Genomic DNA, 57,671 nt, shown 5'->3' on the forward strand with positions numbered 1-57,671 from the left:
TTGGAGGGCTTCCGGGCCGGGCTGGAGAAGTTCGCGGAGATCGGCGGCAAGCTGCTCGGTGTGCCGGTCGGCAGCAACTCGATGTCGCTGGTCATCGACGAGAAGGTCTTCGAGAAGGCCGGCGTCGAGCCCAGCCTCGGCTGGACCTGGGACGACTGGTACGCGGGCCTGCAGAAGATCAAGGCCGGTCAGGGCATAGCCGGCGACTCCGGTCCCCACGGAGTCATGTACCTGTACGACCTGGTGCTGCGGCAGAACGGCAAGGCGTTCTTCACCGAGGACGGCATGGGCTTCGGCGAGGGCGAACTGCTGCCGTACTGGACCGAGGCGCTCGCCCGCGTCAAGGCCGGCATCTACGCCGACCAGAAGAAGGTCGAGCAGATCAAGCCCGCCTCCGCGCTCGCCAAGGGCCTCTCGGCCGGTGAGTTCACGTGGGACAACTTCTCGGTCCGCTACAGCGCCGAGGGCAAGAGCAGCTACAGCCTCGCGCCCATCCCGAGCACCGACGGCAAGAAGACCGGCCAGTACCTGGGCTCGTTGATGCTGAGCGGCACGGCCCGTACCAAGCACCCCGCCGAGGTCGCCACCTTCATCAGCTTCATGACCCACGACCCCGCTGTCGCCCGCATCATGGGCTACGACCGCGGAGTCCCCGCCACCACCGCGCAGTTCGAGGCCTTCCAGCCCACCGACGCCCCGAGCAAGGCGATCGGCGCGTACGAGACCGAGATCGCCAAGGCCGGCGTGCTGGAGCCCATCACTCCGCACCCGGCCGGCGCCGACGTCGTCGAGGCGGCGTTCCTGCGCATCGCGGGCGACATGTCCCTGGGCAAAGCCTCGCCGGAGGACTCCGTCAAGCAGTTCTTCTCCGAGGCGAAGACCGCCCTCGCCTCGAACTGAGAGGAATGACGCGGTGACTCACATCCAGACCTCCACGAGCGGCCCGGTCCTCGGCAAGGACCCCGCCGCCGTGGAGCGGAGCGGCCCGGGACGCAAGACCCGCCCCGCACCGCGACCGCGGGGCCACCGCGAGAATCTGACCGGCTATCTGTTCATGTCGCCCTGGATCGCGGGCTTCCTGTTCCTGATCGCCGGACCCATGGTGTTCTCGCTGTACCTCGCGTTCACCGACTACAACCTGTTCGACGCCCCGAAGTGGGTCGGGCTGAAGAACTTCACCGACATGTTCGCCGACCCCCGCTGGCGCCAGTCGGTCAAGGTGACCTCCTGGTACGTGGTGATCGGCACGCCGGTCAAGCTGGCCGCCGCGCTCGCGGTGGCGATGCTCCTGGCCCAGAAACGCTGGGGGCAGTCCTTCTACCGCGCGGCCTTCTACGCCCCCTCGCTGATCGGTGCGAGCGTCTCGGCGGCCATCGTCTGGCGCGCCCTGTTCTCCGACGACGCGGTCGTCGACCGGGGGCAGCAACTGTTCGGCATCGACGCGGGCGGCTGGATCGGCGACCCGCAGATGATCATCTACGCGCTGGTGGCCCTCACGGTCTGGCAGTTCGGCGCCCCGATGGTGATCTTCCTGGCCGGCCTCAAGCAGGTACCCAGGGAGCTGTACGAGGCGGCGGAGGTCGACGGGGCCGGTCCCTGGCGCAGGTTCTGGAGCATCACCCTGCCGATGATCTCGCCGGTGCTGTTCTTCAACGTCCTGCTGGAGACCATCCACTCCTTCCAGATCTTCGCCTCCGCCTACATCGTCAGCAACGGCAGCTGCGGCCCGGCCGACGCGACGCTCGTCTACACCTGTTACCTGTACGACCAGGGCTTCGCGAACAGCCGGATGGGCTTCGCCTCCGCCATGGCATGGCTGCTGCTCGTCGCCGTGGGCCTGGTCACCGCCGTGCTGTTCTGGTCCCAGAAGCGCTGGGTGCACTACGAGGAGGGGGGCCGATGACCCCGATGGACACCACTGCCGCCGTACGACGCCGGCTCCCCGGCTCCCTCGCCTGGCACATCGGCGCACTCGCCATCCTCGTGGTGGTCCTGTACCCGGTGGCGTGGACGATCGGCGCCTCGTTCAAGCCGAGCGAGGACATCGTCGGCGCGCTGAACCTCTTCCCGACCGACCCGATCACCGGCAACTACCAGCGGCTCGCCGACGGCATCGCCGACATCCCGATCTGGAAGTTCTTCCTGAACTCGGCCTACATCTCGGTCGGTTCGGTCATCGGAGTCGTCCTCTCCTGCTCGCTCACGGCGTACGCCTTCACCAAGGTCCGCTTCGCCGGGCGCAACGCCATGTTCGCCATCATGATCGGGACGCTGCTGCTCCCGTACCACGTACTGATCATCCCGCAGTACGTGATGTTCCAGAAGCTGGAGCTGATCAACACCTTCACTCCGCTGCTGATCGGCAAGTACCTCGCCACCGACGCGTTCTTCGTCTTCCTCATGGTCCAGTTCATGCGCGGACTGCCCAAGGAACTCGACGAGGCCGCCCGGCTGGACGGCTGCGGGCACCTGCGGATCTACTGGTCGATCGTGATGCCGCTGTGCCGGCCCGCGCTCATCACCAGCGCCATCTTCACCTTCATCCAGGCATGGAACGACTTCATGGGCCCGCTGCTGTACCTCAACGAGCCGGACAAGTACACCGTCTCGATGGGGCTGCGGATGTTCATCGACCAGGACGCCGTCGCCGACTACGGCGGCATGATCGCGATGTCACTGGTGGCCCTGCTGCCGGTCCTCGCCTTCTTCCTGGCCTTCCAGCGCTACCTCATCGACGGCATGGCCACCTCCGGCCTGAAGGGCTGAGCACCCCGTGGCGACGAAATCCTCCGCCTCACCCAGGACCTCCTTCGTCCGGGAGCGATTCAGCGTCTTCTCCGAATGCCTGCTCACCGGCGTGTGGATCACCGTCGCCGCCCTGCCGCTCGTCACGTTCCCCGCGGCCTTCGCCGCGGGGAGCCGGCACCTGCGCCGCTACCTGGCCGGTGAAGCGGGCGGGGTGCGGGAGTTCGCCGCCGACGTACGGGAGGCGTTCCGCACCGGCTGGCGGGTCTCCCTGCTGTGGTGGGCCGCGCTCGCCCTGCTCGCCTTCGACTGGCAGGTCGCCCGGTCCGGCCTGCTGCCGGGCGGCCCTCCGCTCATCGCCGTGAGCCTGCTGGGACTGCCGGCCGTCGCCGTCTGGGGACTGCGTACGGCCGCGGCCTGGCAGCCAGGCACCTCCTGGGCGCAGACGGTACGGACCGCGGGCCGCAGGACCTTCACCGACCTGGCCGGATCACTGCTGCTCGTCGGCGGATTCGTCGCCCTGGCCCTCGCCGCCTGGCAGATTCCGCCCCTTGCCGCGCCCGCCCTCGGCTGTCTCGCCGCGGCGGCGGTTGCCGCCGACCGTCGCTGACCCGACCCCACTACGGCACCACCACGCGTCAGCGTGCGATCAGTCATGCCCATTTTCGCCACGCATTCTCGCAACGAACTGGAGTCGTGATGTCCCCGATCCCCCGCCGCACCGTCCTCAAGGCCGCCGCCGTCGCCGGCGCGGCCACCCCCTTCTCCTGGGTGCTGAACGACACCGCCCAGCAGGCCACCGCCGCTACCGGCAAGGCCACCGAGGGCCCCGTCGAGATCGGCTGGCTGGAGGAGGCCGGCCTCGGCGCCGCACCCGGCTCCACCTTCGGCGTCCCCTGGGCCAAGGGACGCTACCCCGCCGACCAGAGGTTCGCCCTGGCCACCGCCGACGGCAAGGACATCCCCGTCCAGACCTGGGCCACCGCCAAATGGCCCGACGGCTCCCTGAAGTGGACCGCCCACGCGGTCGGCCCCGAGGCCGGCGGCGCCAAGAAGTTCACCCTGACCACCGGGGAACCCGCCACCGCCGCCCACAAGGTCACCGTCAGGAACAGCGGCGGCTCCATCATCGTCTCCACCGGAGTCATCACCGCGAAGATCGGCAAGGCCGGCTCCTCGCTCGTCACCTCCCTCACCCGCGGCTCCACCGAGATCGCCAGGAACGGCCGCCTCGTCCTGATCCGCCAGGGCGAGATCGAGGACGGTGACCAGGGGCAGGAGAAGTACGAACGCTTCGAGAGCGCCATCAGCAGGACCGAGGTGGAGCAGAGCGGCCCCGTCCGCGCCGTCGTCCGCATCGACGGCAAGCACCGCCACGGCAACCGCTCCTGGCTCCCGTTCTCCGTCCGGCTCTACTTCTACGCGGGCGCCGAATCGTTCCGCATGATGCACACCATCACCTTCGACGGCACCCAGGAACCCGGCAAGGCGAGCGGCGACTTCATCCGCGGCCTCGGCGTCCGCTTCACCGTCCCCATGCGCGACGAGGCCTACGACCGCCACATCCGCATCGGTGGCGACGAGTCCGGCATGCTCCGCGAAGCCGTCAAGGGCATCACCGGACTGCGCCGCGACCCCGGAGCCGCAGTCCAGGCCGCCCAGTTCGAGGGCACGAAGCTGCCCGACCCCGCCACCTGGGACCAGCGCGTCACCACTCGCCTCCCGCTCATCCCCACCTGGGGCGACTACACCCTCAGCCAGCTCTCCGCCGACGGCTTCTCGTTGCGCAAGCGCACCAAGAAGGGCCACGGCTGGATCGCCGCCGGCGGCGGACGGCGCGCCTCCGGCTTCGGATACGTGGGCGGCGCGAGCGGCGGACTCTCCTTCGGGCTACGCGACTTCTGGGAGAAGTTTCCCGCCCAGCTCGACATCCGCGGCGCCGACACCGAAGCCGCCGAGGTCACGCTCTGGCTCTGGTCGCCCGAAGCGGAACCGATGGACCTGCGCTTCTACCACGACGGCCTCGGCCAGGACACCTATGCCGAACAGCTCGAAGGCCTCAACATCACCTACGAGGACTACGAGCCCGGCTTCGGCACCCCGTACGGCATCGCCCGCACCAGCGAACTCGTCTTCTGGGCCAACGACTCGACCCCCAGCGCCGAGGCCCTCGCCCAGCAGACCCGCACCGTGCGCACCCTTCCGCAGCTCGTCGCCCCGCCGTCCCAGCTCATCGGGGCGGGCGTCTTCGGCGGGCTGTTCTCCCCGGTCGACCGCTCCACCCCGGCCAGGGCGAAGATCGAGGACCACCTGGACTTCCTGTTCACGTACTACAGGGACCAGGTCGAGATGCGCCGCTGGTACGGCTTCTGGGACTACGGCGACATCATGCACTCGTACGACCCCGCCCGGCACCAGTGGCGCTACGACGTCGGCGGCTACGCCTGGGACAACTCCGAACTCTCGCCCGACCTCTGGCTCTGGTACGCCTACCTGCGCTCGGGGCGCGCCGACATCTTCCGCTTCGCCGAGGCCATGACCCGTCACACCGGCGAGGTCGACGTCTACCACCTCGGCGACTGGGCCGGCCTCGGCACCCGCCACGGCGTACAGCACTACGCGGACAGCGCCAAGCAGCAGCGCATCGCCAACACCACCTACCGGCGCTTCTACTACTTCCTGACCGCGGACGAACGCGTCGGCGACCTGATGCGGGCCAACGTCGACTCCGACGAGACCTTCCTCGGCCTCGACCCCCTCCGCAAGATCCGCACCGAGCCCTACACCCCGGACCGGCACGCCCTGTCCGTCGGCTTCGGGACCGACTGGAGCGGACTCGTCTCCGCCTGGCTCACCGAATGGGAGCGCGGCGGGCCTCAGGCCGATAAGGCGAAGGCCCGGGTGCTCGGCACCATGGAGACCATCGCCGCCCAGCCCAACGGTTTCGTGCAGGGCAGCGGCCTCTACGACCTGGACACCGGGAGGTTCGCCGTCGCCACCGAACCCGTCGTCAGCGTCTCCCACCTGTCCGGAGTCTTCGGACTCAACGAACTGTGCGCCGAACTCATCGGCCTGATCGACATGCCGAAGTTCAAGGAGGCGTACCTCGACTACTGCCGCTACTTCAACGCCACCAAGGCCGAACAGACCGCGCGCTACGGCTCCCACTTCGGCAGCCTGCTCCTCTTCCAGGGCCACTCCCGGATGGACGCGTACGCCGCCGTGCAGACGGGCGACGAGAAGCTCGCCGCCCGTGCCTGGGAGAAGTTCTACAACAGCGACGGCTACAAGGAATCCGCTCCATGGAAGACCGAGAAGGTGAGCGGCCCGGTCACCATCGTCCCGGGCAGCGAGGCCAACTGGGTCTATACCAACGACACCGCGCTGTACGGCCTCGCAGCCATCGAGAACCTCGCGCTGGTCGCTGACCACATGCCGGCCTGAGGCCCCCGAGGGCGCCCCGGACCGGCATGCGGTACGTCACCGCATCCGGCCCAGGGCGTCCCTCAGCCGCCGGGCATCACGCAGCCGCTTCTCGTACGTCGCCCCCACGGCGAGCAGCAGTACTCCGGCCAGCGCGGGCGCCACCCAGCGCGGCATCGCACCCACCACCTGCACCACATACGGGGCCAGTTCGTGCACCGCGTCCAGCGCCAGCACCGCACCGCCCAGCACCAACAGCGCCTGGAGCCGCAGCCGCGCCCCCAGCAGCGTGATCACCAGCGCCGCCACCCCCAGCAACAGCGGCCGCAGCCAGTGCGGGTCGACCCAGGCGGCGAAGAGCGCCGGCACCAGCGTCACCGCCAGGCCCGCCCCGTACGCGGTCCACGAGGACGCCGCAGGATCGCGACGACGGCGCAGGACACCGATCACGAGCGCCGGCACGGTCACCGGCAGCGTGTACGCCTCCGGGGACGACACCCCGGTCGCCGACAGCCGCACCCAGGACGCCAGGACGAACAGCCCCGTCGCCAGGTACCCGGCCACCTCACGCCGCTCCGGGCGCAGCGCCGTACCCGCCGCCAGCACCCCGCCGAGGGCCAGCACCAGAGCCAGGAACGCCGGGTCACCCAGCGCCGCCACGACGGCGGCGAGGCCCACTGCCGCACCGGTCAGTTCGAGCGGCAGCGCCACCGGGTGCCCCTTCAGCCGTGCACCCAGCCCGGCCGTAAGCGCGGGGACGACGAGCAGCACGGGCGCCGCCTCGTACGCTTCGAGCCCCATCGACGCACCGAACGCGACAGCGAGCACCGCGGCACAGACCATCGCCGCACACGCCAGTACCGCCTGCACGGTCACGAACACCGCAGGACGAGACGGTTCCCCAGGCGTGTCCACCGCCGTCGCGGCGCCGGCGAACAACAGCAACAGCGCCCCGAACACCGCGTAGGTGGCCGGCTCCGAACTCAGCGACAGCAAGGCCACGTCCACCGCACCGGCCGACGCACACACCCACGCGCTCACCGCCACACCCGTCATCCCGCGGCGCAACGCGCCCGACGCGACGGTCACCGCCACCGCGACGAGCATCCACTGCAGCGAAACAGCGGCCGTGTACGAGACGTTCAGCGCGGGCGGCAGCACCGTCAGCCCCGCCCAGCCGACGAGCACCGCCGACGTCGCCGCGGCCGTCCGCCACACGGGACCCGGGGACAGCACCGGCTCTGCCCACCGCACCAGGCCCTCCCACGACCGGTACGCGGACCCCAGCGCCGCAGCCACCATCAGCAGCACCACCGGAGCCGCCGTCATCTCCTGCCACGGCAGGTCCGTGGCCCCCAGCGCCCCCCGGACCCCCGCGCCCGGCGTCCCCGACCACAACCGGCCCAGCTGAGCCACCGGACCCACCATCGCCACCGCTACCGGGGCGGCCGAGAACAGCACCGCAGCGGCCGTCACCGAACCCGCGGCCCACACCAGACCCCGCACGGCCGGGCTCCCCAGCGGAGCCCGTACGCCCAGCAACAGCAGCCCGCCGCACACCAGATACACCGGCACCGCCCAGCCGTCGGACACCGCCGCGGTCAGGACCCCGCCCACCGCGGCCACGCCGGCCAGTCCGGCCACCACACCCGCGGCCACCGCGAGAGCAGCCGGCGCCCGCCGGGCCCCCGCGAGAGCGATCACCGCACCCATCAGGAGCAGCACGCCAGGCACCACCGCACCTGCCGGCCCCCCGGCCGACAGCGACTTCACCAGAGCCACCAGCAGGCCCGTACCACCGGTGACACAGAGACCGGCACAGGCCGTGACCCGGACCGCAACCCCCTTGAACCACACCGCGATCGCACAGTCCACCGCCGCCGTCGCCAGCAGTGCGACGGAGAACATCAGGGCGTCCGCCTCAGCGGCCCACGCCCACAGCACCAGCGGCAGTTGCGCACTGACAACGGCCAGCGGCAGCGGTAGCCGCAACCGGTCGAGCAGCAGACCGTAGGCCGCCCAGAGCACCGCCAGCACGGCCGAAGCGGCGGCCGCGTACCCGAGGCCGCCGGTGTCCGGGAACGCGACCAGGTACAGAGCCACGGCGTCCAGCACCATCAGTACCGACGCCAGCGCCCCGAGCGCCTCCGCCGTCGCGGACAGGCCCCGCCGCAGGAGCACCGCGGGCGCGGCCAGCGCAGCGGCCGTCACAGCGGTCAGGACCGCCGAGCGGCCGCCGATCCCCATTTGCCCCCAGCTGACCAGGGTGAACGCGATCGCGGCGATCGTCAGCAGCAGACCGCCCAGGGTGAGCAGCACGTTCTGCGCGCTACGGGTACGGACCGGGGGAGAGGGCGGCGCGAACGGCGGCGCGAGGGGGGCCGGAGCCCCGGCCCAGGCACGTGCCGCAGGCGGCGGGAACTGCGGCGCGGCCGGCCGGGGACCGGGGGCCTGCAGCACGCTCAGCAGCCAGGTGCGACGGGTCAGCAGCTGGGACCGGCGCAGATCGAGCCGGGCGAGCTCACGGTCGAGGATGACCAGTTCCTCGGCGGGTGGCGGCACATGTTCCATGGAGGCGAGTGTGGTGCGGGCCACGCGAGCGGAGATGCGCACGGGTACTCAGTTCCCCGGGTGAGTACGCGCATCCTGGAGACATGGACTGGAACCACTACCGTTTCGTCAGCATTTGGGACCTGCCCGCCCCTCCCCGGGCCGTCTGCGCACATCTCGAACGCGTCGAGCAGTACCCGCAATGGTGGCCGCAGGTCCGCGAGGTCGCCCTCGCCGACGACGCCGGCGGCACCGCCCGGATCCGCTCCCTCCTCCCGCACGACCTCGTCATGACCCTGCGCGAACGCCGTCGCGACGTGCCCGGTGGCGTACTCGAAGTGACCCTCACCGGTGACCTCGAAGGCTGGGCGCGCTGGACCGTCCTCCCGCACGGCTCCGGGAGCCGTGCCGCGTACGAACAGGAGGTCGTGGTGCGCCGCACGCTGATGCGCGTCCTCGCTGTGCCGGGACGGGCCGTGTTCCGGGCCAATCACGCCCTGATGATGCGGGCCGGACGACGCGGTCTCGCGGCCCGGCTGGAAGCGGTTTGAACCACACCCGCCGAGCCCTGTATGGTTCAACCCGTTCCCGGGCGATTAGCTCAGTGGGAGAGCGCTTCGTTCACACCGAAGAGGTCACTGGTTCGAACCCAGTATCGCCCACCCCGGGAGAGGCCGGTCCGTCAGCAACACCGACGGGCCGGCTTCTGCGTGTCCGGACGCGAAGCCCCGACTCCGCTCACGCCGCGGCGCGGAACTCCGGACGCAGTGGCCAGGCCGGGTCCACTGTCTCCGGCGTCCCGCTCTTGGCGAACCAGGCCTGCAGGCCACGCGCCTGCGCCGCGTGCCACACCGCCTGGAGCGTGTGCAGCTCCGCCGGTGACAACCGCTCCAGACGGGCGGCGAACCGCCGCCCCACCGCCCGGACCAGCTCCAGCGACGCGGCCGCATCGGCCGCCGCGTCATGCGCCCCGTCCAGCACCACCCCGTACAGCTCGCAGAGATCCGTGAGCGTGCGCCGCCCCTTGCGGTAGCGGTCCAGGTGCTTGTCGAGCACCCGCGGATCCAGCACGCACAGCGAGGCGTTCTGCAGGTAGCCGCCGAGCGACGACGCCCGGTGCCGCCTCAGCTCGCGGTCCAGCAGCGTCAGATCGAACGGCGCGTTCATGATGACCAGTGGCCGGCCCGCCGCGCTCTGCTCGGCCAGCGCCCTCGCTATCTCCTCGACCACCGGCGCGGGCCACCGCCCGTTCCGCTGGAGGTGGTCGTCGGTCAGGCCGTGGATCTCCGTCGCCCCCACGGGCACCGGGATTCCCGGATTCACCAGCCAGCGGGTGACGCGTGGCCGCGCTCCCGCACTGTCCTGGACGACGAGCGCGGCCGACACGATCCGGTCCTGCTCGACGTCCACTCCCGTCGTCTCGGTGTCGAAAGCGGCCAGCGGCCCCTCGTACCAATGAGTCATCCCCGAACTCCTCGCGCCCGAGCGGCAGATGGTGTGATTTCTCTGCCCGGTTCGGTGATACCCGCACCCTTTGCCTGATACGCCGTTTGGAGGCCGTCCTGTGCGGTGACAACACAGGTGACGGGGCCGGAAGCTGACACACCGCCGCGTCCCACCCACCCCATCGGCACAGCCCGGAAGGCCTACGGAGCCATGGCGCTCGCGCAGCCCGAACCGAGTGGGCTGCTGCCCCAGCGGTCCGCACCGCTGCGCGGCGCACTCGCCACCACCGCCTGCATGGAGACCCTCCAGGTGGGCTACTTGCACGCGGTCGCGGCCGCGGCGGGGTGCTCCCTGTCGCAGCCCTTCCCCGACAACGGCATCGACTGGCACGTCAGCCACGGAGCCCCCGGTCACGTCGTCGACGACGAGGTCACCATCAAGGTCCAGCTGAAGTGCACCTACCAGATACCGCCCCGACCGCCCGGCCCGACTTTCGCCTTCACGCTCGACAACGCCCACCTCGTGAAGCTCGCGCGGACCCCCGTGTCCGTGCACAAGATCCTCGTCGTGATGCTCGTGCCCCGCAGCCAGGACGACTGGCTGCGGGCCGGACACGACCGCCTCGACCTGCGGCACTGCTGTTACTGGACCAACCTGGCCGGGCACACCGTGACCGGCCGGCACCGGACCACCGTGCGGATCCCGACCTCGCGCATCTTCGACGACCGAGCGCTCTGCGAGATCATGACCCGCGTCGGGGCGGGAGGGAGACCCTGATGCACCGGCCGATGGACGAGTCCGTCAACGAAGTGTTCCCGTCAGCCGTCCGACCCCACCCCGCCGAACAGGCGGGCCCCTGGCCCGTAGGCTCACCGGCCGGCGGCCTCCCCGACCCCGCCCGCGTCGACCCCGCGGTCCTCGGAGTCCTGCTCGCCCGGCACGGCTGGCTGCGGCGCGGCGGTGCGGCCGGCCGCTACAGCCGCTGGACCCCGCCCGGCCCGCCCGGCGGTTCCACCAGCCTGCTCGTACCGGACACCGCCGCGTTTCCCGACAGCGAGGACCTGCTGGGGGAGGCGCTGACCGCCCTCGCCCGCAGCGCCGCGCCCTCCGCCCGCGAGGTCCTGGTCTCCCTCGCCGTCCCCAGCGACGAGATCCGCTGGTGGCGTGACGTGCCCGAACCGGCCGCGGGGGCCGCCGGAGCGGCCAGCTGGACCGGGGCGGAGCGGCTGCACGGTGCGGCCCGGCAGATCCTGCTGGCCGGGGCGCTCGCGGTCCGGGGCCGGGCCGGATTCCACGGCGCCCGCCACCGCCGACGCGCCCTGGCGACGCTCGGCTCCGTCCTCATCGGCCCCGCGCCCGGCGGCCGCGACCTCACGGCGTTCGTCCCCGTCGAGGCGGGCCGCCCGCTCGCCGTACGGCTCTACCACGCCCTGCACGCCGCCCGGGAAGCCGTCGACTACCAACGGGCCACCGGTGGCATGGAGGCGTTCGACACCGCAGTCGAGGCGGGCGTCAGCCGCGAACTGACCGAAGCGGTCATCGCGCTCGTCCGGGGCTCTGAGGGGGCCGGTATCGCGCTGGACTGGGCACCCGCCGCGGGGACGCCCGAAGGCTGCCCGGCACGCCCCGAACCCGTCGAGTTCTCCCCGGGCGACCTGCCGGCCCTGCGCCGGGCCGGTGCGCGCTACCTCCGGGACGAGCCCGCGGTGACGGTGCGGATCACCGGCGCCGTCGTCCGCATGCGCCGTTCCGGGCCGAGGGGCGCCGGAATCGTACGGCTGCGGGTCCTGGCGGGCGCCGAGGTGCCGCACGTACGGCTGGAACTCGACGAGGAGGCCTACCGGATCGCGGGCCAGGCCCACCTCGTGGGGCTGCCGGTGCGGGTGGAGGGCCGGCTGGAGAGCAGGGGCGGATTCCGGCGGCTGACCAGGGCCTCGCAGGTGGTTCCGGTACAGGTCGACGAGGAGGAGCGGGACCGGCTGATGAAGTCGCTCCAGGAGAACGTCGACTATTTCGAGGAGGCGTGCACGGGGGAGTAGCGAGGCGGGCGCGGGGAGCAGCGGGGCGGCGGCGGCCCATTTCGCTAAGGGGGCCGTCGGCTCGGTACGATTCCCCTTGCGCCCGCCATGGGAATGCGGGTGCGCCCCCTCAGTCAGGAGAGACCGGTGTCAGACGTCCGTGTGACCATCCAACGCGATTCCGAGCGGGAAGAGCGCGTGGTGACGACGGGCACTACGGCAGCCGAGCTCTTCCCCGGCGAGCGCACCGTCGTCGCCGCCCGCATCGCCGGTGAGCTGAAGGACCTCGCGTACGTGCTCGCCGACGGCGAGAGTGTCGAGCCCGTACTGATCTCCTCCGAGGACGGCCTCAACATCCTGCGGCACTCCACCGCGCACGTCATGGCGCAGGCGGTGCAGGAGCTCCACCCCGAGGCCAAGCTGGGCATCGGCCCGCCGGTCAAGGACGGCTTCTACTACGACTTCGACGTCGAGAAGCCGTTCACGCCCGAGGACCTCAAGGCCATCGAGAAGAAGATGCAGGAGATCCAGAAGCGGGGCCAGAAGTTCTCCCGCCGGGTCGTGACGGACGAGACTGCCCGCGAGGAGCTCGCCGACGAGCCGTACAAGCTGGAACTCATCGGCATCAAGGGCTCCGCCTCCTCGGACGACGGCGCGGACGTCGAGGTGGGCGGCGGCGAGCTGACCATCTACGACAACCTCGACGCGAAGACCGGCGAGCTGTGCTGGAAGGACCTCTGCCGCGGCCCGCACCTGCCGACCACCCGGTTCATCCCCGCGTTCAAGCTGATGCGCAACGCCGCCGCCTACTGGCGCGGCAGCGAGAAGAACCCGATGCTCCAGCGCATCTACGGGACCGCCTGGCCGACCAAGGACGAGCTGAAGGCGCACCTGGAGTTCCTGGAGGAGGCCGCCAAGCGCGACCACCGCAAGCTCGGTAACGAGCTGGACCTGTTCTCCTTCCCGGACGAGATCGGCCCCGGCCTCGCCGTCTTCCACCCCAAGGGCGGCGTCATCCGCCGGGCCATGGAGGACTACTCGCGGCGCCGCCACGAGGAGGAGGGCTACGAGTTCGTCTACTCGCCGCACGCCACCAAGGGCAAGCTCTTCGAGAAGTCCGGTCACCTGGACTGGTACGCCGACGGCATGTACCCGCCCATGCAGCTCGACGACGGGGTGGACTACTACCTCAAGCCGATGAACTGCCCGATGCACAACCTGATCTTCGACGCGCGCGGCCGCTCCTACCGCGAACTGCCGCTGCGGCTCTTCGAGTTCGGCACCGTGTACCGGTACGAGAAGTCGGGCGTCGTGCACGGCCTGACCCGCTCGCGCGGCTTCACGCAGGACGACGCGCACATCTACTGCACCAAGGAGCAGATGGCGGAGGAGCTCGACCGGACGCTCACCTTCGTCCTGAATCTGCTCCGCGACTACGGGCTGACCGACTTCTACCTGGAGCTGTCCACCAAGGACCCGGAGAAGTTCGTCGGCTCGGACGAGGCCTGGGAAGAAGCCACGGAGACCCTGCAGAAGGTCGCCGAGAAGCAGGGCCTGCCGCTGGTTCCCGACCCGGGCGGCGCCGCGTTCTACGGTCCGAAGATCTCGGTGCAGTGCAAGGACGCCATCGGCCGGACCTGGCAGATGTCGACCGTGCAGCTCGACTTCAACCTGCCGGAGCGCTTCGACCTGGAGTACACCGGCCCCGACGGCACCAAGCAGCGACCGGTCATGATCCACCGCGCCCTGTTCGGCTCCATCGAGCGCTTCTTCGCGGTGCTCCTGGAGCACTACGCGGGTGCGTTCCCGGTGTGGCTGGCGCCCGTCCAGGCGGTCGGCATCCCGATCGGCGACGCGCACATCCCGTACCTCCAGGAGTTCGCGGCCAAGGCCCGTAAGCAGGGGCTGCGGGTCGACGTGGACGCCTCGTCGGACCGGATGCAGAAGAAGATCCGCAACCAGCAGCGGGCCAAGGTACCGTTCATGATCATCGCGGGTGACGAGGACATGGCCAACGGCGCCGTCTCCTTCCGCTACCGCGACGGTTCGCAGGAGAACGGCATCCCGGTCGAGGACGCCATCGCCAAGATCGCCAAGGCCGTCGAGGACCGCGTCCAGGTCTGATCCGTGCCCGGCAGGGGCCCCCGGCGAGCTACCCGCTCGCCGGGGGCCCTTTCTCGTCCTCCCGCCGGAACACCTGGATCAGCCACGACGAGAACGAACCCGTCACCGCCCCCAGCAGCGCCAGCCCGCAGGTCATCAGGAACGCCGCGACGACCCGGCCCCACGGCGTCACCGGCACGGCGTCCCCGTATCCCACTGTCGTGAGCGTCGCGCACGCCCACCAGACCGCGTCGCCGAAGGTCCGGATCGAGGCGCCCGGTGCGTCGTGCTCCTGGTGGTAGACCGCCAGGGCCGCCGAGAAGCCGAGCAGCAGGGCAGCCAGACCGGCGTACGACATGACCCGTGCGTACAGGCTCAGCCGCGGCTCGTCGTGGCGCTTCTGGATGGCCGTGTAGACCTTGACCAGGCGCAGCGGGCGCAGCAGCGGCAGCAGGAGTACGAGCGTGTCGAGCCGGCGGACGCGTACGAAGCGGTGGCCCAGGCCGCTGAGCCGGATCCGTACGGCGTAGTCGATGACGAAGAGCAGCCAGGTGGCGGCGACCAGGGCGAGGGAGATGTCGTGCCAGGGCTCCGCGTCGTCCGGGGCGAGGACGCGGGCCGCGTAGCCGAGGAGGAAGAGCAGCGAGGCGGCGAAGAGCGGCAGCTCGGTGCGCTGTTCCCAGAGGGCCAGAGCGGGTGAGGGCCGGGCCGGGGTGCGGTCGCTCATCGGCCCAGCATCGCGCCGAGTGGACGGGATCGGCCCCGGCGACACGCTTCGCACGGTGTACGCAATATGCTGATCGGCATGACGAGTGAGCCGGAGCAGCAGATCGGAGTGGGAACGCCCGATGCGTTCCAGCGCCTGTGGACGCCCCACCGGATGGCGTACATCCAGGGCGAGAACAAGCCGACCGGCCCGGAGGCCGGCGACGGCTGTCCGTTCTGTGAGATCCCCTCGAAGTCGGACGAGGACGGGCTTGTCGTCGCCCGGGGCGAGAAGGTCTACGCGGTGCTCAATCTGTATCCGTACAACGGTGGGCACCTGATGGTGGTGCCGTACCGGCACGTCGCGGACTACACCGAGCTGGACGGTCCGGAGACGGTGGAGCTCGCCGATTTCACCAAGCGTGCGATGACGGCGTTGCGTGCGGCGTCGGGGGCGCACGGCTTCAATATCGGGATGAACCAGGGTGCGGTGGCGGGTGCGGGCATTGCCGCGCATCTGCATCAGCACCTGGTGCCCCGCTGGGGTGGTGACACCAACTTCATGCCGGTGGTGGGTCACACCAAGGTGCTGCCGCAACTGCTGGGCGACACGCGCAGGATGCTGGCCGACGCCTGGCCGCGCACCGCCTGATCCCCTCTTCTGCCGTGCAGGGGCGCCCCGGGTCTTCCGGGGCGCCCTTTTGCGCAGGCTCTAGGTCCTGTCTGGAGTTCCGGCGCCGGAGGCGGCGGTGCCGGACGCCGTGACGCCGCGGGGGAACTCCAGACAGGACCTAGGCGTCGTAGAGGTCGGCCTTGCGCGGGGTGGGGTCCTGGACGAGTCCGCTCAGTATCGTGGAGCGGTTTCCGAAGCGTTCCGTGTCGACACCGTTCTCCTCCAGGACCTTCATGGCGGAGCTGTGCACGACCCGCAGGACGGGTGTGGCGGCGCGCATCGCGTCGTCGGCCATGAAGCGGTGGCGCCACGGCTTCTCGGCCCAGGCGTGCCGCAGGCCGAAGGGTTCGGGCAGGGCGATCTTGCCGCCGAGGTAGTCGAGGAGCGGCGGATACCAGGTGAAGGGGGCGCGCAGGGCGAGGCGCACGACCTCCTTGGACTCGACCAGCGCCAGCGTGATGTCGCGGGTCTCCCAGAACTTGACGGTCTTGTTGACCGTCTTCTTCTTGGCGGCGGGCTTGCTGGTGAACAGGGAGTGGACGGGGCCGAGTGCGTGTCCGGTGACCTCGATGCGCAGGGTCTCGAACAGCACCGTGACGGTGATCATCATGGTGATGACCAGCTGGCCGTCCCAGAGGGTGAACTGGACGCCCAGATAGTGGCGGTCGCCGCCGCCGAACTGCTGGTGGTTGCAGATCCGCTGTATCTCGTGCGGCTTGACCTGGAAGGTGGCGACGTCCTCGCCCTCGGGGCGGGAAACCGCGTCGGCGTTCTCCCCGACGGGCGACACGATCCAGTGGGTGACCGAGGGGGTGGGGAACCCGCCGGTGTTCAGCGGGCCGCGCTCCAGCATCTTGAGCTGGTCGTGGATGACGCGGATCAGGTCCCAGCTGCGGAACTGGTGGAACTCCTTGCCGGGCTCCTTGGCGACGAGATCCTCGGCGAGCTGCCAGCTGCCCCAGCGGGTGCCCATGCCGAGGATGCCCTTGGGGCCGGCGTAGAAGACGGAGTTGGACTGCTGTTCGGCGGAGAGCTTCTCCAGGCCCTGGCGGAGCGCCTCGCGGGCGGTCTCGTTGGGGTTCTTCGGCACGGCTTCGGGGATCTTGGCGATGACGCCGCCGCCGGAGAGGAGTCCTTCCCAGCGGGTACGCATGTCCTGGGCGGAGGTTTCGGCGATCCGCTTGGCGATCAGCCAGCCGATGACGGGCGCCACGATCATCGCGCGCAGGTACAGCCCCAGGAGCCCGTTGAGGGGCATTTTGACCAGGAGGAACAGGGCCCCGATGCCGACGATGGGCAGCAGGGCGTTGCCGATGGTGGCGAGGGCCTTGTCCTTGGTGTTGGCGAGACCGTCGCGCAGGCGGAACGCGATGACCCACAGCAGCATGCCCGGCAGGAACGCGAAGCCGAACAGGGCGGTGACGGCGGTGAGTTTGGTGTCGCGGGCCTTACGGAGGCGGGTCGCGGACAGGCAGTGCTCGACGACGGTCTGCGGGTCGCTGCCGAAGGACTGGATGAGGGCTTTGCGCGCGCCGCCCAGCATGCGTTCCTGGACGGCGCGGGAGAAGGCCTCGCCGAGGTTGGGTTTGAAGTAGTCGGACTTGAAGAGCTTGGAACGCCCTTCCTTCACTTCGGATTTGTGCCATTCGCTGTTGGCTTTGAGGATTTCCTCCACCGGGCTGTCGCGGTACGCGGCAGAGGCGAGGGCGTTGGTCGCCACCGCCGCTCCTGCCGCCCCCTGGAGCGGAATCTGCGCTCCGGGAGAGAAATCGAATCCGTTACTGGCCACTGTCGCCCCCACTCGCCGCCGAGGAACCGCTCCTGCGGCTGTTTCCCAACTGCCGGGCCCGGCACACTTTCTGAGCTGGGAGCACAGCGTATCGTCCGGATCGGTACCCCGTCCGGCCCTGTGGACAACGATGAGCGGTCGGCGGCTCTACGTTTCCTTCGATCCGTTCTCCTGCTGTACGCGCAGGCGGTCGGCGAGCTGCGGGGGCATGGCTTCGTGGCGGGCGTAGGAGCGGCCGAAGCGGCCGGTTCCGTGGGAAAGCGAGCGCAGGTCGACCGCGTAGCGTCCGATCTCCAGCTCCGGCACCTCGGCCCGTACGAGTGTGCGTCCAGCGCCGGACTGTTCGGTTCCGGTCACCCGGCCGCGGCGACCGGAGAGGTCGCTCATGACCGGCCCGACGTAGTCGTCGGGGATCAGGACGCGGACCTCCGCGACGGGCTCCAGGAGCTGGATGCGGGCGTCATCCGCTGCCTCGCGCAGCGCCAGGGCGCCCGCGGTCTGGAAGGCGGCGTCGGAGGAGTCCACGGAGTGGGACTTGCCCTCCCGCAGGGTGACGCGCACGTCGACGAGCGGATGTCCGGTGGTCAGGCCGTGGGCGGCCTGGGCGCGGATGCCCTTCTCGACGGACGGGATGAACTGGCGGGGTATCGATCCGCCGACCACCTTGTCGACGAATTCGATGCCGGAACCCGGCGGCAGCGGCTCGACGTCGATCTCGCAGATGGCGTACTGGCCATGGCCGCCGGACTGTTTGACGTGGCGGCCGCGTCCGGTGGACGGCCCGGCGAAGGTCTCGCGCAGGGCGACGCGGTGGGGGACGGCGTCGACCTGGACGCCGAACCGGGTGCTCAGCCGGTCCAGCGCCACGTCCAGGTGGGCTTCCCCCAGGCACCACAGGACGACCTGGTGGGTGTCCTGGTTCTGTTCCAGGCGCATGGACGGGTCCTCGGCGACGAGGCGTGCGAGGCCCTGGGAGAGCTTGTCCTCGTCGGCTTTGCTGTGTGCCTCGATGGCGAGCGGGAGGAGGGGGTCCGGCATGGTCCACGGTTCCATCAGCAGGGGGTGGTCCGGGGCGGACAGGGTGTCGCCGGTCTCGGCGGTGTCCAGCCGGGCGACACAGGCGAGATCGCCGGCGATGCAGGAGGTGAGGGGCCGCTGCTGTTTGCCGAAGGGGGAGGAGAGGGCGCCGACACGGATCTCGTTCTCGTGGAAGGGCCGGGCCTCGTGTCCGGGGTCGTCGAGTCCGTGGCCGGATATGTGCACCGTGTCGTCGGGGCGCAGGGTGCCGGAGAAGACGCGTACGAGCGAGAGCCGGCCGATGTAGGGGTCGGAGGCCGTCTTGACGACTTCGGCGGCCAGGGGGCCCTGCGGGTCGCAGCCGAGGGCGGGGAGCGAGGCGCCGTGCAGGGTGGTGACGGCGGGCTGCGGGCGTTCGAGCGGGGTGGGGAAGCCGCCGGTGATCAGGTCGAGGAGTTCGACGGTGCCGATGCCCTGGCGGGCGCCGGCGGCGGCGGGGGCGGCGGTGAGGACGGGGTGGAAGGTGCCGCGTGCGACGGCGCGTTCGAGGTCGTCGACGAGTGTCCTGATGTCGATCACGGTGCCGCCGAGGTAGCGGTCCATGAGGGTCTCGTCCTCGCTCTCGGCGATGATCCCCTCGATCAGCCGGTTGCGGGCGGCCGCCAGGGGTGCCTGCTGGGACTCGGCGGGCGGGTGCTCCTGCCGTTCCCCGCCGGAGTAGTCGAAGATCCGCTGCGTGAGCAGCCCGGTGAGTCCGGTCAGCGGGGCGTGTCCGTCCGCGGCCTCGGGGCCGTGCACCGGCAGGTAGAGCGGGAGTACGGCGTCGGGGTCGTCGCCGCCGAAGATCTCGCCGCAGATCCGGGTCATCGCGTCGAAGGAGGTGCGGGCGGTGTCCAGATGGGTGACGACGATGGCGCGCGGCATGCCGACCGCGGCGCACTCCTCCCAGACGGCGCGGGTGGTCCCTGCGACGGCGTCGGCCTCCTGGGCGGCCGAGACGACGAAGAGGGCCGCGTCCGCCGCGCGCAGACCGGCCCTGAGTTCCCCGACGAAGTCGGCGTATCCGGGACTGTCCAGCAGATTGATCTTCACCCCGTCCCATGCGACGGGGACGAGGGAGAGCGATACCGAGCGTTGCCGGCGTTGTTCGATCCCGTCGTGGTCGGAGACCGTGGTGCCGTCCTCGACCCGGCCCGCCCGGTTGACCGCGCCCGCGGTCTGTGCCAGGGCCTCGACGAGGGTGGTCTTGCCGGAGCCGCTGTGGCCGACCAGCACCACGTTCCGGATGGCGGAGGGATGGTCGGCCGTCGCTGCTCCTGTGGCGGCTCCGGTGTGTGCGTGTGCCTTGTCGCCCATGACGCGTGCCTCCCGGGTGGTGGCGCCTGGCGGGGGGACCGCCGGCGCGGGATGGGGAGCGGTCGCACGGGCACGGGGAGCCGCCGCGGCGGCTACGACGACGCCCGCGGTAGTTCCGAGCTTCGCACTGTGTCCGGGTCGCGTCCATACGCCGTACGTCGCAGCACGGGCCGGGGTCGGTCGATGGCGGGTTGACGCCGTTCCCCCAGGGTGCCCGAACAGTGGACAGCGGCGGGCGTGACTACGATGGGTCAGCCGGTGGCCGATGGGGCCATGCGGCCCACCGAACCCTCGGGAAGGCCATGCTGAACAAGTACGCGCGTGCATTCTTCACGCGTGTCCTCACGCCGTTCGCCGCACTGCTGCTCCGTCTCGGCGTGAGTCCTGACGCGGTCACACTGATCGGCACGGCCGGGGTGATGGCAGGTGCACTGGTCTTCTTCCCGATGGGGGAGTTCTTCTGGGGCACGATCGTCATCACGATCTTCGTCTTCTCCGACCTCGTCGACGGCAACATGGCGCGGCAGGCGGGCATCTCCAGCCGCTGGGGCGCGTTCCTCGACTCGACGCTCGACCGCGTCGCCGACGGGGCGATCTTCGCCGGTTTCGCGCTCTGGTACGCGGGCAGCGGCGACGACAACGTCCTGTGCGCGGTCGCGATCTTCTGCCTGGCGAGCGGCCAGGTGGTCTCGTACACCAAGGCGCGCGGTGAGTCGATCGGTCTGCCGGTGGCGGTCAACGGCCTCGTGGAGCGTGCCGAGCGCCTGGTGATCTCGCTGGTGGCAGCCGGCCTCGCGGGTCTGCACAAGTTCGGCGTCCCGGGGATCGACATCCTGCTGCCGATCGCGCTCTGGATCGTCGCCGTGGGCAGCCTGGTGACACTGGTGCAGCGGGTCGTGACCGTGCGCCGCGAGTCCGCCGAGGCCGACGCGGCCGCCGCGGTGTCGGCTGCGGCGGACCGGGGGAGCGAGGCAGCGCAGTGAGCGGCGCGCCCGGGGACACGAAGCCCGGCGCCGGTGAACGGCTGAGCGACGGGCTGTACGGGCTGGGCTGGGCCGCGGTCAAGAAGCTGCCCGAACCGGCCGCCCGGGCGCTGTTCCGTACCATCGCCGACCAGGTGTGGAAGCGGCGGGGCAAGAGCGTGCTGCGGCTGGAGTCCAATCTGGCGCGGGTCGTGCCGGACGCGAGCCCGGCCCGGCTCGCGGAACTCTCCAAGGCCGGGATGCGCTCGTACATGCGCTACTGGATGGAGTCGTTCCGGCTGCCCACCTGGACGCCGGAGCGCATCAAGGCGTCCATCGACGTGACGGACGCACACCGGCTGACGGAAGGGCTCGACGCGGGGCGGGGGGTCATCCTCGCCCTGCCGCACCTGGGGAACTGGGACCTGGCGGGGGCGTGGGTCACCACGGACCTGAAGGTCCCCTTCACGACGGTCGCCGAGCGGCTCAAGCCGGAATCGCTGTACGACCGGTTCGTGGCCTACCGCGAGGGCCTGGGCATGGAAGTGCTCGCCCACAACGGCGGGACCGCGTTCGGGACGCTGGCTCGCCGGCTGCGCGAAGGCGGCCTCGTCTGCCTGGTCGCCGACCGCGACCTGTCGGCCTCCGGCGTCGAGGTGACGTTCTTCGGCGACACGGCCCGGATGCCCGCGGGGCCGGCCCTCCTGGCCCAGCAGACCGGTGCGCTGCTGCTGCCGGTCACCCTCTCCTACGACGAAACGCCGGTGATGAAGGCGCGGATCCATCCGCCCGTCGAGGTTCCCGGCTCAGGTGACCGCGGCCGGAGGACGTCCTTCATGACACAGGCCCTGGCCGACGCGTTCGCCCTGGGCATCGCCGAGCACCCGGAGGACTGGCACATGCTGCAACGGCTCTGGCTCACCGACCTCGAACCCCGCGGAGACTAGTTCGTGTCCGCAAGGTCTCGTCCGGCACGCACTCCCGCGGCGGCCATGCAGGGCTCGCGGGGTCCGGCACGCGCTCCCCGAGGTCTCGGCTTCGGCTCGGCCGGCGGGACCCCCTCCGGCGTGGCCGTCGGCCGCCGATGCTCCTCAGTGACTCCTTTCTCCGCCTTGCAACCGCACGCACCGGCCCCCGCTCCCTGATCCGGCCTGACCCGAACGAAAGGCCCCAGCAGTGAAGATCGGCATCGTCTGCCCGTACTCCTGGGATGTCCCGGGCGGCGTGCAGTTCCACATCCGTGATCTGGCCGAGCATCTGATCCGGCTCGGCCACCAGGTCTCCGTGCTGGCCCCCGCCGACGACGAGACGCCGCTGCCGCCGTACGTGGTGTCCGCGGGCCGGGCGGTACCCGTCCCGTACAACGGTTCCGTCGCCCGGCTGAACTTCGGCTTCCTGTCCGCGGCGCGGGTGCGGCGGTGGCTGCACGACGGCACGTTCGACGTGATCCATATCCATGAGCCGACCTCGCCGTCGCTGGGGCTCCTGACCTGCTGGGCTGCGCAGGGGCCGATCGTCGCCACCTTCCACACGTCCAACCCGCGCTCGCGGGCGATGATCGCCGCCTACCCGATCCTCCAGCCGGCCCTGGAGAAGATCAGCGCGCGCATCGCGGTCAGCGAGTACGCGCGCCGGACCCTGGTCGAGCACCTGGGCGGCGACGCGGTCGTCATCCCCAACGGGGTGGACGTCGGATTCTTTGGCGCGGCCGAGCCCAAGGCCGAGTGGCAGGGCGGCACGATCGGCTTCATCGGGCGCATCGACGAGCCCCGCAAGGGCCTGCCCGTCCTGATGCGGGCGCTGCCCGCGATCCTGGCGGCACGCCCGGACACCCGGCTGCTCGTGGCGGGCCGGGGCGACGAGGAGGAGGCCGTCGCCTCGCTGCCGAAGGAGATGCGGGCGCGCGTCGAGTTCCTCGGCATGGTGAGCGACGAGGACAAGGCGCGGCTGTTGCGCAGCGTCGACGTGTACGTCGCGCCCAACACCGGCGGCGAGAGCTTCGGCATCATTCTCGTCGAGGCCATGTCGGCGGGCGCACCGGTGCTGGCCAGCGATCTGGACGCGTTCGCGCAGGTCCTGGACCTGGGTGCGGCGGGGGAGCTGTTCACCAACGAGGACGCGGACGCCCTGGCCGGCTCGGCGATCCGGCTGCTGGGCGACCCGGAGCGGCGCGCGGAGCTGCGCGAGCGCGGCACCGCGCATGTGCGGCGCTTCGACTGGTCGACGGTCGGGGCGGACATCCTCGCCGTGTACGAGACGGTGGCGGACGGGGCCGCGTCGGTGGCTGCGGACGAACGCACGGGGCTGCGGGCCCGGTTCGGGCTGGCCCGGGACTGACCGTTCCCGGACGGCTCTCCCGCCGTCAACGGGGCCGGGTGGCGCCCGGTCACCGGTAGCCTTGCCGCCCGTGACCGAAACCCTCATCTGGACCGCCGTCGTGATCATCGCGATCGGCCTGTACCTCAGCTGGACCGCGGGCCGTCTCGACCGGCTGCACAGCCGGATCGACGCGGCCCGCGCCGCTCTCGACGCCCAACTGCTGCGCCGCGCCTCGGTCACCCAGGAACTCGCCACGTCCGGTGTCCTCGACCCGGCCGCCTCCATCGTGCTGTACGAGGCCGCGCACGCCGCCCGTCAGTCGGAGGGGGAGCACCGGGAGGTCGCCGAGAGCGAGCTGAGCACCGCCCTGCGCGCGGTGTTCGGCGAGCGGGCGCAGGTCGAGGCGGTGAAGGAGATCCCCGGCGGTGAGGAGGCCGCGTCCGAGCTGGCCGCGGCCGTGCGCCGGGTCCCGATGGCGCGCAGGTTCCACAACGACGCGGTGCGGGCGGCACGGGCGCTGCGCCGCCACCGCACGGTGCGCTGGTTCCGGCTGGCCGGACACGCCCCGTTCCCGCTGGCCTTCGAGATGGACGACGAGCCGCCGGTCGCCCTCGCGGACCGCCCGGTCAGCTGACCACGGCCGGCGTGGCGCGCGGCGGGGCCCGTGGCCCGCCGCCGTACCGGACAAAAACGATCCACCGGCCTCTCATTGGCCCTTGCTGTGGACTGGTCCTGGAGAGTTTGCTCAGCAGTGCATCAGCCCCGCACGTTCAGCAGCCCTTTCTCCCAGTGAGGTCGATCCGTGTCCACGAACCCCGCCACCCCGCAGTCCGCCGACGCCCCCGCCATCGGCACCGCCCGCGTCAAGCGCGGCATGGCCGAGCAGCTCAAGGGCGGCGTCATCATGGACGTCGTCAACGCCGAGCAGGCGAAGATCGCCGAGGACGCGGGCGCCGTGGCCGTCATGGCCCTGGAGCGGGTTCCGGCCGACATCCGCAAGGACGGCGGCGTGGCCCGGATGTCGGACCCGAACATGATCGAGGAGATCATCGAGTCCGTCTCCATCCCGGTGATGGCGAAGTCCCGCATCGGACACTTCGTCGAGGCCCAGGTCCTGCAGTCCCTCGGCGTCGACTACATCGACGAGTCCGAGGTCCTCACCCCGGCCGACGAGGTCAACCACAGCGACAAGTTCGCGTTCACCACCCCCTTCGTGTGCGGGGCCACCAACCTGGGCGAGGCCCTGCGCCGCATCGCCGAGGGCGCGGCCATGATCCGCTCGAAGGGCGAAGCCGGCACCGGCAACGTCGTCGAGGCCGTCCGTCACCTGCGCCAGATCAAGAACGAGATCGCCCGGCTGCGCGGCTACGACAACAACGAGCTCTACGCCGCCGCCAAGGACCTCCGCGCCCCGTACGAGCTGGTCAAGGAGGTCGCCGAGCTCGGCAAGCTGCCCGTCGTCCTCTTCTCCGCAGGTGGCGTCGCCACCCCGGCGGACGCCGCGCTGATGCGCCAGCTCGGTGCCGAGGGCGTCTTCGTCGGCTCCGGCATCTTCAAGTCCGGTGACCCGGCCAAGCGCGCCGCCGCCATCGTGAAGGCCACCACCTTCTACGACGACCCGAAGATCATCGCGGACGCCTCCCGCAACCTGGGCGAGGCCATGGTCGGCATCAACTGCGACACCCTGCCCGAGGCCGAGCGCTACGCCAACCGCGGCTGGTAGTCACTGATGAGCGACACCCCTGTGATCGGCGTCCTGGCTCTCCAGGGCGACGTGCGGGAACACCTGATCGCCCTGGCCTCGGCGGACGCCCTGGCCAGGCCGGTCCGGCGTCCCGAGGAACTCGCCGAGGTCGACGGCCTGGTCATTCCGGGCGGCGAGTCCACCACGATGTCCAAACTGGCCGCCCTGTTCGGCATGCTGGAACCCCTGCGCGAGCGGGTGCGGAACGGGATGCCCGTCTACGGCACCTGCGCCGGGATGATCCTGCTCGCGGACAAGATCCTCGACCCGCGCTCGGGCCAGGAGACCGTCGGCGGCATCGACATGATCGTGCGGCGTAACGCTTTCGGGCGGCAGAACGAGTCGTTCGAGGCGGCCGTCGAGGTGGCCGGGATCGAGGGCGGCCCGGTCGAGGGCGTCTTCATCCGGGCCCCCTGGGTCGAGTCCGTGGGCGTGCAGGCCAAGGTGGTGGCCGAGCACGGCGGCCACATCGTGGCGGTACGGCAGGGAAACGCCCTTGCCACGTCATTCCACCCGGAACTGACCGGCGACCACCGCCTTCACGCGTACTTCGTCGACATGGTGCGCGCAGTCAGCTGACTCGACCCCGGTAGGATCTCTCGGGTTCGTACGGAATTTGGTGACGCGAAGGAGAAGGCAGATGTCCGGCCACTCTAAATGGGCTACGACGAAGCACAAGAAGGCCGTGATTGACGCCAAGCGCGGCAAGCTCTTCGCGAAGCTGATCAAGAACATCGAGGTCGCGGCCCGCACCGGCGGGGTCGACCCCGAGGGCAACCCGACCCTTGTGGACGCGATCCAGAAGGCGAAGAAGAGCTCGGTCCCGAACAAGAACATCGACTCCGCGGTCAAGCGCGGTGGCGGTCTCGAAGCGGGCGGCGTCGACTACCAGACGATCATGTACGAGGGTTACGGCCCGAACGGTGTCGCGGTGCTCATCGAGTGCCTCACCGACAACCGCAACCGTGCCGCGTCCGACGTACGTGTCGCGATGACGCGCAACGGCGGCTCGATGGCCGACCCGGGCTCGGTCTCGTACCTGTTCAACCGCAAGGGCGTCGTCATCGTCCCCAAGGGTGAACTCTCCGAGGACGACGTGCTGGGCGCGGTGCTCGACGCCGGCGCCGAGGAGGTCAACGACCTCGGTGAGAGCTACGAGGTCGTCAGCGAGGCCACCGACATGGTCGCGGTCCGCACCGCGCTCCAGGAGGCGGGCATCGACTACGACTCGGCCGAGGCCAACTTCCTGCCCACCATGCAGGTCGACCTCGACGAGGAGGGCGCGCGCAAGATCTTCAAGCTGATCGACGCGCTGGAGGACAGCGACGACGTGCAGAACGTCTTCGCCAACTTCGACGTCTCCGACGAGGTCATGGAGAAGGTCGACGCCTGAGAGGCCGCAGGGCGACCTGCGCGGCTTTCCGTGGACGGGCCGACGGGGACACACCCCGTCGGCCCGTCGCATTGTCAGTGCGAGCCGATAGCCTGCGGGAACAGTTGACCGAACGGCAGGGAGGGGACGAATCGTGCGGGTACTCGGCGTGGACCCCGGACTCACGCGGTGCGGCGTCGGAGTCGTCGAAGGCGTCGCGGGCCGGCCCCTGACGATGCTCGGCGTCGGAGTCGTGCGCACACCCGCCGACGCGGAGCTCGGACACCGGCTGGTGGCCATCGAGCGCGGCATCGAGGAGTGGCTCGACGAGCACCGGCCCGAATACGTCGCCGTGGAGCGGGTGTTCGCCCAGCACAACGTCCGTACGGTGATGGGCACCGCCCAGGCCAGCGCGGTCGCCATGCTGTGCGCGTCCCGCCGCGGCATCCCGGTCGCCCTGCACACGCCCAGTGAGGTCAAGGCCGCCGTCACCGGCAGCGGGCGCGCGGACAAGGCGCAGGTCGGCGCCATGGTCACCCGGCTCCTGCGCCTGGACGCCCCGCCGAAACCGGCGGACGCGGCCGACGCCCTCGCCCTCGCCATCTGCCACATCTGGCGCGCCCCCGCGCTGGGCCGCCTCCAGCAGGCGCACGCGGCCGCCGCAGCGGCTGCCCGCACCCCGCGCGTCCCGCGCACCGCAGCAGCCCCCGTCCGGAAGGTCCCCCGATGATCGCCTTCGTCAGCGGCCCCGTCGCCGCGCTCGCCCCGACCACGGCCGTGATCGAGGTCGGCGGCATCGGCATGGCCGTCCAGTGCGCACCGAACACCCTCGCCGGCCTCCGTATCGGCAAGGAGGCCAAGCTCGCCACCTCCCTCGTCGTACGGGAGGACTCGCTGACGCTCTACGGCTTCGCCGACGACGACGAACGACAGATCTTCGAGCTCCTCCAGACCGCCAGCGGGGTCGGACCCAGGCTCGCCCAGGCCATGCTCGCCACGCACAGCCCGGACGCCCTGCGCATCGCCGTGGCCACCGGCGACGAGAAGGCGCTCACCGCCGTCTCCGGCATCGGCAAGAAGGGCGCGCAGAAACTCCTGCTCGAACTGAAGGACAGGCTCGGCGAGCCCGTCGGCGCCCACATCGGCCAGCAGGGCATCGGCACCGCGGTCTCCGCCGCATGGCGCGACCAGCTCCACGCCGCACTGATCGGTCTCGGGTACGCGACCCGCGAGGCGGACGAGGCCGTGTCCGCCGTGGCACCGCAGGCGGAGGCGGCCCTCGCGGAGGGCGCCCAGCCGCCCGTGCCGCAGCTGCTGCGCGCCGCCCTGCAGAGCCTCAACCGAGCGCGCTGAGCGGACCCGGGCACACACCCCTGACGCCCGGCCCGGCACCCGACGGACCGGCACCGAAACACCCGAGGCGGGACTGACGAGATGAACTGGGACGAGACCGGCCCCGACACCGACGAGCTCCTCGACGAGCGGCTCGTCGACGCCGGCGCGGACGGTGAGGACACCGCGGTCGAAGCGGCGCTGCGCCCCAAGGACCTCGACGAGTTCGTCGGCCAGGAGAAGGTGCGCGAACAGCTCGACCTCGTCCTCAAGGCGGCCAGGGCCCGCGGCGCCACCGCCGACCACGTGCTGCTGTCCGGCGCCCCCGGCCTGGGCAAGACCACCCTCTCGATGATCATCGCGGCGGAGATGAACGCGCCGATCCGGATCACCTCCGGACCCGCCATTCAGCACGCGGGCGATCTGGCGGCGATCCTGTCCTCGCTCCAGGAGGGCGAGGTCCTCTTCCTCGACGAGATCCACCGCATGTCCCGGCCCGCCGAGGAGATGCTCTACATGGCGATGGAGGACTTCCGGGTCGACGTGATCGTCGGCAAGGGCCCCGGGGCCACCGCCATCCCGCTGGAACTGCCGCCCTTCACCCTGGTCGGCGCGACCACCAGGGCCGGACTGCTGCCGCCCCCGCTGCGCGACCGCTTCGGCTTCACCGGGCACATGGAGTTCTACGCCCCCACCGAACTGGAACGGGTGATTCACCGCTCGGCGGGCCTCCTGGACGTCGAGATAGACGTCGAGGGCGCCGCCGAGATCGCAGGGCGCTCCCGTGGCACGCCCCGTATCGCCAACCGGCTGCTGCGCCGCGTCCGGGACTACGCCCAGGTCAAGGCCGACGGCAGGATCGACCGGGAGATCGCCGCCGCGGCGCTGCGGGTGTACGAGGTCGACGCCCGGGGTCTGGACCGGCTGGACCGGGCGGTCCTCGGCGCCCTGCTGAAGCTTTTCGGCGGCGGCCCGGTCGGTCTGTCGACCCTCGCGGTCGCCGTGAGCGAGGAGCGCGAGACGGTCGAGGAGGTCGCAGAGCCCTTCCTCGTACGGGAAGGACTGCTGGCCAGGACGCCGCGGGGGCGCGTCGCCACCCCGGCGGCCTGGGCCCACCTCGGGCTGGTCCCGCCGCAGGATGGCGGAAAGGGACAACAGGGTCTGTTCGGGGCGTGATGCATCACAGGTTGACCCACAGAGGAACCACGGTGCCATGCTGGGCGTTGTTCCATCGATGCGGACTCGCTTAGACTCCGCCGATGCCGCCCTTAAAGGTCGGTGTACCCACCCCCGTAGACCAGGCCGCCTTCCAGCGCGGTCGTGCGAAGGAAAATCGTCCCGTGAATCCCGTGACTCTCCTCCCCTTCATCGTGCTCATCGGGGCCATGTTCCTGATGACGCGGTCCGCCAAGAAGAAGCAGGCGGCGGCTGCGAACATGCGCAATGAAATGCAGCCCGGTACCGGCGTCCGGACGATCGGGGGCATGTACGCCACCGTCAAGGAGCTTCACGACGACTCGGTCCTCCTTGAGATCGCCCCCGGCGTCCACGCCGTCTACGCGAAGAACTCCATCGGTGCCGTCCTCGACGACGCGGAGTACAACCGCATCGTCCACGGTGACGAAGAGGAGCTCGACGTCGACGGCGCGGTCGTGCCGGACGACGCCTCCTCGCTGACCGAGGCCGACGCCGCTGACGAGTCCGCCGACGAGGCGAAGACCGACCTGGTCAAGAAGACCGAGGCGGACGACGTCGAGCAGGCCGACGACAAGGCCGACAAGAAGTCCGACGGCAAGGCCGACGGCGAGGCCGACGCGAAGTAGCACACGACCCGGGGATGCCGTGAGCCCACAGGCATCCGGCCATCCCCGGACCGTGCGGTCTTCTGCGGGGGCGGGTCCCCACTAAACTTCGTGGCCGCTCGGGCGCGTACCCGGCGCGGGGCGGTTGGACAGGGAGAAACGAGAAGGTGGCAGCACCGAAGAAGGGCCGAGGACCGGCCGGCGGTCAGGGCAAGCCGGGGCGTTCCCTGGCTTTGATCCTGATCGCCATGGTCGCTCTCACCGGCGGGATGTTCCTGGCCCACCAGCCGACGCCGCGACTCGGCATCGACCTGGCGGGCGGCACGTCCATCACGCTGGAGGCGAAGGCCGAGCCCGGCCAGGAATCGGCGATCAACAAGACCAACATGGACACGGCGGTCCGCATCATGGAACGCCGCGTCAACGGTCTTGGCGTCTCCGAGGCCGAGGTCCAGACCCAGGGCGATCGCAACATCATCGTCAACATCCCCAAGGGCACGAACTCCGCCCAGGCCCGTGAGCAGGTCGGTACGACCGCGAAGCTCTACTTCCGGCCCGTGCTGACCGTCGCCCAGGGGACGCCGACGCCCGCGCCGAGCGCCTCGTCCACCGACAAGGCCAGCCCGTCCGCCACGCCGAGCACCTCCGCCTCGGACAAGGCGAGCAGCCCCTCCACGAAGCCCGACGCGAGCGCCACCACCCAGGGCCGCGCGGTCACCGGCGCCCTGAAGGCGGACTCAACGCCCACGCCCAAGGCCAGCACCACGCCGAAGGCCAGCACCACGCCGGAGGCGAGCTCCACCCCGACCGCCTCCGCCGAGGAGCAGGCGGCCGCGGCGGATCTGCAGAAGAAGTTCGAGGCGCTGGACTGCTCCAGCAAGGCCTCCCGCTCCAAGGCGAGCAAGGGCACCAAGGCCACTGACACGGTCGTCGCCTGTGAGCAGGACGGCAGCGCCAAGTACGTGCTCGGCCCGGCCGAGGTCGACGGCACGGATGTCGACAGTGCCAAGGCGGCGATCAACCAGCAGTCCGGTCAGTGGATCGTTCAGATGGAGTTCACCGGCGGCGGCGCCAAGAAGTTCCACACGACCACGGGCAAGCTCGCCCAGCAGCAGTCGCCGCAGAACCAGTTCGCCATCGCGCTCGACGGCGAAGTCGTCTCGGCACCCTCCGTGAGCCAGGCGCTGAGCGCCAGCGCCGAGATCTCCGGCAGCTTCACCCAGCAGTCCGCCGAGGACCTGGCCAACGTGCTCTCCTACGGCGCGCTGCCGCTCTCCTTCCAGGAGCAGAGCGTCACCACCGTCACCGCCGCCCTCGGTGGCGAGCAGCTCCGCGCAGGCCTCATCGCCGGAGCCATCGGCCTGGCCCTCGTGGTCATCTACCTGGTGGCCTACTACCGCGGGCTGGCGTTCATCGCGCTCCTCAGCCTCCTGGTCTCGGGCATCCTGACCTACACGATCATGTCGCTGCTCGGCCCGGCCATCGGCTTCGCGCTGAACCTGCCCGCGGTCTGCGGAGCCATCGTGGCGATCGGTATCACCGCGGACTCGTTCATCGTGTACTTCGAACGCATCCGGGACGAGATCCGCGAGGGGCGCACCCTGCGCCCGGCCGTCGAACGGGCCTGGCCGCGCGCCAGGCGCACCATCCTCGTCTCCGACTTCGTGTCGTTCCTGGCGGCGGCGGTCCTGTTCGTGGTCACCGTCGGCAAGGTCCAGGGCTTCGCGTTCACGCTGGGTCTCACCACCCTGCTCGACGTGGTCGTGGTCTTCCTCTTCACCAAGCCCGTCATGACGCTCATGGCCCGCACGAAGTTCTTCGCGAGCGGTCACCCGTGGTCCGGACTGGACCCGAAGCGGCTCGGCGCCAAGCCGCCGCTGCGCCGTTCGCGCCGTGTCAACGCCCCCACCGACCCGAAGGAGGCGTGAGATGTCGCGACTCGGCAATCTGGGCGCCCGTCTCTACCGCGGCGAGGTCGGTTACGACTTCATCGGCAACCGCAAGATCTGGTACGGCATCTCGATCCTGATCACCATCACGGCCGTCGTCGGCCTGGCGGTCAGCGGCCTGAACATGGGCATCGAGTTCAAGGGCGGTGCCGTCTTCACCACGCCGAAGACGAGCGTCTCCGTCTCCGAGGCGGAGGACCTGGCGACCGAGGCCTCGGGACACCAGGCCATCGTCCAGAAGCTGGGCAACGGCGGTCTGCGCATCCAGATCACCGAGGTCGACACCGCGAAGTCCGACCAGATCAAGGGCGAGCTCTCCAAGGGCCTCGACGTCTCGGAAGAGAAGATCGCCGCCGACCTGGTCGGCCCCAGCTGGGGTGAGCAGATCGCCAACAAGGCCTGGACCGGCCTCGGCGTCTTCATGGTCCTCGTCGTGATCTACCTGGCGATCGCCTTCGAATGGCGGATGGCCATCGCGGCCCTCGTCGCCCTGATCCACGACATCACCATCACGGTCGGTGTCTACGCGCTCGTCGGCTTCGAGGTCACCCCGGGCACGGTGATCGGTCTGCTGACGATCCTCGGTTACTCCCTCTACGACACGGTCGTCGTCTTCGACAGCCTCAAGGAGGGCACGAAGGGGATCACCAAGCAGACCCGGTGGACGTACAGCGAGATCGCCAACCGCTCCATCAACGGCACGCTGGTCCGCTCGATCAACACCACGGTCGTCGCCCTGCTGCCGGTCGCCGGTCTGCTGTTCATCGGTGGCGGTGTCCTCGGCGCCGGCATGCTGAACGACATCTCGCTGGCCCTCTTCGTCGGCCTCGCCGCCGGTGCGTACTCCTCGATCTTCATCGCCACTCCGCTCGTCGCCGACCTCAAGGAACGCGAACCGCAGATGAAGGCGCTGAAGAAGCGGATCCTCGCCAAGCGCGCCGCCGCCGCAGCCAAGGGCGAGCTGAACGAGGCCGAGCAGGAGGACGAGCGGTCCCCCGAGGACACCGCGCCCGCCGGTGCGGTCGTCGGCCAGCGCCAGGAGCCCCCCAGGGGCCACGGCCGGACCCCGGGGAAGCGTCGATGACCAGCACCACCGAGAGCACCAGGGAACTGCTGCTCAGCCGGATCCGTGATGTGGCGGACTACCCGAAGCCGGGCGTGATGTTCAAGGACATCACCCCGCTGCTCGCGGACCCGGTCGCGTTCACGGCCCTCACCGACGCCCTCGCGGAACTGTGCGTACGGCACGGAGCCACGAAGATCGTCGGCCTGGAGGCCCGCGGCTTCATCCTGGCCGCACCGGTCGCCGTACGGGCCGGCCTCGGCTTCATCCCCGTCCGCAAGGCCGGGAAGCTGCCCGGAGCCACGCTCGGCCAGGCGTACGAGCTGGAGTACGGCACCGCGGAGATCGAGGTCCACGCGGAGGACCTGTCGGCCGACGACCGTGTCATGGTCATCGACGACGTCCTGGCCACCGGCGGCACCGCCGGGGCCTCGCTGGAGCTGATCCGGCGGGCCGGAGCCACGGTCGCCGGCGTCTGCGTCCTCATGGAGCTCGGTTTCCTGGCCGGCCGTGAACGCCTGACGCCGCACCTGCAGGGCGCTCCGCTGGAGGCCCTGATCACGGTCTGAGCGGCCGCCCCGAAGGCAGTCCGCACAGCCTAGTCGCACACCGCGGCGGGCACCCGGGAACAACCGGGTGCCCGTTTCGCGTTGTGAGGGCTCTCACCGTCCCCGGGGGAGCTCCGGCCGCAGGGTCGATACGATGGCCTTTCCGGGTGTCCGGATCCGCACGAGGAGCGCTCTTGCCAGACGAGGCCCAGCCAGTCGCCGCCCCGCAGCCCGACAAGCCCGAGGCGGCCCCAGCCACGCCCGCGAAGCAGCAGCCCGCGGAGAAGCCGAAGCCCCCGGCGCCCGAGCCCGGGGCGGGCCCGGCCCCCGCCGAGGCGAACGGGCCCGCGCCCGCTTCCCCCGCGCAGCCGGCCGTCCCCGCCTCCCCGGCCCCCACCGCACCGAAGCCGCCCGCCAAACCCGCGGCGACGCCGGCCACCCCCGCGGGACCGGTCGCCCGTACAGGCGGCGGCTCGTCCAACCGGGTCCGGGCCAGGCTGGCCCGCCTGGGCGTCCAGCGCTCCAGCCCGTACAACCCGGTGCTGGAACCGCTGCTGCGTACCGTCCGCATCAACGACGCCAAGATCGAGTCGTCCACGCTGCGCCAGATCGAGAAGGCCTACCAGGTCGCCGAGCGCTGGCACCGCGGCCAGAAGCGCAAGAGCGGCGACCCGTACATCACGCATCCGCTCGCCGTGACGACGATCCTCGCCGAGCTGGGTATGGATCCGGCCACGCTGATGGCGGGTCTGCTGCACGACACCGTCGAGGACACCGAGTACGGCCTGGACACCCTGCGCCGCGACTTCGGCGACCAGGTCGCCCTGCTGGTCGACGGCGTCACCAAGCTGGACAAGGTCAAGTTCGGCGAGGCCGCGCAGGCCGAGACCGTACGCAAGATGGTCGTCGCCATGGCCAAGGACCCCCGGGTCCTCGTCATCAAGCTCGCCGACCGGCTGCACAACATGCGCACCATGCGCTACCTCAAGCGGGAGAAGCAGGAGAAGAAGGCCCGCGAGACGCTGGAGATCTACGCCCCGCTGGCCCACCGCCTGGGCATGAACACCATCAAGTGGGAGCTGGAGGACCTCGCCTTCGCGATCCTCTACCCCAAGATGTACGACGAGATCGTCCGTCTCGTCGCCGAGCGGGCGCCCAAGCGCGACGAATACCTCGCCATAGTGACCGACGAGGTCCAGTCCGACCTGCGTGCCGCCCGGATCAAGGCCACCGTCACCGGACGGCCGAAGCACTACTACAGCGTCTACCAGAAGATGATCGTGCGGGGCCGGGACTTCGCCGAGATCTACGACCTGGTGGGCATCAGGGTGCTCGTCGACACGGTCCGCGACTGCTACGCGGCGCTCGGCACGGTGCACGCGCGATGGAATCCGGTCCCCGGCCGGTTCAAGGACTACATCGCGATGCCCAAGTTCAACATGTACCAGTCACTGCACACCACGGTGATCGGCCCCAGCGGCAAGCCCGTCGAGCTGCAGATCCGTACGTTCGACATGCACCGCCGTGCCGAGTACGGCATCGCCGCGCACTGGAAGTACAAGCAGGAGGCCGTCGCGGGTGCCTCCAAGGTGCGCACCGACGTCCCCAAGAACACCGGCCGCGGCCAGGACACCGTCAACGACATGGCGTGGCTGCGCCAGCTCCTGGACTGGCAGAAGGAGACCGAGGACCCCAGCGAGTTCCTGGAGTCCCTGCGCTTCGACCTCTCCCGCAACGAGGTCTTCGTCTTCACGCCCAAGGGCGACGTCATAGCGCTTCCGGCGGGGGCGACACCGGTCGACTTCGCGTACGCCGTCCATACGGAGGTCGGCCACCGGACCATAGGCGCACGGGTCAACGGGCGGCTCGTACCGCTCGAGTCGACGCTCGACAACGGCGACCTGGTCGAGGTCTTCACCTCCAAGGCGGCCGGCGCCGGGCCCTCCCGCGACTGGCTCGGCTTCGTCAAGTCGCCGCGGGCCCGCAACAAGATCCGTGCCTGGTTCTCCAAGGAGCGCCGGGACGAGGCGATCGAGCAGGGCAAGGACTCCATCGCGCGGGCCATGCGCAAGCAGAACCTGCCGATCCAGCGGATCCTGACGGGCGACTCCCTGGTCACCCTCGCCCACGAGATGCGCTACCCCGACATCTCGTCCCTCTACGCCGCGATCGGCGAGGGACATGTGGCGGCGGCCGGCGTCGTACAGAAGCTTGTGCAGGCGCTCGGCGGCGAAGACGCGGCCAACGAGGACCTGGCGGAGAGCTCCCCGCCCTCGCACGGCCGCAACAAGCGCCGGGCGAAGGCGGACCCGGGCGTCGTCGTCAAGGGCGTCGAGGACGTCTGGGTCAAGCTGGCCCGCTGTTGCACGCCCGTGCCCGGCGACCCGATCATCGGCTTCGTCACCCGGGGCAGCGGCGTCTCCGTGCACCGGGCCGACTGCGTGAACGTCGACTCGCTGTCCCAGCAGCCGGAACGGATCCTGGAGGTCGAGTGGGCCCCCACCCAGTCTTCTGTCTTCCTGGTCGCCATCCAGGTCGAGGCGCTGGACCGGTCCCGGCTCCTGTCGGACGTCACGCGGATCCTGTCCGACCAGCACGTCAACATCCTGTCCGCGGCCGTGCAGACGTCCCGCGACCGGGTGGCCACCTCGCGCTTCACCTTCGAGATGGGCGACCCCAAGCACCTGGGCCACGTCCTGAAGGCCGTACGGGGCGTTGAGGGCGTCTACGACGTCTACCGGGTGACCTCGGCCCGCAGGCCGTAACGGAGAGCCTGAGGGCACGTCCCAGGGCATGGAGCGGCCCCCGGTACGTATCGCGTACCGGGGGCCGCTCCATGCCCTGCCGCGGCTCGGTCAGCCGCCGAACTCCTCCAGGCCCTTGAGCGCCTGGTCCAGGAGGGCCTGCCGGCCCTCCAGCTCACGGGCCAGCTTGTCGGCCCTGGAGTTGTTGCCCGAGGTGCGAGCGGTGTCGATCTGCGTACGCAGCTTGTCGACGGCCGCCTGGAGCTGCCCGGTCAGACCCGCGGCACGGGCCCGTGCCTCCGGATTGGTCCGGCGCCACTCCGACTCTTCGGCCTCCTGGAGCGCGCGCTCCACCGCCTGCATCCGCCCCTCGACCTTCGGGCGGGCGTCACGCGGCACATGGCCGATGGCCTCCCAGCGCTCGTTGAGAGACCTGAACGCGGCCCTGGCCGCCTTCAGGTCCTTCACCGGCACCAGCTTCTCGGCCTCCACGGCGAGCTCCTCCTTGAGCTGGAGGTTCTCGCCCTGCTCCGCGTCACGCTCCGCGAAGACCCCGCTGCGCGCGGCGAAGAAGACGTCCTGGGCGCCGCGGAAACGCTCCCAGAGGTCGTCCTCGGCCTCGCGCTGGGCGCGGCCCGCCGCCTTCCAGTCGGTCATCAGGTCGCGGTAGCGTGCGGCCGTCGCGCCCCAGTCCGTGGACCTGGAGAGCGCCTCGGCCTCGACGACCAGCTTCTCCTTGACCTTGCGGGCATCCTCGCGCTGCGCGTCCAGCGCGGCGAAGTGGGCCTTGCGGCGCTTGGAGAACGCCGAGCGCGCGTGCGAGAAGCGGTGCCACAGCTCGTCGTCCGACTTGCGGTCGAGCCGCGGCAGGCCCTTCCACGTGTCGACGAGTGCGCGCAGCCGCTCGCCCGCGGAGCGCCACTGCTCGCTCTGCGCCAGCTCCTCGGCCTCGACGACCAGCGCCTCCTTGGCGTGCTTCGCCTCGTCGGTCTGCTTCGCCTTCTGGGCCTTGCGCTCCTCGCGCCGTGAGTCGACCGTCGCGACCAGCGCGTCCAGCCGCTTGCGCAAGGCGTCCAGGTCGCCGACGGCGTGGTGCTCGTCGACCTGCCCGCGCAGATGCTCGATGGCGGTCGTCGCGTCCTTCGCCGACAGGTCGGTGGTCTTCACCCGCCGTTCGAGGAGGCCGATTTCGACCACAATGCCCTCATACTTGCGCTCGAAATAAGCCAGGGCCTCCTCCGGAGATCCGGCCTGCCACGATCCGACGACCTGCTCGCCATCGGCTGTACGCACGTACACGGTGCCTGTCTCGTCGACACGGCCCCACGGGTCGCTGGTCACAGCGCCTCCTCCACCTGATGCCCGTGAGGGGGTTGGCCCCCCTGGCATCGTCCACAGTTTCCTGGGGCGGGCTGCGCCCGCCCTGCACAACGCCAATCTAGGCGACGGGTCGCCCGGCTGTCCGCACTCAGCGCGGCCGAAATTGGCCCGACCGGCACCTGAGGCTGTCCGAAGTCCCGCGTCTGCGCCCCGACACCCGGCACGCGCACCGATCGCACGCACCGACCGCCGCTGCGCCCGCGCTTCGCGCGGACTACGCGGGATTCCAGACAGGACCTGGGGCCGATCCGGCCGGCCCGGCCGCGGTTCAGCCCTTGTCGACGGCCGCCTTCGAGATGTTCACGGCCTTCTTCGGTGCACCGTCGGCAGCGCCGCCGGCGACTCCCGCCTTGCCGATGGCCTCGACGGCCTTCAGCGAGTCCGCGTCCATCGTGCCGAACGGCGTGTAGCTGGGCGGCAGTTTGCTGTCCTTGTAGACGAGGAAGAACTGGCTGCCGCCGGTGTGCGCCTGGCCGGTGTTGGCCATCGCCACCGTGCCGGCCGGGTATGTCACCGTGCCGTCGGCGCCCGCCTTGCCCAGCGCGGTCAGGTTCTCGTCGGGAATCGTGTAGCCGGGACCACCGGTTCCGTCACCCTTCGGGTCGCCGCACTGCAGGACGAAGATGCCGTCCGTGGTCAGCCGGTGACACTTGGTGCCGTCGAAGAACTTCTTGTCGGCCAGCGACTTGAAGGAGTTCGTCGTGTGCGGCGTCTTCGCCGCGTCCATCGCGAACGATATGTCGCCCTGGCTCGTCTTGAGCGACATCGTGTACGTCGACTTCTTGTCGATCTTCATCGCGGGCTCGGGCGCGGTCTTCTCGCTCGCCGTGGGAGTGGGAGTGGGCGAGGCAGCGGCCGACGGGCTCTGACTCGCGGCCGCGTCGGCCTTGTTGTCCTTGTCGTCGCTGCCGCTGGTGGCGAAGTACGTAGCACCACCGATGACCGCCGCCACAGCCACCGCGGAGGCGATGATGACTGTCAGCCGCCGCGTTTTGTGGCGGGCCTCCTCCCGGCGCTGCTGCTGCCGCTCGAACTTCTCCCTGGCGAGCTGCCGCCGCCGCTGATCGCTGCTGACCACCGGGTGATCTCCTTGTACGTCGTGTGATCGGGCCTGGGTTGCCCCGTACCGTATATGGGTTAGCTGTGGAATGAGGAGCGCCGGTAGGCTCTGAACTGCTGCGACCTCGCAGCCGACCTCCCTCGTCAAACGACCATTAAGGACGATCGTGCTCATTGCCGGGTTCCCCGCCGGGGCCTGGGGGACCAACTGTTACCTGGTCGCCCCCGCCGCAGGTGAGGAGTGCGTGATCATCGACCCGGGCCACCAGGCCGCCTCCGGGGTCGAGGAAGCGCTGAAGAAGCATCGGCTGAAGCCCGTCGCCGTCGTCCTCACCCACGGCCACATCGACCACGTCGCCTCGGTCGTCCCGGTGTGCGGCGCGCACGACGTCCCCGCCTGGATCCACCCCGAGGACCGCTACATGATGAGTGACCCGGAGAAGGCCCTCGGCCGCTCCATCGGGATGCCGCTCATGGGCGAGCTGACAGTGGGGGAGCCGGACGACGTCAAGGAGCTGAGCGACGGTGCGCAGCTGCTGCTGGCGGGCATGGAGTTCGGCGTCTCGCATGCGCCCGGCCATACCAAGGGGTCGGTGACGTTCAGGATGCCCGAGGTCGCGGAGGTTCCGCAGATCCTCTTCTCGGGCGACCTGCTCTTCGCCGGCTCCGTCGGACGCACCGACCTGCCCGGCGGCGACCACGCCGAGCTCCTCGAGTCGCTGGCCCGTGTGTGCCTGCCGCTCGACGACTCGACCGTGGTGCTGTCCGGCCACGGCCCCCAGACGACCATCGGCCGCGAGCGCGCCACCAATCCGTATCTGAACGGTATGGACGCGCCCCGACGAGGAATGTGACGAGAGCGAAATCGTGAGCACCTTCAAGGCCCCCAAGGGCACGTACGACCTGACCCCGCCCGACTCCGCGAAGTACCTCGCCGTGCGTGAGGCGATCTCCGCACCGCTGAAGAACTCCGGCTACGGCTACATCGAGACCCCCGGCTTCGAGGACGTGGCCCTCTTCTCCCGCGGCGTCGGCGAGTCCACCGACATCGTGAGCAAGGAGATGTACACCCTCACCACCAAGGGCGGCTCCGAGCTCGCCCTGCGCCCCGAAGGCACCGCGTCCGTCCTGCGCGCCGCCCTGGAGGCCAACCTCCACAAGCTCGGCAACCTGCCGGTCAAGCTCTGGTACTCCGGCTCGTACTACCGCTACGAGCGCCCGCAGAAGGGCCGCTACCGCCACTTCTCGCAGGTCGGCGCCGAGGCGATCGGTGCCGAGGACCCGGCCCTGGACGCCGAGCTGATCATCCTGGCCGACCAGGCGTACCGCACCCTGGGCCTGCGCGAGTTCCGCATCCTGCTGAACTCGCTGGGCGACAAGGAGTGCCGGCCCGTCTACCGCGACGCGCTCCAGGGCTTCCTGCGCGAGCTCGACCTCGACGAGGAGACCCGCCGGCGCATCGAGATCAACCCGCTCCGGGTCCTCGACGACAAGCGCCCCGAGGTTCAGAAGCAGCTGACCGGCGCACCCGTGCTCCGCGACTACCTGTGCGACGCCTGCAAGGCGTACCACGAGGAGGTCCGGGACCTGCTCAACGCGGCAGGTGTCGTGTACGAGGACGACGAGAAGCTCGTCCGCGGCCTCGACTACTACACCCGCACCACCTTCGAGTTCGTCCACGACGGTCTGGGCTCGCAGTCGGCGGTCGGCGGCGGCGGCCGGTACGACGGCCTGTCCGAGATGATCGGTGGCCCCGCGCTGCCGTCGGTCGGCTGGGCGCTCGGCGTGGACCGCACCGTGCTCGCCCTGGAGGCGGAGGGCATCGAGCTCGAACTGCCCTCCACCACCAGCGTCTTCGCCGTTCCGCTGGGCGAGGAGGCGCGGCGTGTGCTGTTCGGCGTCGTCACCCAGCTGCGCCGCGAAGGCGTGGCCGCGGACTTCGCGTTCGGAGGCCGCGGTCTCAAGGGTGCGATGAAGAGCGCCAACCGCTCGGGCGCGCGCTTCACGATCGTGGCCGGAGAGCGCGACCTGGCCGAGGGGAACGTCCAGCTCAAGGACATGGAGTCCGGCGAGCAGACGGCCGTGCCCCTGGCCGATGTGGCCGAGGCGGTCCGCACGCGCCTCGCGTGAACCAGCCGTTGCGGGCAGGCCGAGCCGCCTGCCCGCGACGGGGACCCGCCCCACAGCCCTGCCGTCAACCTGGTGGGCGCGTATTCATCCTGCCGGGCGATTCCGGTCCGGAGGCGGACGTGACACCAGAGAGCGGGCCGCATCTCCTCCGAGGGTGTGCGCAGAGCCGCTCAGCACGGCGGTGGCGGCCCAACACCCCCTGGTTCCCAGCCGTGTGAGTCCGCACCGGTGCGCGCATCTTTATGTTCATCGAACGGAAGACCGGTGCGCCCGTACGGCACAATGACCGTGCCCCAGCAGGCCACTCACTGACGGAACGGCGATATGACGACTGCAGCGGTTGACCACCCCTCCTCCTACCAGGACGAGGACGGCGGGAAGAGGACCATCGGCGGCAGTCGCGCGCTGGCACTGCTGCTGGTGATCACGGGCGCTGCCGGACTCCTCGCCGCCTGGGTCATCACGCTCGACAAGCTCAAGATGATGGAGGATCCCACCTTCGTCCCGGGCTGCAGTCTCAACCCGGTGGTGGCCTGCGGCAACATCATGAAGAGCGAGCAGGCGTCGGCCTTCGGATTCCCCAACCCGTGGCTCGGCATGGCCACCTACCCCGTGATCATCGGGATCGGTCTGGCACTGCTCGCCGGAGCGCGCTTCCGCGGCTGGTACTGGCTGGGGATGAACGCGGGCACGCTGTTCGGCGTCGGCTTCTGCACCTGGCTCCAGTACCAGTCGCTGTACAACATCAACTCGCTGTGCCTGTGGTGCTGCCTGGCCTGGGTCGCCACGATCCTCATGTTCTGCTACGTCACCACGCACAACATCAAGCACCGGATCATTCCCGCGCCGAACTGGCTGCGCAACGGCCTCACCGAGTTCCACTGGGTGCCCCCCGTCCTGTGGATCGGCATCATCGGCATGCTGATCCTGACCCGCTGGTGGGACTTCTGGACCAGCTGAGCGGCCTGCCCGGGGTGCCGGCCCCGTCCCGGCCCGGCCGGGATGTCAGTGCGGTGACATAGGCTTCAAAACGTGGAGCCCGACCTTTTTACCGCAGCTGCCGAAGACCGCCAGGAGAAGGACCCGTCCAGCAGCCCTCTCGCTGTCCGGATGCGTCCTCGAACCCTCGACGAGGTCATGGGCCAGCAGCATCTGCTCAAGCCGGGCTCGCCACTGCGCCGCCTCGTCGGCGAGGGGAGCGGGGGACCGGCCGGGCCGTCGTCGGTGATCCTCTGGGGCCCGCCCGGCATCGGGAAGACGACCCTGGCGTACGTGGTCAGCAAAGCCACGAACAAACGATTTGTCGAGCTTTCCGCGATCACCGCCGGCGTCAAGGAAGTACGCGCCGTGATCGAGAGCGCCCGTCGCGCCACCGGCGGCTACGGCAAGGAGACCGTCCTGTTCCTGGACGAGATCCACCGTTTCTCCAAGGCGCAGCAGGACTCCCTGCTCCCGGCCGTGGAGAACCGCTGGGTCACGCTGATCGCCGCGACCACCGAGAACCCCTACTTCTCGATCATCTCCCCGCTCCTGTCGCGCTCGCTGCTGCTGACGCTGGAGTCGCTGACCGACGACGACCTCCGCGACCTGCTGCGCCGTGCCCTGACCGACGAGCGCGGACTCGGCGGCGCGGTGACGCTGTCCGAGGACGCCCAGGCGCATCTGCTGCGCATCGCCGGGGGTGACGCGCGCCGGGCACTGACGGCGCTGGAGGCGGCGGCCGGTGCGGCGATGTCCAAGCAGGAGGAGGAGATCACCCTCCTCACGCTGGAGGAGACCGTCGACCGGGCGGCGGTGAAGTACGACCGGGACGGCGACCAGCACTACGACGTGGCGAGTGCGCTGATCAAGTCGATCCGCGGGTCCGATGTCGATGCGGCGCTGCACTATCTGGCCCGGATGATCGAGGCGGGGGAGGACCCCCGGTTCATCGCCCGGCGGCTGATGATCTCGGCCAGCGAGGACATCGGTCTCGCCGACCCCTCGGCGCTGTCCACCGCGGTCGCGGCGGCCCAGGCGGTCGCGATGATCGGTTTCCCGGAGGCGGCGCTCACCCTCAGCCACGCCACCATCGCGCTGGCGCTCGCCCCGAAGTCCAACGCGGCGACGCTGGCGATCTTCGCGGCCCAGGACGACGTACGGAAGGGGCTGGCAGGGCCAGTCCCGGCCCATCTGCGTGACGGCCACTACAAGGGCGCCGCCAAGCTCGGCCACGCACAGGGCTACGTCTATCCGCACGATGTCCCCGGCGGCATCGCCGCCCAGCAGTACGCCCCGGACGCGGTCCGCGACAAGCGCTACTACCGGCCCACCCGCTACGGCGCCGAGGCGCGGTACGCGGATGTCGCGGACCGGGTCCGCGAGCGTCTGGGCCACACGGACACCGGCGGCGCGAGTGCGCCGGACAGCCCGTAGGGGGCCGGTCTCAGTGCGCGGCCGCGTCGAAGAGGGTGCGGATGGCGTGGCGCAGTTCCACCAGGTCGCGCACCGGCTCGGGGAATTCGAAGCGGGCGTCGAAGCAGGGCCCGTTCCGCTCGAAGAAGCGGACCCGCAGTCCGAGACGGTCCAGCGCGACCGGTACGACGGACGGCGGGTTCTCCGTGCCGGCCCGGTCCGCCCGCTCGCCGAGCAGCTCGCACAGCGTCCCCAGCCGGTCGCCGTGCGCCGCGTGCAGATGCTGCAGCAGCTCCGCCTCGTGGGCGGCGAGCGGGTCGGCGGCCGCATCCCTCAGCTCCTCCGGCTCGACCGCCTCCGCGCCCCAGAGGTCCTCGATGTGGGCCTCACCCGTCTCCAGCCGCAGCAGCATCCGGCCGGGACCCGCGATCCCGGGTACGGAAGTGAGCCATCCGCAGACGCGGGCCCGGCCGCGGATGCGGTGCGGTACGGCGACCGGGGCGACGTCCGTGATCTCCAGCACGGCCGTGAGCTCGTCGTCCTGGGCATGGGTCGCGGCCCGCACAGCCGGGGAATCAGCGGGGAGTTCGAGGAAGAGATCACCGTCCGGACCCATGGTCCGGGACAGCGGCATCAGCTGGTCCGAGGCCGCGGTCTCCAGCCCGGGGATGAGCAGTACCGCGGAGCAGGTACTCTGTACGAGAGTTCGTGTGCGTTCGGCTGCTGACGGCATCCGAGTGTTTTCAAGCCCGCTGGGACGCGGCTGACCACGATCAGATCGGCCTTCCGTCGTAGCAGCACTTCTATGGGTGCTGCCGCTGTCTGTGCTGTCCGTGACGTGTGTGGTGTTCCCAGGGCGAGACATGCGATCTCCTTGAGTAAGGTGAGCCTAACCTAACCTACAACGGAGGTCTGGAGAACGTGCCTAATCAGTCGCGTCCCAAGGTCAAGAAGAGCCGCGCGCTCGGCATTGCGCTGACGCCGAAGGCCGTCAAGTACTTCGAGGCCCGCCCCTACCCGCCGGGCGAGCACGGCCGTGGCCGCAAGCAGAACTCGGACTACAAGGTCCGTCTGCTCGAGAAGCAGCGTCTGCGCGCCCAGTACGACATCAGCGAGCGCCAGATGGCGCGTGCCTACGACCGCGCCAAGAAGGCCGAAGGCAAGACGGGCGAGGCGCTCGTCGTCGAGCTCGAGCGCCGCCTCGACGCGCTGGTCCTGCGTTCTGGTATCGCCAAGACGATCTACCAGGCCCGCCAGATGGTCGTCCACGGCCACATCGAGGTCAACGGTGGCAAGGTCGACAAGCCGTCGTTCCGTGTCCGTCCGGACGACATCATCATGGTCCGCGAGCGCAGCCGCGAGAAGTACCCCTTCCAGGTTGCCCGCGAGGGTGGTTACGACACCGACGGTGAGACCCCGCGCTACCTGCAGGTGAACCTGAAGGCCCTGGCCTTCCGCCTTGACCGGGACCCGAACCGCAAGGAAATCCCCGTGATCTGCGACGAGCAGCTCGTCGTCGAGTACTACGCCCGCTGATTCAGGCGTAGCCGCTCTTCACCGGCGCTCAGGCCCGCCCCTCCCCGATGGGGGAGGCGGCGGGCTTTCGCGTACTCGGGGACGACGACTCCGGTGCCTCCTGCCGCCGCTCGCCGGGCCGGCCCGACAAGGCCCTGGCCACCACCGCGTCCGTGCTCAGCACACCGCCGGCACCGCGCTCCGACGCGTACAGCACCCCGCCCAGCTCATGACGGGCCAGCTCCTCGCACCGGGCCCGGGGCCTGCCGTAGTGCGCCGAACCGAACAGCGGCAGCCCCACCGAAGGCCAGATCCGGTCGGCGGCCCCCTGCAGCAGAGCCGCTTCCGCCGCGTCGCCCTCGACCACCGTCACGAGTGCCAGCAGTTCCAGGCTGAGCACGGTGCCCAGACGGTCGTGGAAGGTGTGACTGATGGCCAGCGACTCCCCGAGCAGTTCCCGGGCCCGGGCGGGGAGGCCCCGCTGGAGTGCGGCGAAGCCGAGGACGTACAGCGCGTAGCTGAGCGCCCACCGCTCCCCGTGGTCCTCGCAGATCTCCCGGACCTCTTCGCAGATCACGACCGCGCCGTCCAGGTCGCCCTGGAAGCCGACCGTCATGGCCAGCTCGACCTGGGCCATCAGTACGTTGCTGTTCAGCTCGCCGAGCTCCCGGTAGCGGCCGAGCGCCTCCTGCAGCAGTTCGTGCGCGCGCGTCATGTCGTCCGTGACCAGGGCCAGGCAGCCCGTGCGGTGTACCGCGTACGCCGACGCGACGGTGTCACCCGCCAGATCCGCCTCCTCCCGGCACTCGGTGAGCGCCGAGATCGCGCCCACCGGATCGCCCTGGAGGGCCGCGACGTACCCGAGCACCCACAGCGCCTTCAGCCGGGAGGTGTCGTACGGCGTCTCCTCCTCCCGTACGTGCTCCAGCCAGTGCCGACCCTCCGAGAGACGTCCGCAGCCGACCCACAGGAACCAGAGCGTGCCCGCCAGGTACTGCGCGAGGTGCGCTTCCTCGGGGCTCTCCAGCGAACACTCCATCGCCCGCCGCAGATTCGGCAGCTCGCTCTCCACCCGGGCGGCCACCTCCGCCTGCCGCGGGCTGAACCAGTCGAGCTCGCACCAGGTCGCCAGCCCCAGGAACCAGTCCCGGTGACGGCGGCGCAGCCGGTCCGTGTCCCCCGTGGCCGCCAGCCACTCGGCGCCGTACTCCCGCACCGTGTCCAGCATCCGGTAGCGGGCGCCGACGGCCGATTCCTCCCGCAGCACCACGGACTGCGCCAGCAGCCCGGACAGCACGTCCAGCACCGAATCGGCCGGCAGATCGCGGCCGCTGCAGATGTACTCGGCCGCCTCCAGGTCGAACTGCCCGGCGAAGACGGACAGCCGGGCCCACAGCAGCCGCTGTTCCGGGGCGCAGAGTTCATGACTCCAGCCGATGGCCGTGCGGAGCGTCTGGTGGCGGGCGAGCGCGCTGCGGCTGCCGCCGGTCAGCAGCCGGAAGCGGTCGTCCAGCCGCTGCAGCACCTGCTCCGTCGACAGCGCGCGCAGCCGGCCGGCGGCCAGTTCCAGCGCGAGCGGAATGCCGTCGAGGCGCCGGCAGAGCTCCAGAGCGGCATCCTGGGTGTGCTCCGTCAGCCGGAACCCGGGCTGCACCGAGGCGGCCCGCTCGGCGAAGAGCAGCAACGCGTCCTCGTCGCTCATCGTCGCGAGCGGGTAGCCGCTCTCGCCGTCGAGGTCCAGCGGCAGCCGGCCGGCGGCCAGCACGCGCAGCCCCGGGGCGCGGCGCAGCAGATCCCGTACCAACTCCGCACAGGCGTCGACCAGATGCTCGAATCCGTCGATCACCAGGAGGAGCCGGCGCTCGGAGCAGTGTTCGAGGAGGGTCGAGCGGGGCGGCCGGCTCGTGTGGTCCGTGAGCCCCAGCGCGTCGACGACGGCGTGCTCCAGCAGCGCCGGATCGTGGACCGCGGACAGCTCCACCAGCCAGACCCCGTCGCAGTACCGTTTCTCCAGAAGCGCCGCCACCCTGGTGACCAGCCGGGTCTTGCCGACCCCTCCCACCCCGACGACGGTGACCAGCCGCGACTGCTCCAGCAGCCCGACGACATCGGCCAGTTCGCCGTCGCGCCCCACGAATCTGTTCAGCTCCGCCGGGAGATTGCCCGGGTGACAGGGTGCGGCCGCCTCGGGGGAGGCGGCCGGTGGGCTCGAATCGTCGGGGGACGGAAAGGGGCGCTGAGTGCGTCGCATGAAACACACAGAGTACTGGCCCGAAAGCGCTCCGTACAATCTCGTTGCCGGAACTCCCGCCGGGCCGGCCGGTCATGCGGTACGGGGCGCGAGCCCCGGCGCGATAGGCTCGGGGGACGGTGACCGGCCGCCGCGACGGCCTCGCCGCACAGCAGGAAACAAGACAGACAGACGACAAGCCAGAGAGCGGTGCACTGTGTCCGGTGGTGAGGTGGCCGGGATCCTGGTGGCCGTCTTCTGGGCGATCCTGGTTTCGTTCCTCGCCGTCGTGCTGGTGAGGCTCGCCCAGACGCTCAGGGCGACCACGAAACTCGTGGCGGACGTGACCGAACAGGCCGTCCCGCTGCTCGCCGACGCCTCCGCGACCGTACGCTCCGCGCAGACCCAGCTGGACAAGGTCGACGCGATCGCGACGGACGTCCAGGAAGTCACCTCCAACGCCTCGGCGCTCACCTCCACCGTGGCTTCCACCTTCGGCGGCCCGCTGGTCAAGGTCGCGGCGTTCGGTTACGGGGTCCGGCAGGCCATCGGCCGCAAGGCGAGCCCCGAACCGGAAGCGCGCACCCGGCGCTCGGTGATCGTCGGGCGGACCGTGCCCTCCGCGCGTGCCAAGAAGCGCAACGCCAGAAACTCCCGCGGATCGAAGGACTGACGCAGCGATGTTCCGCCGTACGTTCTGGTTCACCGCCGGCGCAGCCGCCGGTGTGTGGGCCACCGCCAAGGTCAACCGGAAGATCAAGCAGCTGACCCCCGAAAGCCTCGCGGCGCAGGCCGCCGACAAGGCGGTCGTGGCCGGTCACAAGCTCAAGGACTTCGCCCTGGACGTCCGCGAGGGCATGGTCAGACGCGAGGCCGAACTGGGCGAGGCGCTCGGACTCGAAGCGCCCGTCGATCCCGATCTCCCCGTGCGGCGCCACTTCGCCGTCGAAGCGGCCGAGCCCGAGGCGCCCCGCAGTCTTCCCCGCACGTCACGCACCTACAACTCGTACAACCGGAATGAGGACCACTGATGGAGTCGGCAGAAATTCGTCGCCGCTGGCTGAGCTTCTACGAGGAGCGCGGTCACACCGTCGTCCCTTCGGCGTCGCTCATCGCGGACGACCCGACTCTGCTGCTGGTCCCGGCCGGCATGGTGCCCTTCAAGCCGTACTTCCTCGGCGAGGTCAAGCCGCCCGCCCCGCGCGTGACCAGCGTGCAGAAGTGCGTCCGTACGCCGGACATCGAAGAGGTCGGCAAGACCACCCGGCACGGCACGTTCTTCCAGATGTGCGGGAACTTCTCCTTCGGTGACTACTTCAAGGAAGGCGCCATCGAGTACGCCTGGGAGCTGCTCACCGGCTCCCTGGCCGACGGCGGCTTCGCTCTCGACCCCGAGCGTCTGTGGATCACGGTCTACCTCGACGACGACGAGGCCGAGCAGATCTGGCGCGACAAGATCGGTGTGCCCGCCGAGCGCATCCAGCGCCTCGGCAAGAAGGACAACTTCTGGTCCATGGGCGTCCCCGGCCCCTGCGGCCCCTGTTCCGAGATCAACTACGACCGCGGCCCCGAGTTCGGCGTCGAGGGCGGCCCGGCCGTCAACGACGAGCGGTACGTGGAGATCTGGAACCTGGTCTTCATGCAGTACGAGCGCGGCGCCGGCGACGGCAAGGACGACTTCCCGATCCTCGGCGACCTGCCGTCCAAGAACATCGACACCGGCCTCGGCCTCGAACGCCTCGCGATGATCCTGCAGGGCGTGCAGAACATGTACGAGACCGACACCCTGCGCGTCGTCATGGACAAGGCCACCGAGCTCACCGGTGTGCGCTACGGCGCCGCCCAGGGTACCGACGTCTCGCTCCGCGTGGTCGCCGACCACATCCGCACCTCCGTCATGCTCATCGGCGACGGTGTTACCCCCGGCAACGAGGGCCGCGGCTACGTGCTGCGCCGCATCATGCGCCGGGCCATCCGCAACATGCGGCTGATGGGCGCCACCGGTTCCGTCGTCAACGAGCTGGTCGGCGTCGTGATCGAGACGATGGGGCTGCAGTACCCCGAGCTGATCACCGACCGCAAGCGCATCGAGACCGTCGCCCTTGCCGAGGAAGCCGCCTTCCTCAAGGCGCTCAAGGGCGGCACCAACATCCTGGAGACCGCCGTCACCGAGACCAAGGCCGCCGGCGGCCGGGTCATCGCCGGCGACAAGGCGTTCCTGCTCCATGACACCTGGGGCTTCCCGATCGACCTCACCCTGGAGATGGCCGCCGAACAGGGCCTCTCCGTGGACGAGGACGGATTCCGCCGCCTCATGCAGGAGCAGCGGGACAAGGCCAAGGCCGACGCGAGGGCCAAGAAGACCGGTCACGCGGACCTGTCCGCCTATCGCGAGGTCGCCGACAACTCCGGCATCACCGAGTTCACCGGATACACCGCCACCGAGGGCGAGTCGACCGTCGTCGGTCTCCTCGTCGACGGCGTCTCCTCGCCCGCGGCCTCCGAGGGCGACGAGGTCGAGGTCGTCCTGGACCGCACCCCGTTCTACGCCGAGGGCGGCGGCCAGCTCGCCGACCAGGGCCGGATCCGGCTCGACAACGGCGCCGTCATCCAGGTGCGCGACGTCCAGCAGCCGGTCCCCGGCGTCTCCGTCCACAAGGGCTCGGTCCAGGTCGGCGAGGTGACGGTCGGCGCCTCCGCACTCGCCACCATCGACAACACCCGCCGCCGCGCGATCGCCCGCGCCCACAGCGCCACCCACCTCACGCACCAGGCGCTGCGTGACGCGCTCGGCCCGACGGCCGCCCAGGCCGGTTCGGAGAACTCCCCGGGCCGCTTCCGCTTCGACTTCGGCTCGCCCGCCGCCGTACCCGGCACGGTCCTCGTCGACGTCGAGCAGAAGATCAACGAGGTCCTCTCGCGGGAACTCGACGTCCAGGCCGAGGTCATGTCGATCGACGACGCCAAGAAGCAGGGCGCGATCGCCGAGTTCGGCGAGAAGTACGGCGAGCGGGTCCGGGTCGTCACCATCGGCGACTTCTCCAAGGAACTGTGTGGCGGCACGCACGTCCACAACACCGCCCAGCTCGGCCTGGTGAAGCTCCTCGGTGAGTCGTCCATCGGCTCCGGTGTGCGCCGGATCGAGGCCCTCGTCGGCGTCGACGCGTACAACTTCCTCGCCAAGGAGCACACGGTCGTCGCCCAGCTCCAGGAGCTGGTCAAGGGCCGCTCCGAGGAGCTCCCGGAGAAGATCGCCTCCATGCTCGGCAAGCTGAAGGACGCCGAGAAGGAGATCGAGAAGTTCCGCGCGGAGAAGGTCCTGGCGGCCGCCGCAGGTCTGGTCGACTCCGCCAAGGACGTACGGGGCGTCGCCCTGGTCACCGGCCAGGTGCCGGACGGCACCTCGGCCGACGACCTGCGCAAGCTCGTCCTCGACGTCCGCGGGCGCATCCAGGGCGGCCGGCCGGCCGTCGTGGCCCTGTTCACCACGGCCAACGGGCGCCCGCTGACCGTCATCGCCACCAACGAGGCCGCCCGCGAGCGCGGCCTCAAGGCCGGCGACCTGGTCCGTACCGCCGCCAAGACCCTCGGTGGCGGAGGCGGCGGCAAGCCGGACGTCGCCCAGGGCGGCGGCCAGAACCCGCACGCCATCGGCGACGCCGTCGCCGCAGTCGAACGCCTCGTCACCGAGACGGCGTGACGCCGGACATGACGCAGATGCGCCGCGGTCGCCGACTGGCGATCGACGTCGGGGACGCCCGGATCGGGGTCGCCTCGTGCGACCCCGACGGGATCCTCGCCACGCCGGTGGAGACCGTGCCGGGACGCGATGTCCCGGCTGCCCACCGGCGGCTCGGGCAGATCGTCGCGGAGTACGAGCCGATCGAGGTCATCGTCGGTCTGCCCCGGTCCCTGGGCGGCGGTGAAGGGCCGGCGGCGGCCAAGGTCCGTGCGTTCACCGACGTGCTCGCCCGTGCGGTTGCACCCATTCCGGTGCGGTTGGTGGACGAGAGGATGACCACAGTGACGGCCACTCAGGGGCTGCGCGCATCAGGCGTGAAGTCCAAAAAGGGCCGATCCGTCATCGATCAGGCTGCCGCTGTGGTGATCCTCCAGAACGCTCTGGAGTCCGAACGGGCTTCGGGCAATCCACCCGGCGAGGGCGTCGAAGTGGTTGTCTGATCGCGATACGGTAACGTTCCGCGCGATGCGGCGGTGTTCGAACAAACACCGCACAGCAAAGAGACGGGACCTCGTCTCGCGGCTCAAGGGGATCGATGACTGAGTATGGCCGGGGCCCCGGCTCCGAACCGTGGCATCCCGAGGACCCCTTGTTTGGGGACCAGGGATGGGGAGGCCAGCAGCCTGCCCACGGCCAGAGTCAGTACGGCGGCCAGCAGCAGGATCCGTACGCCCAGCAGCAGTCGCAGGACCCGTATGCCCAGCAGCAGGACCCCTATGCGCAGCAGCAGCAACAGGACCCGTACGCGCAGCAGCAGCACCAGCAGGATCCGTACGCGCAGCAGCAGCCGCAGTATCAGCAGCAGCCCCCGTACGGCACGCAGCAGGACCCGTACGGCCAGCAGCAGCCCTCGTACACCCAGCAGCAGGACCCGCACGCCCAGCAGCAGCCCTCATACGCCCAGCAGCAGGACCCGCACGCCCAGCAGCCTCCCTACAACGGCGGCTGGGACACCGGTCAGCAGCCAGCCGCGATGCCGTACGAGGGCCAGGCCGCCGCTCCGTACGGCTACGGCGAGACGAACGACTACTACGGCACCCCTGAGGCTTACCCGCCGCCGCAGCCTCCGGGCCGCCGTGAGGCGGCACCCGCACAGGCTCCCGCGCAGAACCCGGACTGGGACCCCGAGGTCCAGCCGGAGGAGACCCACCCGTTCTTCACGGGCGCGGACGACGGCGAAGCCAAGGACGACGACTACGACGAGGACTCGCGTGACTCCCGCCGCGGGAACGGCGACGGCGAGCGCCGCGGCAAGGGCAAGAAGAAGAAGGGGCGCAGCGGCTGCGCCTGCCTGGTCGTCTCCCTCGTCCTGGCCGGCGGCCTCGGCGGAGTGGGCTACGTGGGCTACTCGTTCTACAAGGACAAGTTCGGCTCGGCCCCCGACTACGCGGGCAGCGGCTCGGGGTCCGTCGAGGTGGAGATCCCGAAGGGCTCGTACGGGTACGACATCGGCAACATCCTGAAGAAGGCCGGCGTCGTCAAGAGCGTCGACGCGTTCGTCTCCGCGCAGAACGAGAACCCCAAGGGGAAGTCGATCCAGGCCGGGGTCTATCTCCTCCACTCGGAGATGTCGGCGTCCGAGGCCGTGAAGATGATGGTCGACCCGAAGAGTCAGAACCTGCTGGTGATTCCCGAGGGAACCCGCAATGTGGGTGTCTACGCGATGGTCGATAAGAAGCTGGGTCTCAAGAAGGGCACGACCCAGGGCATTGCCAAGTCCAAGAAGTCTGATCTGGGCCTGCCCGATTGGGTCGGCAAGAACGAGGACATCAAGGATCCGCTGGAAGGATTCCTCTACCCGGCGGCGTACCCGGTGACGAAGGAAACCAAGCCCGAGGCAATTCTCAAGAAGATGGTCTCCAGGTCAAACGAGGAATACAAGGACCTCGACCTCGAAGCGGCCGCCAAGAAGTACAAGCTGGACGGTCCGTGGCAGGTCCTTACTGTGGCCAGCCTGGTCCAGGCGGAGGGCCTCACGCACGAAGACTTCCGCAAGATGGCCGAAGTCGTCTACAACCGCCTGAAGCCTGACAATGTGGCCACAAACCGCAAGCTCGAATTCGACTCGGCGTTCAATTACCTCAAGAACCAGAGCGAGATCAAGATCAGGTCGAACGAGATCCGGACCAATCCGGATCCCTACAACACCTACTACCACGCCGGTCTTCCGCCCGGGCCCATCGGTAACCCCGGGGACGAAGCCCTGCGCGCGACGATCAGTCCCACTGCCAGCGGGTGGATGTTCTTCATTTCGCTCGACGGCAAGAAGACTCAGTTCACCAAGACGGTCGCAGAGCACGAGAAGCTCAACGAGAAGTTCAAGGAAATGCATGACCTCAACTGACGGGCGCCACCGGGCAGCCGTCCTCGGCTCGCCCATCGCCCACTCGCTCTCCCCGGTCCTGCACCGGGCCGCGTACGCGGAGCTGGGCCTCGACGACTGGTCGTACGACCGGTTCGAGATCGACGAGCAGGCACTGTCCGGATTCGTCGGGGGGCTGGACTCCTCCTGGGCCGGGCTCTCCCTCACCATGCCGCTGAAGAGGGCGATCATCCCCCTGCTGGACTCCGTCAGCGAGACCGCGGCCTCCGTCGAGGCCGTGAACACGGTCGTCCTCACCGATGACGGCCGACGCACCGGCGACAACACGGATATCCCCGGCATGATCGCCGCCCTGCGCGAGCGCGGCGTCGAGAAGACCGAATCCGCCGCCGTACTCGGCGCCGGAGCCACCGCCTCGTCCGCGCTCGCCGCGCTCTCGCAGATCTGTACGGGACCGGTGACGGCCTACGTCCGCAGCCGCGAGCGCGGTGACGAGATGCGCGGCTGGGGCGAGCGGCTCGGGGTCGATGTGCACATCGCGGACTGGGCCGAGGCCGAGCAGGCACTGCACGCCCCGCTGATTATCGCGACGACACCGGCCGGAGCGACGGACGGGCTGACGGACGCCGTACCGGAGCACCCCGGCACGCTCTTCGACGTGCTGTACGAGCCCTGGCCCACCGGACTCGCCTCCGCCTGGGCGAGCCGTGGCGGTGCAGTCGTCGGAGGTCTTGACCTGCTGGTGCACCAGGCCGTCCTTCAGGTCGAGCAGATGACGGGCCGCTCGCCCGCGCCGCTGGTCGCCATGCGCCACGCCGGCGAACAGGCTCTGGCCGCCCGCTGAGGGCACTCCCGGCCCGCCGTCCGTCCGTCTGCTGGACCGGCGGCGGGGCGGATGGTCTGGGCTGAAGTTGCACTCGTTGCGCGTAAGTGAGGGGGCCAACGGATCGTTCCGTTGGCCCCCTCACCCACGTGCAACGACGGACGGGGTTGCTAGCCACACCAGCCCAGCGGACTGGTGTACACGTCGTTATAGCGGGTGTTAGCACTCCACCAGTTGGTCGTGCCCCAGTACTGGACGCACTTGCCGCTGGCTTTTACCCGCACCGGTCCGGCGTAGGAGGAGTAGTTACCGGTGTCCTTCACCCAGGAACCGTCCTGTGTGCGGATGCCTGCGCCCACGTACAGGCCGGAGCGGTCGCCCACCAGGACTGTCACGGCGCAGTTGTAGCCGGTAGAGGCGTTGTAGAGGAGGTATGCGACCGCCTGCGGGCCGGAGCCTTCGAAGTACACGCCGACTCCGTGGGAGGACTGCACGTAGTAACCCGATCCGCATACGGAGGCCGGGTTGCTGGTCGCGGCCTGCGCGGCCGGGGTGAAGGTGAGGCTGAGCCCCAGCACCGCACAGAGTGTTACGAGAACGCGTATCAAGGATCGCATGATGCTTGGATTCACCAGTTCTCAGACGGCATGTGCTCGGTCAAGCTGGACGGTAAAGATCATGTGAAGGTCACGCAAGGTGGTTTTCAGACGCTGTCGGCGGTCTGTGACCGGTTCCGACGGCGGTCCGCAACGTGGACGCCGGGCAGGAGTGGCCGACGAGCGTGGGAGGATCGGGGGCGGCGGGCCAGGGCCGCGCACCCGGTCGCGCCGTTGCAGTTACAGGCGCGAGCATGAGGAGCACCGTTGAGCAGGTTGCGCTGGCTGACCGCCGGAGAGTCGCACGGCCCCGCACTGGTGGCGACGCTGGAGGGTCTTCCCGCCGGTATCCCCGTCACCACGGAGATGGTGGCGGACGCGCTCGCCAGGCGACGGCTCGGATACGGGCGCGGCGCCCGGATGAAGTTCGAGAAGGACGAGGTCACTTTTCTCGGCGGGGTGCGGCACGGCCTGACCATGGGCTCGCCCGTCGCCGTGATGGTGGGCAACACCGAGTGGCCCAAGTGGGAGCAGGTCATGTCGGCCGACCCGGTCGACCCCGACGTGCTGGCCGCCCAGGCCCGTAACGCCCCGCTGACCCGTCCCCGGCCCGGCCACGCCGACCTCGCCGGTATGCAGAAGTACGGGTTCGACGAGGCCCGGCCGATCCTGGAGCGCGCCAGCGCCCGGGAGACCGCGGCCCGTGTCGCCCTCGGCGCCGTCGCCCGGTCGTACCTCAAGGAGACGGCCGGCATCGAGATCGTCAGCCATGTCGTCGAGCTGGCCGCCGCGAAGGCGCCGTACGGGGTCTACCCCGTTCCCGCCGACGTCGAGAAGCTCGACGCCGACCCGGTGCGCTGCCTCGATGCCGACGCGAGCAAGCAGATGGTCGCCGAGATCGACCAGGCCCACAAGGACGGCGACACGCTCGGCGGCGTCGTCGAGGTGCTGGCGTACGGAGTGCCGGTCGGCCTCGGTTCGCACGTGCACTGGGACCGCAGGCTCGACGCCCGCCTCGCCGCAGCCCTCATGGGCATCCAGGCCATCAAGGGCGTCGAGGTCGGTGACGGCTTCGACCTCGCCCGGGTGCCCGGATCGCAGGCGCACGACGAGATTCTGGTGACCGAGGACGGCATCAAGCGCGCCTCCGGCCGCGCGGGTGGCACCGAGGGCGGTCTGACCACCGGTGAGCTGCTGCGCGTCCGAGCCGCGATGAAGCCGATCGCGACGGTGCCGCGCGCACTGGCCACGGTCGATGTGGTGACCGGTGAACCCGCCAAGGCACACCACCAGCGCTCCGATGTCTGTGCCGTTCCGGCGGCAGGCATCGTCGCCGAGGCGATGGTCGCGCTGGTCCTCGCCGACGCGGTCGCGGAGAAGTTCGGCGGCGACAGCGTCGCCGAGACCCACCGCAACGTCCAGTCGTACCTCGACCACCTCCAGATCCGATGAGCGGCCCGCTGATCGTCCTGGTCGGGCCGATGGGCGTCGGCAAGTCCACGGTCGGCGAGCTGCTCGCCGCCCGGCTGGGCACCGGCTACCGGGACACCGACGCCGATGTCGTGGCCACGGCCGGCAAGCCCATCTCCGAGATCTTCTACGACGAGGGCGAGGATCATTTCCGCGAGCTGGAGCGGCGGGCTGTCCGGGCCGCGGTCGCCGAGCACGGGGGAGTTCTCTCGCTCGGCGGCGGAGCCGTCCTCGACGAGGCGACGCGCGCCCTGCTCGCCGATCACGCCGTGGTCTACCTCTCGATGGACGTCGACGAGGCCGTCAAGCGCGTCGGGCTCAACACCGCTCGCCCGCTGCTCGCCGTGAACCCGCGCCGGCAGTGGCGCGAGCTCATGGAGGCCCGCCGCCACCTCTACACGGAGGTGGCCCGCGCGGTCGTCGCGACCGACGAACGCACACCGGAAGAGGTCGCCCAGGCGGTCCTCGACGCACTGGAGCTGCCGGACGCACCGTCCGGCCGGGAGAACACAACGATGACCGAGCAGGCCCCCACCCGCATCCAGATCGCCGGCAGCGCGGGCACCGACCCGTACGAGGTGCTGATCGGCCGGCAACTCCTCGCGGAGCTGCCCTCGCTCATCGGCGAGCGCGCCCAGCGCGTCGCGGTCCTGCACCCGGAGGCGCTCGCCGAGACCGGCGAGGCCGTCCGCCAGGACCTCGCAGACCAGGGCTACGAGGCCATCGCGATCCAGCTGCCGAACGCCGAGGAGGCCAAGACCGTCGAGGTCGCCGCCTACTGCTGGAAGGCGCTCGGCCAGACCGGTTTCACCCGCAGCGACGTCATCGTCGGCATCGGCGGTGGCGCCACCACGGACGTCGCCGGCTTCGTCGCCGCCTCCTGGCTGCGCGGGGTGCGCTGGATCGCCGTCCCCACGACCGTGCTCGGCATGGTCGACGCGGCCGTCGGCGGCAAGACCGGCATCAACACCGCCGAGGGCAAGAACCTCGTCGGCGCCTTCCACCCGCCGGCCGGGGTGCTCTGCGACCTGGCCGCGCTGGACTCGCTGCCGGTCAACGACTACGTCTCCGGCATGGCGGAGATCATCAAGGCCGGCTTCATCGCCGACCCGGTGATCCTCGACCTCGTCGAGGCGGACCCGCAGGGCGCGCGCACACCCGCCGGACCGCACACCTCGGAGCTCATCGAGCGGGCCATCCGGGTCAAGGCCGAGGTCGTCTCCAGCGACCTCAAGGAGTCCGGACTCCGCGAGATCCTCAACTACGGGCACACGCTGGCCCACGCGATCGAGAAGAACGAGCGCTACAAGTGGCGCCACGGCGCCGCCGTCTCCATCGGCATGGTCTTCGCCGCCGAACTGGGCCGCCTCGCCGGACGCCTGGACGACGCCACCGCCGACCGGCACCGCACCGTCCTGGAGTCGGTCGGGCTGCCGCTCACCTACCGCGGCGACCAGTGGCCCAAGCTGCTGGAGAACATGAAGGTCGACAAGAAGTCCCGCGGCAACCTGCTGCGCTTCATCGTCCTGGACGGTCTCGGCAAGCCCACCGTCCTGGAGGGTCCCGACCCGGCCGTCCTGCTCGCCGCCTACGGGGAGGTCTCGGCGTGACCCGCCGGGTCTTCGTCCTCAACGGGCCCAACCTCGGCCGGCTCGGCTCCCGGGAACCCGATGTCTACGGGGCGACTTCGTACGCCGGACTCGTCGACACCTGCCGCACCCTCGGCAAGGAGCTCGGCTTCGACGTCGACGTGCGGGAGACCAACGACGAGGGGGAGCTGATCCGCTGGCTCCACGAGGCCGCGGACGGTTCAATTCCGGTCGTTCTGAACCCGGGAGCCTTCACGCACTACTCGTACGGGATGCGGGACGCGGCCGCCCAGCGCACCGCTCCGCTGATCGAGGTCCACATCTCGAACCCGTACGCGCGCGAGGAATTCCGCCACAACTCCGTGGTCGCACCGGTCGCCACCGGGACCGTGGCCGGATTCGGCATCGGCTCCTACCGGCTCGCCCTGCGCGCGCTCGCGGACGAGCTGACCGACTGACGCACCGCCGCACGCACCGGAAAGCCGACTGGCCGACGGGGCACTGTGGACCCTCCCCGGCCGTTCCCTCCGTAGCGGCCGGGGAAGGTACGGTTGCCGTTCCACCAGCGCCAGTTGCCTGTACGAGACGGAGTGCCACCGGATGCAGCACGCAGTGGGGGCCCCGCTGCCGCCGCCCCAGGGACCCGGGAACGGGCCCGTCGGCTGGTCGCACCAGGCCCAGCACCCCGGTCACCCGGGCCCACCGGTCCCCGGGCCCGCCGGCCCGCCCGTCCCGCCTCAGGCCGGTCACCCGGGTCCAC

49 protein-coding genes, 1 tRNA gene and 1 pseudogene (2 of these 51 running past the window's edge) are annotated in these 57,671 nt (G+C 70.2%); 41 read left to right on the forward strand and 10 right to left on the reverse strand.

Annotated features, from left to right (window positions below; genetic code table 11):
* The 5 genes from ACIBJG_RS27545 to ACIBJG_RS27565 all read left to right on the forward strand — a co-directional run.
* On the forward strand, nucleotides 1-900 hold the 3' portion of the coding sequence (locus tag ACIBJG_RS27545; RefSeq protein ID WP_399311346.1) for an ABC transporter substrate-binding protein. The gene continues 384 nt to the left of window position 1, outside the view; 900 of the gene's 1,284 nt are visible here — the last part of the coding sequence; the start codon falls outside the window, past its left edge; the stop codon is at nucleotides 898-900.
* Nucleotides 901-913: 13 nt separating this feature from the next.
* Nucleotides 914-1,903: a carbohydrate ABC transporter permease gene (locus tag ACIBJG_RS27550; protein ID WP_399311348.1), complete on the forward strand. Its 990-nt coding sequence runs from the start codon at nucleotides 914-916 to the stop codon at nucleotides 1,901-1,903.
* Nucleotides 1,900-2,766 (forward strand): carbohydrate ABC transporter permease, encoded by an 867-nt coding sequence (locus ACIBJG_RS27555; RefSeq protein ID WP_399311350.1) that lies wholly within the window; start codon nucleotides 1,900-1,902, stop codon nucleotides 2,764-2,766. Before ACIBJG_RS27550 ends, ACIBJG_RS27555 begins: the two co-directional genes overlap by 4 nt.
* 7 nt (nucleotides 2,767-2,773) lie before the next feature.
* On the forward strand, nucleotides 2,774-3,355 hold the full coding sequence (locus ACIBJG_RS27560) for a hypothetical protein (protein WP_399311352.1): 582 nt from the start codon (nucleotides 2,774-2,776) through the stop codon (nucleotides 3,353-3,355).
* Between the two features lie 89 nt (nucleotides 3,356-3,444).
* A complete protein-coding gene (locus ACIBJG_RS27565) occupies nucleotides 3,445-6,189 on the forward strand; it encodes a Tat pathway signal sequence domain protein (RefSeq protein WP_399311354.1) in 2,745 nt (914 codons plus the stop codon).
* A gap of 36 nt (nucleotides 6,190-6,225) precedes the next feature.
* On the opposite strand, the gene ACIBJG_RS27570 is transcribed toward ACIBJG_RS27565, so the two are convergent.
* A complete protein-coding gene (locus ACIBJG_RS27570) occupies nucleotides 6,226-8,739 on the reverse strand; it encodes an SCO7613 C-terminal domain-containing membrane protein (protein ID WP_399311496.1) in 2,514 nt (837 codons plus the stop codon).
* Nucleotides 8,740-8,822: 83 nt separating this feature from the next.
* Between ACIBJG_RS27570 and ACIBJG_RS27575 the strand changes: the two genes are divergently transcribed.
* Together ACIBJG_RS27575 and ACIBJG_RS27580 are read left to right on the forward strand one after the other, a co-directional pair.
* Complete coding sequence (locus ACIBJG_RS27575) at nucleotides 8,823-9,269, forward strand: SRPBCC family protein (protein WP_399311356.1); 447 nt, start codon at nucleotides 8,823-8,825, stop codon at nucleotides 9,267-9,269.
* 39 nt (nucleotides 9,270-9,308) lie between these two features.
* A tRNA-Val gene (locus ACIBJG_RS27580) sits at nucleotides 9,309-9,380 on the forward strand.
* Nucleotides 9,381-9,456: 76 nt separating this feature from the next.
* Here the strand turns inward: ACIBJG_RS27580 and ACIBJG_RS27585 are convergent.
* Nucleotides 9,457-10,182, reverse strand: coding sequence for a 3'-5' exonuclease (locus tag ACIBJG_RS27585; protein WP_399311357.1), 726 nt, complete (start codon nucleotides 10,180-10,182; stop codon nucleotides 9,457-9,459).
* A 192-nt stretch (nucleotides 10,183-10,374) separates the two neighbouring features.
* Here ACIBJG_RS27585 and ACIBJG_RS27590 point away from each other — a divergent pair, with 192 nt between their 5' ends.
* The 3 genes from ACIBJG_RS27590 (at nucleotide 10,375) to thrS (ending at nucleotide 14,306) form a co-directional block, all read left to right on the forward strand.
* A complete protein-coding gene (locus tag ACIBJG_RS27590; protein ID WP_399311359.1) occupies nucleotides 10,375-10,941 on the forward strand; it encodes a DUF4365 domain-containing protein in 567 nt (188 codons plus the stop codon).
* Nucleotides 10,941-12,203 (forward strand): hypothetical protein, encoded by a 1,263-nt coding sequence (locus ACIBJG_RS27595; RefSeq protein ID WP_399311361.1) that lies wholly within the window; start codon nucleotides 10,941-10,943, stop codon nucleotides 12,201-12,203. The genes ACIBJG_RS27590 and ACIBJG_RS27595 overlap by 1 nt, the downstream gene beginning before the upstream one ends.
* A 126-nt stretch (nucleotides 12,204-12,329) precedes the next feature.
* Nucleotides 12,330-14,306, forward strand: a complete 1,977-nt coding sequence (gene thrS, locus ACIBJG_RS27600; protein ID WP_399311363.1) for a threonine--tRNA ligase — start codon at nucleotides 12,330-12,332, stop codon at nucleotides 14,304-14,306.
* A 28-nt stretch (nucleotides 14,307-14,334) separates the two neighbouring features.
* Here thrS and ACIBJG_RS27605 read toward each other — a convergent pair whose 3' ends face one another.
* A complete protein-coding gene (locus ACIBJG_RS27605) occupies nucleotides 14,335-15,012 on the reverse strand; it encodes a potassium channel family protein (protein ID WP_399311365.1) in 678 nt (225 codons plus the stop codon).
* A 66-nt stretch (nucleotides 15,013-15,078) separates the two neighbouring features.
* Between ACIBJG_RS27605 and ACIBJG_RS27610 the strand changes: the two genes are divergently transcribed.
* Nucleotides 15,079-15,642: an HIT family protein gene (locus ACIBJG_RS27610; RefSeq protein WP_399311367.1), complete on the forward strand. Its 564-nt coding sequence runs from the start codon at nucleotides 15,079-15,081 to the stop codon at nucleotides 15,640-15,642.
* 139 nt (nucleotides 15,643-15,781) lie between these two features.
* Here ACIBJG_RS27610 and ACIBJG_RS27615 read toward each other — a convergent pair whose 3' ends face one another.
* Nucleotides 15,782-17,452, reverse strand: coding sequence for a hypothetical protein (locus ACIBJG_RS27615; protein WP_399311369.1), 1,671 nt, complete (start codon nucleotides 17,450-17,452; stop codon nucleotides 15,782-15,784).
* A gap of 147 nt (nucleotides 17,453-17,599) precedes the next feature.
* A complete protein-coding gene (locus tag ACIBJG_RS27620; protein WP_399311371.1) occupies nucleotides 17,600-19,825 on the reverse strand; it encodes an elongation factor G-like protein EF-G2 in 2,226 nt (741 codons plus the stop codon).
* Nucleotides 19,826-20,127: 302 nt separating this feature from the next.
* On the opposite strand from ACIBJG_RS27620, the gene pgsA reads away from it, so the two are divergent.
* The 15 genes from pgsA to ACIBJG_RS27695 all read left to right on the forward strand — a co-directional run bounded on the left by pgsA (nucleotide 20,128) and on the right by ACIBJG_RS27695 (nucleotide 35,681).
* The gene (gene pgsA / locus ACIBJG_RS27625; protein ID WP_362549551.1) at nucleotides 20,128-20,808 is read left to right on the forward strand and encodes a phosphatidylinositol phosphate synthase; all 681 of its coding nucleotides are present in this window, start codon (nucleotides 20,128-20,130) and stop codon (nucleotides 20,806-20,808) included.
* Nucleotides 20,805-21,734 (forward strand): phosphatidylinositol mannoside acyltransferase, encoded by a 930-nt coding sequence (locus ACIBJG_RS27630; protein ID WP_399311374.1) that lies wholly within the window; start codon nucleotides 20,805-20,807, stop codon nucleotides 21,732-21,734. Before pgsA ends, ACIBJG_RS27630 begins: the two co-directional genes overlap by 4 nt.
* Before the next feature lie 229 nt (nucleotides 21,735-21,963).
* Nucleotides 21,964-23,124 carry a glycosyltransferase family 4 protein gene (locus ACIBJG_RS27635; RefSeq protein ID WP_399311376.1) on the forward strand — a complete coding sequence of 387 codons (1,161 nt, stop codon included), beginning with the start codon at nucleotides 21,964-21,966 and terminating at the stop codon, nucleotides 23,122-23,124.
* Nucleotides 23,125-23,194: 70 nt separating this feature from the next.
* The gene (locus ACIBJG_RS27640; RefSeq protein ID WP_399311379.1) at nucleotides 23,195-23,740 is read left to right on the forward strand and encodes a hypothetical protein; all 546 of its coding nucleotides are present in this window, start codon (nucleotides 23,195-23,197) and stop codon (nucleotides 23,738-23,740) included.
* Nucleotides 23,741-23,908: 168 nt separating this feature from the next.
* Nucleotides 23,909-24,829 carry a pyridoxal 5'-phosphate synthase lyase subunit PdxS gene (gene pdxS / locus ACIBJG_RS27645; protein WP_399311381.1) on the forward strand — a complete coding sequence of 307 codons (921 nt, stop codon included), beginning with the start codon at nucleotides 23,909-23,911 and terminating at the stop codon, nucleotides 24,827-24,829.
* 6 nt (nucleotides 24,830-24,835) lie between these two features.
* Nucleotides 24,836-25,429, forward strand: coding sequence for a pyridoxal 5'-phosphate synthase glutaminase subunit PdxT (pdxT, locus tag ACIBJG_RS27650; protein ID WP_399311383.1), 594 nt, complete (start codon nucleotides 24,836-24,838; stop codon nucleotides 25,427-25,429).
* A gap of 61 nt (nucleotides 25,430-25,490) precedes the next feature.
* A complete protein-coding gene (locus tag ACIBJG_RS27655) occupies nucleotides 25,491-26,243 on the forward strand; it encodes a YebC/PmpR family DNA-binding transcriptional regulator (protein ID WP_123468415.1) in 753 nt (250 codons plus the stop codon).
* Nucleotides 26,244-26,376: 133 nt separating this feature from the next.
* On the forward strand, nucleotides 26,377-26,952 hold the full coding sequence (gene ruvC / locus ACIBJG_RS27660; protein WP_399311384.1) for a crossover junction endodeoxyribonuclease RuvC: 576 nt from the start codon (nucleotides 26,377-26,379) through the stop codon (nucleotides 26,950-26,952).
* Nucleotides 26,949-27,575, forward strand: a complete 627-nt coding sequence (gene ruvA / locus ACIBJG_RS27665; RefSeq protein WP_399311386.1) for a Holliday junction branch migration protein RuvA — start codon at nucleotides 26,949-26,951, stop codon at nucleotides 27,573-27,575. The genes ruvC and ruvA overlap by 4 nt, the downstream gene beginning before the upstream one ends.
* An 81-nt stretch (nucleotides 27,576-27,656) precedes the next feature.
* Nucleotides 27,657-28,730, forward strand: coding sequence for a Holliday junction branch migration DNA helicase RuvB (ruvB, locus tag ACIBJG_RS27670; protein WP_399311388.1), 1,074 nt, complete (start codon nucleotides 27,657-27,659; stop codon nucleotides 28,728-28,730).
* A gap of 164 nt (nucleotides 28,731-28,894) precedes the next feature.
* Nucleotides 28,895-29,377, forward strand: a complete 483-nt coding sequence (gene yajC, locus ACIBJG_RS27675) for a preprotein translocase subunit YajC (protein ID WP_399311390.1) — start codon at nucleotides 28,895-28,897, stop codon at nucleotides 29,375-29,377.
* Nucleotides 29,378-29,523: 146 nt separating this feature from the next.
* Entirely contained in the window at nucleotides 29,524-31,284 is a 1,761-nt protein-coding gene (gene secD, locus ACIBJG_RS27680) for a protein translocase subunit SecD (RefSeq protein WP_399311392.1), read from the forward strand.
* A gap of 1 nt (nucleotide 31,285) precedes the next feature.
* Nucleotides 31,286-32,389: a protein translocase subunit SecF gene (secF, locus tag ACIBJG_RS27685; protein WP_399311394.1), complete on the forward strand. Its 1,104-nt coding sequence runs from the start codon at nucleotides 31,286-31,288 to the stop codon at nucleotides 32,387-32,389.
* On the forward strand, nucleotides 32,386-32,937 hold the full coding sequence (locus ACIBJG_RS27690; protein ID WP_399311396.1) for an adenine phosphoribosyltransferase: 552 nt from the start codon (nucleotides 32,386-32,388) through the stop codon (nucleotides 32,935-32,937). The genes secF and ACIBJG_RS27690 overlap by 4 nt, the downstream gene beginning before the upstream one ends.
* Before the next feature lie 173 nt (nucleotides 32,938-33,110).
* Nucleotides 33,111-35,681 carry a RelA/SpoT family protein gene (locus ACIBJG_RS27695; RefSeq protein ID WP_399311399.1) on the forward strand — a complete coding sequence of 857 codons (2,571 nt, stop codon included), beginning with the start codon at nucleotides 33,111-33,113 and terminating at the stop codon, nucleotides 35,679-35,681.
* A 90-nt stretch (nucleotides 35,682-35,771) separates the two neighbouring features.
* On the opposite strand, the gene ACIBJG_RS27700 is transcribed toward ACIBJG_RS27695, so the two are convergent.
* Complete coding sequence (locus ACIBJG_RS27700; RefSeq protein WP_399311401.1) at nucleotides 35,772-37,001, reverse strand: DUF349 domain-containing protein; 1,230 nt, start codon at nucleotides 36,999-37,001, stop codon at nucleotides 35,772-35,774.
* Nucleotides 37,002-37,308: 307 nt separating this feature from the next.
* Nucleotides 37,309-38,118: a peptidylprolyl isomerase gene (locus tag ACIBJG_RS27705; RefSeq protein WP_399311403.1), complete on the reverse strand. Its 810-nt coding sequence runs from the start codon at nucleotides 38,116-38,118 to the stop codon at nucleotides 37,309-37,311.
* 148 nt (nucleotides 38,119-38,266) lie between these two features.
* Here ACIBJG_RS27705 and ACIBJG_RS27710 point away from each other — a divergent pair, with 148 nt between their 5' ends.
* From ACIBJG_RS27710 to ACIBJG_RS27725, 4 genes are all read left to right on the forward strand, one after another.
* Nucleotides 38,267-38,953: an MBL fold metallo-hydrolase gene (locus ACIBJG_RS27710; RefSeq protein ID WP_399311405.1), complete on the forward strand. Its 687-nt coding sequence runs from the start codon at nucleotides 38,267-38,269 to the stop codon at nucleotides 38,951-38,953.
* A gap of 13 nt (nucleotides 38,954-38,966) precedes the next feature.
* On the forward strand, nucleotides 38,967-40,229 hold the full coding sequence (gene hisS, locus ACIBJG_RS27715; RefSeq protein ID WP_399311407.1) for a histidine--tRNA ligase: 1,263 nt from the start codon (nucleotides 38,967-38,969) through the stop codon (nucleotides 40,227-40,229).
* Nucleotides 40,230-40,553: 324 nt separating this feature from the next.
* Nucleotides 40,554-41,189 carry a vitamin K epoxide reductase family protein gene (locus ACIBJG_RS27720; RefSeq protein WP_399311409.1) on the forward strand — a complete coding sequence of 212 codons (636 nt, stop codon included), beginning with the start codon at nucleotides 40,554-40,556 and terminating at the stop codon, nucleotides 41,187-41,189.
* 72 nt (nucleotides 41,190-41,261) lie between these two features.
* Nucleotides 41,262-42,644 carry a replication-associated recombination protein A gene (locus tag ACIBJG_RS27725; protein WP_399311411.1) on the forward strand — a complete coding sequence of 461 codons (1,383 nt, stop codon included), beginning with the start codon at nucleotides 41,262-41,264 and terminating at the stop codon, nucleotides 42,642-42,644.
* A 10-nt stretch (nucleotides 42,645-42,654) separates the two neighbouring features.
* On the opposite strand, the gene ACIBJG_RS27730 is transcribed toward ACIBJG_RS27725, so the two are convergent.
* A complete protein-coding gene (locus tag ACIBJG_RS27730; protein WP_399311413.1) occupies nucleotides 42,655-43,356 on the reverse strand; it encodes a DUF2470 domain-containing protein in 702 nt (233 codons plus the stop codon).
* A gap of 188 nt (nucleotides 43,357-43,544) precedes the next feature.
* Between ACIBJG_RS27730 and rpsD the strand changes: the two genes are divergently transcribed.
* Entirely contained in the window at nucleotides 43,545-44,159 is a 615-nt protein-coding gene (gene rpsD, locus ACIBJG_RS27735; RefSeq protein ID WP_326735107.1) for a 30S ribosomal protein S4, read from the forward strand.
* 18 nt (nucleotides 44,160-44,177) lie between these two features.
* Here the strand turns inward: rpsD and ACIBJG_RS27740 are convergent.
* A pseudogene (locus ACIBJG_RS27740) lies at nucleotides 44,178-46,389 on the reverse strand (ATP-binding protein).
* A 211-nt stretch (nucleotides 46,390-46,600) separates the two neighbouring features.
* Between ACIBJG_RS27740 and ACIBJG_RS27745 the strand changes: the two are divergent.
* The 6 genes from ACIBJG_RS27745 (at nucleotide 46,601) to ACIBJG_RS27770 (ending at nucleotide 53,277) form a co-directional block, all read left to right on the forward strand.
* Nucleotides 46,601-47,041 (forward strand): DUF948 domain-containing protein, encoded by a 441-nt coding sequence (locus tag ACIBJG_RS27745; protein ID WP_399311498.1) that lies wholly within the window; start codon nucleotides 46,601-46,603, stop codon nucleotides 47,039-47,041.
* A gap of 7 nt (nucleotides 47,042-47,048) precedes the next feature.
* Nucleotides 47,049-47,399, forward strand: a complete 351-nt coding sequence (locus ACIBJG_RS27750; RefSeq protein ID WP_399311415.1) for a DUF6167 family protein — start codon at nucleotides 47,049-47,051, stop codon at nucleotides 47,397-47,399.
* Nucleotides 47,399-50,068 (forward strand): alanine--tRNA ligase, encoded by a 2,670-nt coding sequence (gene alaS / locus ACIBJG_RS27755; protein WP_399311417.1) that lies wholly within the window; start codon nucleotides 47,399-47,401, stop codon nucleotides 50,066-50,068. Before ACIBJG_RS27750 ends, alaS begins: the two co-directional genes overlap by 1 nt.
* An 8-nt stretch (nucleotides 50,069-50,076) precedes the next feature.
* Complete coding sequence (gene ruvX, locus ACIBJG_RS27760; protein WP_399311499.1) at nucleotides 50,077-50,550, forward strand: Holliday junction resolvase RuvX; 474 nt, start codon at nucleotides 50,077-50,079, stop codon at nucleotides 50,548-50,550.
* Between the two features lie 95 nt (nucleotides 50,551-50,645).
* Entirely contained in the window at nucleotides 50,646-52,454 is a 1,809-nt protein-coding gene (gene mltG / locus ACIBJG_RS27765; RefSeq protein ID WP_399311419.1) for an endolytic transglycosylase MltG, read from the forward strand.
* Nucleotides 52,441-53,277 (forward strand): shikimate dehydrogenase, encoded by an 837-nt coding sequence (locus ACIBJG_RS27770; protein WP_399311421.1) that lies wholly within the window; start codon nucleotides 52,441-52,443, stop codon nucleotides 53,275-53,277. Before mltG ends, ACIBJG_RS27770 begins: the two co-directional genes overlap by 14 nt.
* A 149-nt stretch (nucleotides 53,278-53,426) precedes the next feature.
* Here the strand turns inward: ACIBJG_RS27770 and ACIBJG_RS27775 are convergent, their stop codons facing one another.
* The gene (locus ACIBJG_RS27775) at nucleotides 53,427-53,834 is read right to left on the reverse strand and encodes an acetyltransferase (protein ID WP_399311422.1); all 408 of its coding nucleotides are present in this window, start codon (nucleotides 53,832-53,834) and stop codon (nucleotides 53,427-53,429) included.
* Between the two features lie 285 nt (nucleotides 53,835-54,119).
* Here ACIBJG_RS27775 and aroC point away from each other — a divergent pair, with 285 nt between their 5' ends.
* The 4 genes from aroC to ACIBJG_RS27795 form a co-directional block, all read left to right on the forward strand.
* On the forward strand, nucleotides 54,120-55,304 hold the full coding sequence (gene aroC / locus ACIBJG_RS27780; protein WP_399311424.1) for a chorismate synthase: 1,185 nt from the start codon (nucleotides 54,120-54,122) through the stop codon (nucleotides 55,302-55,304).
* A complete protein-coding gene (gene aroB, locus ACIBJG_RS27785) occupies nucleotides 55,301-56,932 on the forward strand; it encodes a 3-dehydroquinate synthase (protein WP_399311426.1) in 1,632 nt (543 codons plus the stop codon). Before aroC ends, aroB begins: the two co-directional genes overlap by 4 nt.
* Nucleotides 56,929-57,369, forward strand: coding sequence for a type II 3-dehydroquinate dehydratase (gene aroQ / locus ACIBJG_RS27790; protein WP_326735100.1), 441 nt, complete (start codon nucleotides 56,929-56,931; stop codon nucleotides 57,367-57,369). The genes aroB and aroQ overlap by 4 nt, the downstream gene beginning before the upstream one ends.
* A 142-nt stretch (nucleotides 57,370-57,511) precedes the next feature.
* A protein-coding gene (locus ACIBJG_RS27795; RefSeq protein ID WP_399311428.1) for a Pro-rich N-terminal domain-containing protein crosses the window boundary here: on the forward strand, nucleotides 57,512-57,671 show its beginning. Its footprint extends 716 nt past the window's final position; only the first 160 of its 876 coding nucleotides appear in the window; the start codon lies at nucleotides 57,512-57,514; its stop codon lies beyond the right edge, outside the window.

Origin of the sequence: Streptomyces sp. NPDC050422 (assembly GCF_044458665.1) — a bacterium.
GTDB lineage: Bacteria > Actinomycetota > Actinomycetes > Streptomycetales > Streptomycetaceae > Streptomyces.

Excerpts from the sequence above, each read along its gene's own strand:
- ACIBJG_RS27555 (WP_399311350.1), top strand. The coding sequence starts at position 1,900 with ATGACCCCGATGGACACCACTGCCGCCGTACGACGCCGGCTCCCCGGC.
- ACIBJG_RS27565 (WP_399311354.1), top strand. The coding sequence starts at position 3,445 with ATGTCCCCGATCCCCCGCCGCACCGTCCTCAAGGCCGCCGCCGTCGCC.
- ACIBJG_RS27570 (WP_399311496.1), bottom strand. The coding sequence starts at position 8,739 with ATGGAACATGTGCCGCCACCCGCCGAGGAACTGGTCATCCTCGACCGT.
- ACIBJG_RS27575 (WP_399311356.1), top strand. The coding sequence starts at position 8,823 with ATGGACTGGAACCACTACCGTTTCGTCAGCATTTGGGACCTGCCCGCC.
- ACIBJG_RS27585 (WP_399311357.1), bottom strand. The coding sequence starts at position 10,182 with ATGACTCATTGGTACGAGGGGCCGCTGGCCGCTTTCGACACCGAGACG.
- ACIBJG_RS27590 (WP_399311359.1), top strand. The coding sequence starts at position 10,375 with ATGGCGCTCGCGCAGCCCGAACCGAGTGGGCTGCTGCCCCAGCGGTCC.
- ACIBJG_RS27595 (WP_399311361.1), top strand. The coding sequence starts at position 10,941 with ATGCACCGGCCGATGGACGAGTCCGTCAACGAAGTGTTCCCGTCAGCC.
- ACIBJG_RS27605 (WP_399311365.1), bottom strand. The coding sequence starts at position 15,012 with ATGAGCGACCGCACCCCGGCCCGGCCCTCACCCGCTCTGGCCCTCTGG.
- ACIBJG_RS27610 (WP_399311367.1), top strand. The coding sequence starts at position 15,079 with ATGCTGATCGGCATGACGAGTGAGCCGGAGCAGCAGATCGGAGTGGGA.
- ACIBJG_RS27620 (WP_399311371.1), bottom strand. The coding sequence starts at position 19,825 with ATGGGCGACAAGGCACACGCACACACCGGAGCCGCCACAGGAGCAGCG.
- pgsA (WP_362549551.1), top strand. The coding sequence starts at position 20,128 with ATGCTGAACAAGTACGCGCGTGCATTCTTCACGCGTGTCCTCACGCCG.
- pdxT (WP_399311383.1), top strand. The coding sequence starts at position 24,836 with ATGAGCGACACCCCTGTGATCGGCGTCCTGGCTCTCCAGGGCGACGTG.
- ACIBJG_RS27655 (WP_123468415.1), top strand. The coding sequence starts at position 25,491 with ATGTCCGGCCACTCTAAATGGGCTACGACGAAGCACAAGAAGGCCGTG.
- ruvA (WP_399311386.1), top strand. The coding sequence starts at position 26,949 with ATGATCGCCTTCGTCAGCGGCCCCGTCGCCGCGCTCGCCCCGACCACG.
- ruvB (WP_399311388.1), top strand. The coding sequence starts at position 27,657 with ATGAACTGGGACGAGACCGGCCCCGACACCGACGAGCTCCTCGACGAG.
- secF (WP_399311394.1), top strand. The coding sequence starts at position 31,286 with ATGTCGCGACTCGGCAATCTGGGCGCCCGTCTCTACCGCGGCGAGGTC.
- ACIBJG_RS27690 (WP_399311396.1), top strand. The coding sequence starts at position 32,386 with ATGACCAGCACCACCGAGAGCACCAGGGAACTGCTGCTCAGCCGGATC.
- ACIBJG_RS27720 (WP_399311409.1), top strand. The coding sequence starts at position 40,554 with ATGACGACTGCAGCGGTTGACCACCCCTCCTCCTACCAGGACGAGGAC.
- ACIBJG_RS27730 (WP_399311413.1), bottom strand. The coding sequence starts at position 43,356 with ATGCCGTCAGCAGCCGAACGCACACGAACTCTCGTACAGAGTACCTGC.
- ACIBJG_RS27750 (WP_399311415.1), top strand. The coding sequence starts at position 47,049 with ATGTTCCGCCGTACGTTCTGGTTCACCGCCGGCGCAGCCGCCGGTGTG.
- alaS (WP_399311417.1), top strand. The coding sequence starts at position 47,399 with ATGGAGTCGGCAGAAATTCGTCGCCGCTGGCTGAGCTTCTACGAGGAG.
- ruvX (WP_399311499.1), top strand. The coding sequence starts at position 50,077 with ATGACGCAGATGCGCCGCGGTCGCCGACTGGCGATCGACGTCGGGGAC.
- mltG (WP_399311419.1), top strand. The coding sequence starts at position 50,646 with ATGACTGAGTATGGCCGGGGCCCCGGCTCCGAACCGTGGCATCCCGAG.
- ACIBJG_RS27770 (WP_399311421.1), top strand. The coding sequence starts at position 52,441 with ATGACCTCAACTGACGGGCGCCACCGGGCAGCCGTCCTCGGCTCGCCC.
- aroB (WP_399311426.1), top strand. The coding sequence starts at position 55,301 with ATGAGCGGCCCGCTGATCGTCCTGGTCGGGCCGATGGGCGTCGGCAAG.